This is a genomic window from Actinoplanes sp. NPDC049599 (assembly GCF_044465625.1).
GTDB lineage: Bacteria > Actinomycetota > Actinomycetes > Mycobacteriales > Micromonosporaceae > Actinoplanes.
On the sequence record NZ_JBITLX010000007.1, the window covers coordinates 222,645 to 279,299 of the forward strand.

Below are 56,655 nucleotides of genomic sequence, written 5' to 3' on the forward strand. Positions count from 1 at the left end.
CCGCCGAACGGCCGCTACTGCATTTCGCCCGTGCGGTGTTCCTGCGGCACGGCTGGACCACGCAGGAGGTCTGGTGGCCGCAACGTCCTCCGCAGCGCGCCGGCCAGGATCTGCCCGTCTGGTTCGGTCGGCAACGCTCCTTCGTGCACGCGCACCTGAGCCGGATCCTCAGCACCGAAGCGGCGCCGAAGATCGCCCTGGTGGGTAAGTCGATGGGCGCGTTCGCCGCCGCGCTGGCCGCCGACCGGGGCCTGCCCGGCATCTGGTTGACCCCGGTGTTGCGCGATTCCGACGTGCCGGGCGACCTGCGGCGCAGCACGGCGCCGTTCCTGCTCGTGGGCGGCTCCGCCGACCCGTCCTGGGACGCCGGCCTGGCCCGCGGGCTGGGCCGGCCGTTCTTCGAGGCCGAGAACGCCGATCACGGCATGGAGACCGACGCCGATCCGGTGAACTCGGCGGACATTCTCCGGCGAGCGACGAGCGCCATGGACACCTTCGTGGCGCGGCTGTGAAGCCACCGCGGTGTCTGGTCCGGATCGGAGCCACGCGGTGACGGTCGCCGCCCGGTCCGCGAAGTCGGCACGTTCAGCGGCGCGTTCCCCTCGGCACGACCGGGTCCTCCGAGCGACCCGCGCGGCGATGACGGCTCCCACGATCGGGGCGATCAGGTAGACCCCCGGCAGGTGGGGTTCTCCCGCGAGCAGGGCCGGGCCCAGCTGCCGCGCCGGGTTGGCCGGCAACCGCCGAAGGACGCTCTGAGCGCGTCGTTCTGCCGGCGGGCTCAATCGCCACCATCGGGAGGTCACCGCCGATCGGCAGGTGTCAAATTCCGGCGACCTGCCTGGTGACCTGGTAGTGAATCATTGTTGGTGCAAGGCTCGGACAACAACGCCGGGGGCCGGCCCCGTCGCTGATCTTCGCGGGGGCGAGATGTCATGGGTGTGCTGCGCAGTCTGATACCGCCACGGCTGGCGGATGACCTACCGCCCAAGCTGAACGAGATCGAGCGTCTGGCTCTGCAGTGGTTCGAGAACTATCTCCTGATCAACAGGTTCTGTTTCGACGCTCAGGGAAACGTCATCGCCGACCCCAGGGAGCCGCGTGGTCCGCTGATCGGCAGCCCCGCGCGGACGCCCGAAGAGGCCGCGCAGGACATGCAGCAGCAGTGGCGGATCTTCCGCGACGACCTGACGATGCTGCGCCAGAAGTTCGAGGCTTTCTACGGACTCGACCCGCTGGACTTCACCATCCTCGTCGGCAAGCTGGGCGGCACCGACTCCAGGGTGGCGCCGGACGGCGGCGCGCCGACCAGCGTGCACGACCGCATCGGCTACGCCTACGACGAATGGATCATGCCGGTCGACGGCCTGATCGGCGAGAAGCAGTGGACCGGGGAGGCCGCGGTGCCCTTCCAGGAGCGGTTTCTCAAGCCCTCACACGTGGCGTCGCAGCAGCAACAGGCGTACGCGCAGGTCCTGGCCGTGATCGCGCAGACCTACCACGAAGCCGTCACCACGGCCCACCGCTACCTGCTGACCACGGCCGACACCTGCATCGCCCGGCTCAACGGTGAATCCGGCGCCCCGGGTCAGGCCGCCGATGTGGAGGCGCTCTCCTGGGTGTCGATGATCAGCGGCGCACTGTCGCTGTTCCCGCCGCTGTCCGCCATCGCCGGCACGATCTCTTTCACCACCAGCGTCGCCGGCTATGCGCGCGGCAAGCAGGACGAGCCGCCCGCCGAGGCGCCGATCGAGGGCACGGCCGGCCCGCAAGTGATCCAGGGCGCGCACCAGGTTCTGGTGTCGATCGAGACGGGACTGTCCGATCTGGACGCGGAGCTCGCCAAGTCGCTGAGCCAGGATCTGGACAGCACAACCGGGTTCGCGAGCCCGCACCTGCGGCTCGAACGTCCCCTCCTCGCGGACGGTCCGCAAACGATGGGAACGTTGACGATCGACAACAACACGCCGATGAACACCAACGTCGTCGTGTCCGTCGTGGACCTCTACAGAGCGGGTCACGTCAACCTGCCCGGCGCCGCCGGCCAGTACGCCGCCGCCGTCGACAAGCTGGCCACCTGCCTGGCGCCCGGCGCGTCGAGCACCTATTTTCCCCGGTCGGTGCCCAGGTTCGACACGGCGCGCGACCTCCTGCACGGCATCCTGCAGGGCACCGCCGACTCGCTGGCCGCCTGCGGTGACGCCCTGGTCGCGTGCGCCAAGGACTACCGTCTCACCGACGACGAGCGGGCTGCGTTCCTGCAGCGCATCGGCAGCCTCCTGCAGCCGGCCGCCGACCCGGACCCCACACCCCGCCGGGGCCCGATCTGATGGAGCCGCAACGCGTTTTCGCTGCGGCCGCCTGGGCAACCGGCCGGGACCTGGGCGACGACCAGGACGGCTGACAGACCGAGATAGCCACGCTGCCGGATGGCTGCCGGCGCTCGGTTCGATGGCCGAGGCTGGAGATGCGGGACCCCCGCACGCAGGTAGGTGCGTGCGGGAACGGGAGGCTTGAACCACCGCCGGCTCCCTGGTGGTGTGGACCCGAAATCCCGGCGCCGGGCGGCGACCGTGCCGTCCGGGCCCACCACGAACGTCTCGAAGTTCCACTGGATGTCCGGGCCGTCGCCGACCAGCTCGCGGTCTGCGATCACGCCGCCCGCAACGGCTGGGCCTGTGTCAGCCGCGGTCGCGTTCCGCGAGCAGGACGGCTGCTTCCGACTGCTCAACCTGGCGGACGGTCGGCGACTCCGGACTGCGCCGGACCCCGGCCTTCCCGGCTCATCCGCCAGCTGGGAGGCGGCTGGCCTACGACACCCGGACCGGCCGACAGCCGGCCCGACGCGGTGGCTGGCTGATCGGCATCGGGGACGGATGGGATAGTGCAGCCCTGCACTATCCCGTCCGACTATCCGGAATCCTCGATGAGTTCAGCAGTACCGGTACACGAATGATGCCTTGTCGTTCGCCGCGTCCCCGACATAGGAGATTGCCCCGGGGTTGTAGTTGGTGAAGAGCCAGAAGTGAGAGATGTCGTGGTAGCTGATCGGGGTGGTGGTGCTGTTGTCGACCGAGGACACGCGGTTGTTCCAGCCGAAGTCTCCGAGATACTGCTCGTAACAGCTCGAGAGCCTGCCTCGCGGGTAGCCGAAATTGATGTTCTCGTAGAAGCAGAACCAACTTCTCGGACAGTCGGGGGCGGCGAACGCGCGCGCTCCGGGCAGGGCGTAGGTCACCACGAACTTGCCGTTGTCGTACGAGACCTCGTTGCGGCTCGTCTGCCTGCCCCCGGGGGCGATCTTCAGCTGGAGGGCGATCTGCTGCTTCAACTCTGCGTCCGAGCGGGCTTGCCGGTGCAGCAGGGGCGATGCCGCCGCCGATGATGCGGACCGGTCGGAAGGGACTGCGGCCGACGCCGGCGCCGAGGCGATGGCCGATGCGACAATGAGCGCCGCCCCCGTGGCCGTGACGATTCGCATGAGTCGTCCGAGGCGCATCTGTGTACTTCCTTCCTCGCGCTTTGCATTGATGGACTGCGTTGACCGTAGGGGCCCGTGGCGATCGGCACCGAGAGCCAATTCGGGGGCGGCTTGACCGGTCCACTTAGGATCTTGCGGCATGGAGGTCGCCATTCGGCTGGATCGGAGCGCGGGTCTGCACGGGCAGATCTACCGGCAGCTTCGCGACGCCGTCCTGGGCGGGCGGCTGCGTCCGGGCGAGGTCCTGCCGTCCAGCCGCGAACTGGCCGGACAGCTGCGGGTGTCCCGCAACACGGTGACGGCCGCCTATGAGCGGCTGATCGCCGAGGGCTACCTGACGGGGCAGGCGGGGGCCGGGACCTTCGTCAACGCCCGGCCCGAGGCGGAACCGGCCGTGCCGCAGCCATCGCACGGTGTTCTGACGCCCCGCGCGATGTGGGAGCCGATGCCGGTGCCGCCCGACTACGGCAACGCTCCCGAGTTCGACTTCCGGATCGGTGCGCCGGACGCGCGGCTGTTCCCGTACGCGACCTGGCGCAGGCTCCTGGCGGACCAGTTCCGATTGTCGGCCGTGGGCACCGGCATGCCCGCCGAGCCGGCCGGCCACCTCGGACTCCGTGCCGCCATCGCCCGTCATCTCCGCACGGCCCGGACCATCGAGACCCAGCCGCGGGACGTGCTGGTGACCTCCGGCGTGCAGCAGGCACTCGACCTGATCGGGCGGGTGCTGCTCGAGCCGGGTGCCGTCGTGGCGATCGAGGAGCCCGGCTATGTGCCGCCGAAGCTCGTGTGGGAGGCCCAGGGCGTACGGGTGATCGGCGTCCCGGTCGACGAGCAGGGCCTGATCGTCGAGGCGCTACCACCGGACGCGCGGATGGTCTACGTGACGCCTTCCCATCAGTACCCGACCGGCGTGGCCCTGTCGCTGCGGCGTCGCGCCGAGCTGCTCGCCTGGGCGCAGAGGCACGACGCGGCGATCGTCGAGGACGACTACGACAGCGAGTTCCGCTACACCGAACAGCAGCTGGAACCGTTGCACAGTCTCGATCGCAGCGGCCGCGTCCTGTACGTCGGTTCGTTCTCGAAGGTTCTGCTTCCCACCCTGCGGCTGGGCTTCCTGATCCATCCGCCTTCGCTTCGCCACGCCCTGCATGCGGCCAAGTTCGTCACCGACTGGCACACCAGCCTGCCCATCCAGGCAGCCATGGCCGATTTCGTGGAGCAAGGCCTGTTCGGGCGACACCTGAGGCGGGTCCGCCGGGTGTACCACCGGCGCCACGAACGCATCGCGGCCGCGCTCGCCGGCCCGCTGTCGAAGCATCTCGCGGCCGTGCCCTCCGCGGCGGGCCTGCATATGAGCGCGACGCTGCGCGGAACGGCCGCGGCAGACGCGCTCGACCGGGCCCAGGCGAGCGGCATCGGTGTAGCAGCCTATCCCGAGATCGCCACCGCGGCGCCCGATTCGCCGGGCCTCGTCTTCGGGTACGGCATGATCGACGTGGGCCGCATCGACGAAGGGCTGGCCCGGCTCCACCGGTGCCTGGACGCCGACTGACACGACCACAGGGCATCGTGGGATGAACGTACCTGGACGACAATCGATGGATTCAGCGTCCGGGGGAGCATCCCCCGGCTGACCACGTGCGGGTCTCGCTGGCGTGATCAGGTGTGGACCGCCGGATCGTTGTGGCCCTTGATACCTAGGGCTACTATGCCTCGTACTTCTAGGTATGAAGGGGGCGCTCGTGCGGGTGACCAAAGATCTGGTGGCCGCTTCGGCGACACCGATCGTGCTCGGCATCCTCGCCGAGGGCGAGAGTTACGGGTACGCCATCCTGCGCCGGATCAGTGACCTGTCCGGCGGCGAACTGGATTGGACCGAGGGCCTCCTCTATCCCCTGCTGCACCGGCTGGAGCGTCTCGGTCACGTCGAGGCGAGCTGGCAGGTGGTCCCCGGGGAGCGCCGGCGCAAGTACTACCGCATCACCCGGCAGGGCCTGGCCGAACTGGCCGAACAGCAACGTCAGTGGCGGACGGTCGTCGAGGCGCTCCAGCAGGTCTGGCCGCGCATCGCCGACATCCGGCCGCTGTTCACCCCTCTGGAGGGCAACGCGTGACGGTCACCGACGGCAAGGACGAGCTGGAGGCCCAGTTCGCGGTGTGGCGGGAGTACGTGCGCCGCCGCCCCGAGCTGGCCGAGTCGGACGCCGACGAGCTGGAGGACCACCTCCGGGACTCGGTCGACGGGCTGGTCTCGAACGGGCTGGCCGCCGACGAGGCGTTCCTCATCGCGGTCAAGCGGATGGGCGGCCTGGACGACCTGTCCCGCGAGTTCGCCCGCGAGCATTCCGAGCGGCTGTGGAAGCAGCTGATGTTCACCGGCGACGCCGGCGACCCGGTGCGCAGGAGCCGATCCCGGCGCGACGTGCTCGCCATGCTGGTGTGCGCGTTCGGGGCCGCCGTCTCGATCAAGATTCCGGAGCTGTTCGGACGCACCTTCGATGACGGTGGCCTGTTCTACAGCATCAACCTGGCCCTGTTCGCGCTGCCGTGGCTGGCGGGGTTCCTGCTGTGGCGGCGGCGGCCCGGCGCCGGTGTGTGGGGTGCGCTGGCAACGCTGTTCGTGCTCGGCGCCGTAGTGGCCAACGCCTACCCGATCGACGAGGACTCCCAGTCGGCCGGCCTGATGGCCACGCACCTGCCGGTCGCCCTGTGGCTGGTGGTCGGGCTGGCCTACGTCTCCGACGATCTGCGCTCGGCCCGGCGGCGGATGGACTTCATCCGCTTCACCGGCGAGTGGTTCGTCTACCTGGTGCTCATGGGCCTCGGCGGCGGGGTCCTCATTGCTTTCCTGTACGGCATCTTCAACGCGATCGACGTCGAGCCGGACACCGTCATCGGGAACTGGGTGGTCCCCTGCGGCTTCGTGGCCGCGACCGTCGTCGCCGGCTGGCTGGTCGAAGCCAAACAGGGCGTCATCGAGAACATCGCCCCGGTGCTCACCAGGATCTTCACCCCGCTGTTCACCGTGGCGCTGCTGGCCTTCCTGATCACCATCGGCTGGAACGGCCGCGGAATCGACATCGACCGCGAAACGCTGGTGCTGTTCGACCTGCTGCTGGCAGTGGTCCTCGGCCTGCTCCTCTACTCCCTGTCGGCCCGTGACCCGCAGGCACCTCGAGGCCCGTTCGACGTACTGCAACTGGCCCTGGTGGTGAGCGCACTGGTGATCGACGCCCTGGTCCTCTACACCATGGCCGGCCGCATCGCCGAATACGGCACCACCCCCAACAACGTGGCCGCCCTGGGCGAGAACATCGTCCTGCTGGCCAACCTGGCCTGGTCGGCCTGGCTTCTGCTGCACTTCGTCCGCCGCCGCGGCACCTTCGCGGCCATCGAACGCTGGCAGACCGGCTACCTACCGGTCTACGCACTCTGGTTCTGGACCGTGGTCCTGCTCCTGCCCCCACTGTTCAGCTTCCGCTGACCTCAACGACGCAATCGCCCCCGCCGCACCGGCGGGGGCAGCCACCCCCTGCCTCGCCGAGCACGGGGATCCCGAGCTGATCGAAGGGAATGGTTCACCACGCCTTCCACTGCGGGTCTCGCTGAGCAGGAAACGGACAGCGGTCTTCCTTGACGTTCGGGCCCCGCACGGAGATGCGCGGGACCTGGTGGACCACGCCGCCGGTGCCTGTCACCGCCGAGGCGTCGTCTCGGCGAACCCCGATCTGGTGACCCTCCTCCGTAGCCCGGGCCGCCCACGCCGCGACGACCGCACCCACGATCGGGGCGATCAAGTACACCGCCAGCAGACGGTGTTCTCCCGCGAGCAGGGCCGGCCCCAGCTGCCGCGCCGGGTTGGCCGAGCCGCCGGTGACCGTGCCCAGGATCGCGCCCTGAACCCCGAACAAACCTCCCATGATCCAGGGAAGCCAGGGGCCCGTGACCCGGCACATGACCACCACGATGATCGCGAGCACGACGGCTTCCACAACAGCGACGGCCGAGCCGGACCGCCCGGCGGCGGGCTGCACCACGGCGCCGGAAGCCGCGGCACCCCAAGCAGCCTGGTTCAGCGCCGCAGCCACAACTGACCCGGCGGACTGAGCGGCGAGATACGGCAACACCCGCCGCGCCGGCGTACGCCCGGCAACAAACGAAGCCAGCGTGATCGCCGGGTTCATGTGGGCACCGCTGAACCGCCCCGGCCGCGACACGATGAACCCGACGATGACCAGACCAACGGCCATCGACACGACCGCCACCCGCAGACGTGTCTCGGCAACCCCCGCTCCAACGGCGGCCGTACTGATGCCCCACCGCACCAGCCCGAAAACGCTGACCATGAACGCCGTCGTCAACCAGAACTCCACCGCGGCGGCGACGAGATCCTGACGCTCGGGCCGCAGGACCGACGCCCGCCGCCGAAGCCCACCAGGCCCCCCAGCCCCCCGTCGTGCCGCGACCATGTCCACTGCTGCCGCGCGGGGAACCGTGCCCGCGCGGCCGGTTAGTAACGCCATGATCCCAGCCTCGCCCCCGACCCCCACCAAGATCAGAGGCATTGGACCCCTCCCAAGACCCCAAGGTCCACGGCACGCACGTCGCCACCCAACAAAGGGGACTCGACATCATCAACGCCCCCGAACTCCCAGGCCTCCGCTTCCCAGCCCCAACGGCCCCCCGGCCACCAGGCAACCCGCAAAGCCCTCCTCACCGCCCTGACCGAGCAATCGCCCAGGCACTACCGCAACCGGCGCGGTCTATTCGCTTGCCCCACCGCCCAGGCCGGCCTGCCCGACGAAATCCCCTACAGGAGCCACAAGCGCGGCAGCCAGACCCCAAACCGCAAGGGGACCGCCCAGGCCAACCTGCAACCAGCAGCGAGCAACCAAAAACCTGCCGGGCCGGGAAACCGTGCAAGGCGGGGGCCGGGGGGGGGGCCCCCCCCCCCCAGCAAAAACCCCCCCCCCCCCCCCCGGGGGCCCCCCCCCCCCCCCCCCGCCGTCCACCGCAACCACTGTCACAACCATTAAGTTGATCTTTGAAAGTTCTTGCCACCCCACCACCTGCAAGAACCGACCCTCACCTGCCACTTCGCCCCAACAAGCCCGCCACCAAGGACGAAATCCTGCAAGAGAAACAGGACGGAAGCCAACAAACAACCCACCGGGATAGAGGCTCATCACTTTACCCCTCGGAAACACCCTGATAACTTCCCGGCACTTACGCAAGAAGTTTCAAGCGGTCGCCGTCCCCCGGAGGTTCCCCATGCGTACCCGTCAGGTCGTCGCCGCCGCGACGACCGCTGTCCTCGCCACCGCCCTCCTGGCGGTAGGCGTCCTCCGCACCGCCGAGACCGCCGAGGCCTCCCCCGCCTCCCCCGGCGCCAAGGACGTGATCGTCCACCTCTTCGAATGGTCCTGGCCCTCGGTAGCCAGCGAGTGCACCACCACCCTCGGCCCCAAGGGCTTCGGCGGTGTGCAGGTCTCCCCGCCCCAGGAGCACGTCGTCCTGCCGGGCAGCGGCTACCCCTGGTGGCAGGACTACCAGCCGGTCAGCTACAAGCTCGCCACCCGGCGCGGCGACCGGGCCGCCTTCGCGAGCATGGTGCAGACCTGCCACGCCGCCGGCGTGAAGATCTACGTCGACGCCGTCGTGAACCACATGGCCGGCGGCGCGTCCAGCGGCACCGGCAGCGGCGGTTCCACCTACAGCCACTACGCCTACCCGGCCGTGCCGTACGGCAACGACGACTTCCACCACTGCGGGCGTAACGGCAACGACGACATCGCCAACTACGGCGACCGCTGGGAGGTGCAGAACTGCGAGCTGGTCGACCTGTCCGACCTCAAGACCGAGTCCTCGTACGTGCGCGGCAAGCTGACCGCCTACCTCAGCGACCTGGTCTCGCTCGGCGTCGACGGGTTCCGGGTGGACGCGGCCAAGCACATGCCGGCCGGCGACATGGCGGCGTTCCTGGAGCCGGTCACCGGTGACCCGTACGTGTTCTCCGAGGTGATCGAGGGCGGTTCCGGCGAGCCCACGCCGGAGGAGTACACCGGCTTCGGCGACGTGACCGAGTTCCGCTACGGCGACGTGGTCGGCGGGGCGTTCCAGAGCGGCAGCCTGTCCAACCTCAACAACCTCGCGAGCTCCATGCGGCTCGGCTCCGGCGACGCGGTGGCCTTCGTGGACAACCACGACACCCAGCGCAACGGCCGGGCCAAGCTCACCTACAAGAACGGCTCCTCGTACGCGCTCGCCGAGGCGTTCATGATCGCCTGGCCGTACGGCGTCCCGCAGGTCATGTCGAGCTTCACCTTCAGCAACAACGACGCCGGCCCGCCCACCGCGAACAACGGCACCACCAACGCGGTGAGCTGTGGCAACGGCTGGGAGTGCGAGCACCGCTGGCGCACCACCGCCAACATGGTCGGGCTGCGCAACGCGGCGGCCGGCGCCGGGGTCACCAACTGGTGGAGCAACGGCTCGAACCAGATCGCGTTCGGCCGGGGCAGCACCGGGTACGCGGCGTTCAACCGGTCCGGCTCGGCGCTGACCCGCACCTTCCAGACCTCGCTGCCGGCCGGCACCTACTGCGACGTGATGGCCGGTGACTTCGCCAACGGCTCGTGCGGCGGGCCGTCGTACGCGGTCAACGGCAGCGGGCAGGTGACCGCGACCGTGGGCGCCAACGCCGCGCTCGCCCTGCACGTCAACGCCCGCACCACCGGCACGACCACCCCGACCACGCCGCCGACCGACAACCCGGCCGGCTGCACCACCGCGGCGACCACGTTCGCGGCGACCGTGAGCACCACCTGGGGCCAGAACGTCTTCGTCACCGGCAACACGGCGGCGCTGGGCAACTGGGACCCGGCGAACGCGGTGGCGCTGTCGTCGGCCACGTACCCGGTCTGGCGGGCGACGGTGAACCTGCCGGGCAACACCGCGGTGCAGTACAAGTACCTCAAGAAGGAGGGCTCGACCGTGGTCTGGGAGAGCGACCCGAACCGCACCCGCACCACCGCCTCGGCGTCGCCGTGCACGGCGACCTGGACCGACACCTGGCGGTGAGCAAGGCCCCGGCCGCCGCTGCCCGAGTCCGTGCGGGTGGCGGCGGCCGGTCCCGTTCCCGGTCAGGAGCGCAGCACCACGTTGACCGGGTCGGCCCCGGTCAGCAGCAGCGCGATCTGCCGCTGGACCAGCCGGGCGACCCGCGGCAGCATGGCGGTGGACATGCCGCCGGCGTGCGGGCTGATCAGCACGTTCGGCAGCCGGAACAGCTCGTGCCCGGCCGGCAGCGGCTCGGGGTCGGTCACGTCGAGCGCGAAGCGCAGCCGCCCGGAGCGGGCCTCGCGGAGCATCGCCGCGGTGTCGGCGACCCGTCCGCGCGCGACGTTGACGACGATCGCCCCGTCCGGCAGCGCGGCCAGGAAGTCCGCGCCGACCAGGTGCACGGTGTCCTCGGTGAGCGGCACACCGACGATCACCACCTCGCAGGCGGGCAGCAGCGTGGGCAGCTCGGCGATGCCGTGCACCCCCTCGCGCGCGGTCCGCGCCACCCGGACCACGTCGACCTCGAACGGCGCCAGCCGGGCCTCGACCGCCCGGCCCACCCCGCCCTGGCCGAGCACCATGACCCGGCGGTCCGCCAGGCTCGGGTACCAGGAGGGCGCGCGGGGTCCCGCCGCCCGGACGAAGTCGGGGATGCCGCGCTGGGCGGCCAGCAGCAGGGCGAGGGCGAGCTCGGCGGTGGACGTCTCGTGCACCCCGCGGGCGTTGGCGTAGACGTGCCCGGGCGGCAGTGCCTCGGCGACGCCGTCGTAGCCGAGATACTGCGCCTGGACCAGCCGGGTCCGCACGCCGGCCAGGTGGCGCAGGTGCTCGTTGCCCGGCCGGTACGGCACCACGACAAGATCCAGGTCGGCGCGCGGGGCCGGGCCGGCCATGTCCCAGCGCAGCAGCTCGACCCGGGGCGCGACGTCGCCCAGCGCCTCCGCGAGCCGCGCGTCGGGCACGCTCACCCGGAGTGTTGCCTCTGGCAGGGTCACCAGACGACGGTAAGCGATCGTGCGGTCAAACGGTGAGCACGACCTTCGCGCGGGCGTGCTCCCGTTCCACGTACCGGATGGCCTCGGCCGTCTCGCTCAGCGGATGCGTCCGGTCGATGACCGGGGTGAGGGTGCCGGCCTCGACCAGCTCCCCGAGCGTCACCAGGTTCGCCCGGCTCGGGGTCGCGGTGAGCGTGACCACGCGGTGGCGGACGAACCGGGCAAGCAGGCTCCCCCGCACCACCAGGCCGATCGGCCCGACCAGGCTGCCCCCTTCGGAGACGCCGCCGCCGGAGAGCACCAGCGTGCCGGTGGGGGTCAGGGCGCGGCGGAGGTCGGCCAGCGAGCGGTTGCCGACCAGGTCGAACACCACGTCGTAGCGCCGGCCGTCGCGGGTGAAGTCGTCGCGGGTGTAGTCGATGACGTGATCCGCGCCCAGCGACCGGACCAGCTCGGCGTTGCGGGTGCTGCACACGCCGGTCACCTCCGCGCCGAGGAACTTGCCGAGCTGGACCGCGAAGGTGCCCACCCCGCCGGAGGCCCCGTTGATCAGGACCCGCTGGCCGGGCCCCACCTGCGCCAGGTCCCGCAGGCCCATCAGCGCGGTGTTGCCCGCAAGCGGGAGCGCCGCCGCCTGCGCGAAGCTCAGCCCGGCCGGCTTGGCCGCGACCGCGTCCTGCGGGACGCAGACGTATTCGGCGAACGCCGACGGCCCCTCGCCGAACACCTGGTCACCCGGCCGGAAGCCGGTGACGTCCGCGCCGACCGCGGCCACCTCGCCGGCGAAGTCGGTGCCGCGGATCCGGATCCTCGGGCCGCGCAGCCCGAACGACAGGCGGGCCAGATAGGGGTCGCCGCGCATGGCGTGCCAGTCCCGCGCGTTGACCGCGGCGGCCCGCACCCGGACCAGCACCTCGTGGCCGGCCGGCACCGGCTTGTCGACCTCTTCGCAGCGCAGCACGTCGGGGGCACCGTACCGGTCGTGGACGATCGCCTTCATGGGGTCTCCTTCAGGTCACTACCGCCAGGTGTACGGTGTACACCGGATGCCGGGAACGGTAGGTGTACGCCGTACACCTGTCAAGGGTGATCGGAAGGGTGGCCGGGCATGGCCGAGCAGCTGGACACTCCCCGCAGAGCCCCGCTGAGCAGGGAGAAAGTGCTGCAGGCGGCCGTCGTGCTCGCCGACCGGGCCGGCCTCGAGGCGCTCAGCATGCGCAAACTCGCCCAGGACCTGGGCGTGGTGCCGATGGCGCTCTACAAGCACGTGGCGCACAAGGAGGAGCTGCTCGACGGCATGGTCGACGTTGTCGTCGGCGAGATCGACCCGCCGGCCGGCGGCACCGACTGGCAGAGCGCGGTGCGGCAGCGGATCCTCTCGGCGCGCCGGGCGCTGCTGCGGCACCCGTGGGCGGCGCAGGTGATCGAGTCGCGGGCCGCGCCGACCCCGGCCGTGCTGGCGTACCTGGACTCGACGATCGGCATGTTCCGCCGGGGCGGCTTCTCGATCGACCTCACCCACCACGTCATGCACGCCATGGGCAGCCGGATCCTGGGCTTCAGCCAGGAGCTGTTCGCCGACCCGCCGCCCACCGACCCGGCCGTCCAGGCGGCCATGGCCCGCGAGCTGGCGGGCCGGTTCCCGTACGTGGCCGAGCTGGCCGTGGCGGCCGCGCACGTCGAGGACTCGGTGGTCGGCTCGGGCTGCGACGACCAGTTCGAGTTCGAGTTCGCGCTGGACCTGCTGCTGGACGGCATCGCGGCACTGCACCGCCAGGGGTGGAGCTCCACCCCCGGCGGCTGAGCGCGGGCGTCAGCCCTTCAGGGCGGCCGAGACCACGCCGCGGGCCTCCTCCTGGATCCGGGCCAGGTGCTCCGGGCCCTTGAACGACTCCGCGTAGATCTTGTAGACGTCCTCGGTGCCGGACGGGCGGGCCGCGAACCAGCCCGACTCCGTGGTCACCTTCAGGCCGCCGATCGGCGCGTTGTTGCCCGGCGCCGAGGTGAGCACCGCGGTGATCGGCTCGCCGTCCAGCTCCTTCGCGGTCACCTGCGACGGCGACAGCTTCGCCAGGATCGCCTTCTCCTCGCGGGTCGCCGGGGCGTCGATCCGGGCGTACGCCGGGTCGCCGAAGCGGGCGGTCAGGTCGCCGTAGTGCTCGCTCGGCGTGCGGCCGGTCGCCGCCAGGATCTCCGAGGCCAGCAGGTCCAGCAGGATGCCGTCCTTGTCGGTGGTCCACGGGCTGCCGTCCAGGCGCAGGAACGACGCGCCCGCGCTCTCCTCGCCGCCGAAGCCGACCGAGCCGTCCAGCAGGCCCGGCACGAACCATTTGAAGCCGACCGGCACCTCGTCGAGCTTGCGGCCCAGGTCCGCGGCCACCCGGTCGATCATCGAGGACGAGACCAGGGTCTTGCCGATCGCCGCCGCGGCCGGCCAGCCGGTGCGGGCCTTGAACAGGTAGGCGATCGCCACCGCCAGGTAGTGGTTCGGGTTCATCAGCCCGCCGTCGGGGGTGACGATGCCGTGCCGGTCCGCGTCCGCGTCGTTGCCCGTGGCCAGCTGGAACCGGTCCTTACTGGCGATCAGCGAGGCCATCGCGTACGGCGACGAGCAGTCCATCCGGATCTTGCCGTCCCAGTCCAGCGTCATGAAGCCGAAGGTCGGGTCGACGTCGGGGTTGACCACGGTCAGGTCGAGGCCGTAGCGGGAGCCGATCTCGCCCCAGTAGCCGACGCTGGCGCCGCCGAGCGGGTCCGCGCCGATCCGGATGCCGGCCCCGCGGATCGCCTCCATGTTGATGACCGAGCCCAGGTCGTCCACGTACGTCGCCAGGTAGTCGTAGCCCGAGACCAGCTCCGAGGCCGTGGCCCGCGACGCCGGGATCCGGCGTACCTCCTTGAGGCCGGCCGCGATGAGCGCGTTCGCCCGGTCCTGGATCCACTTGGTGGCGTCGGTGTCGGCGGGGCCGCCGTGCGGCGGGTTGTACTTGAAGCCGCCGTCGTCCGGCGGGTTGTGCGACGGGGTGACCACCACGCCGTCGGCCAGGCCGGAGGTGCGGCCCTTGTTGTAGGTCAGGATCGCGTGCGACAGCGCCGGGGTCGGCGTGTAGCCGTCGCGGCTGTCGATCAGCACCCGGACGTCGTTGGCGGCGAACACCTCCAGCGCGGAGATCATCGCCGGCTCGCTCAGCGCGTGCGTGTCGCGGCCCAGGTAGAGCGGTCCGTCGGTGCCCTGGTCCCGGCGGTACTCGACGATGGCCTGGCTGGTGGCCAGGATGTGGCCCTCGTTGAACGCGGTCCGCAGGCTGGAGCCGCGGTGCCCGGAGGTGCCGAAGGCGACCCGCTGGTCGGCGACCTCGGGGTCCGGGTGGCCGGTGTAGTAGCTGAGGACCACCCGGGGAACGTCGATCTTGTCGCGGGAATCGGCGGGCGTGCCGGCGCGGGGATGCACGGACATCGGGGAGCCTCCTAAAGGGCGTGGACCTGCCCGGGATCGTATCGTCGGCTGGTACCCGGCACAGCAGATCGGTAAGCGGCCGGGCACGGATTGAACCTTTCGCCGCGGTGATCCGAACTACCTACCGTGACAAGGGCAGCAGCGGCTGGGGGGCCGCGGATCGGGCGCGCGCTCATCGTGGTGATGATCGTCTGGGGCACGGTGCTGCTCCCGGGCCGGCCGGCGGCCGCGCACGCGGCGCTGGTGACGGCCACGCCCGAGCCGGGCAGCGTGGTGGCGAGCGCCCCCGGCGAGATCACCGTCACCTTCAGCGAGGGCATCCGCCCGGTCGCGGACCGCACCCAGGTGCTGGCGCCGGACGGCAAGCGGATCACCGGCGCGGTCACCGCCGCCGGGGCGACGCTGCGGATCCAGGTGCGGCGCGCAGACCAGCCGCTGGGCACGTACCTGGTCAGCTACCGGATCATCTCCGGCGACAGCCACCCGGTCGGCGGCGCGATGACCTTCTCGGTCGGCGCGCCCTCGGCGCGGCCGCCGGAGCGTGAACCCGGCAGCGTGCACCCGTCGGTCGCAGCGGCGGTCCCCGCGGTCAAATTCCTCGGGTACGCCGGCCTGACCCTGATCCTCGGTCCGGCGCTGCTGCTCGCCCTGCTGTGGCCCCGCCGGTTGTCCCGGCGCGGGCCGACCCTGCTGGTCCGGGCCGGGCTGATCGGCACCGCCGCGGCGACGCTGGGCGCGCTCTGGACCCAGGCGCCGAACAGCAGCGGCGCGCCGCTCTGGGACGTCTCGGTCACCGAGCTCGCCGACGTGCTGGCCAGCCCGTTCGGGCTCGTGCTGCTCGCCCGGCTGGCCGTGCTCGGCGCGGCCGCCGCGCTGCTGCCCGCGGTGCTGCGTCGCCGTGGCGGCGGCGGCCGGTGGCGCGGGGGCGCGCTGGCGGCCCTGGCGGTCGCGGGGCTGATCACCTGGCCGCTGACCGGGCACGCCGCGGAGGCGCCGCTGGCCGCCGCGATCGTGGCCGCGGACGTGGTTCACCTGGCGGCGATGGCCGTCTGGCTCGGCGGGCTCGTCACGCTGGCGGCGTTCCTGCTGCGCGGCGCCCACCCCCGGGCGCTCGGGGTGATCCTGCCGGCCTGGTCCCGCTGGGCGATGCTGGCCGTGGTGTGGCTGGTCGGCGCGGGCACCGCGCAGGCGGTGGTCCAGGTCGGCTCGGTCGGCGCGCTGTGGGACACCGGGTACGGCCGGCTGGTGCTGGCCAAGGTCACGATCGTGGCCGGGGTGCTCGGCGCCGCCGCCTTCGCCCGCAAGCTGGTGCACCGCTCCCCGGTCACCGCCGGCGGGATCGGACGGCTGCGGCGCACGGTCGGGGTCGAGCTCGCCGCGACCGTGCTGGTGCTGGGGCTCAGCGCGGTGCTCGTGCAGGTCACCCCCGGCCGCAGCGTCACCGGCGAGCGGGCCGCGAGCACCGAGAGGGGCGTCTCGCAGACGCTGACCTCGGAGCTGTTCACGCTGCAGTACTCCGTCTATCCGGTCGAGCTGGGCGAGAACAACACCGTGCACGGCTTCACCTACACGCCGCAGGGCAAGCCGCTGCCGGCCGCGGAGTGGACCGTCACCACCCGGTTGCAGGGTCAGGACCTCGAGCCGGTGACCGCGCCGATGCTGCCGCTGCACCCGCGCAACGACGCGCTGGGCGCGCTGACGTTCCCGCTGCCCGGCACGTACGAGGTCAGCTTCACCGTCCGGGTCAGCGACATCGACCAGGCCACGGTCCGGACCACGATCACCGTGCCGCAGGTTCCGCCGGCCTCCTGACGGGGCAAGCCGTGGGCTCCGCCCATGTCATCAGGAGGCCCCTCCGTGCAAGTGACCGTGATCGGGAACCCCGATGACACCGTTGTCGTGACCGTGCGCGGTGACCTGGACGACGGCTCCGACACCGTGCTGGGCACCACGCTCGACCAGGTGCTGGACCGGCCGGTGCCGCGGGTCGTGGTGGACGTCTCCGGCATCGACTTCTGCGACTCCGTCGGGCTGCGCTCGTTCCTGACCGGGCACGAGCGGGCCCGGGCCGCCGGCGGCTGGCTGCGGCTGGCCGCACCCGGCGGGCCGCTGCGGGACCTGCTCGCCGTGGCCGGGCTGTCCGCGCGGCTGGAGGTGTTCCCCAGCGTGGCCGACGCGCTGACCACCGGCCCGGACTTGTAATCTCGCGGCGTGCTGATCCTGCTGCCGCCGTCCGAGGGCAAGACCGCGCCGGCCGCCGGCGCACCCGCCGACCCGGCCGGCCTCTGGCTCCCCCGGCTCGCCCCGGCCCGGCGCCGGGTGCTGTCCCGGCTCGTCGCGCTGAGCAAGCGGACCAGCGCCCGCGGGGTCGCGGACTCGCTGGCGGTGCTCGGGCTCAGCCCCGCCCAGCACGCCGAGGTGGCCCGGAACGCCGGGCTGCCCACGGCGCCGACCGCACCGGCCGCGCACGTCTACACCGGGGTGCTCTACGAGGCGCTCGACGTGGCCGGGCTGGCCCCGGAGGCGCGGGCCTGGGTGGACGAGCGGGCCGCGGTGTTCTCGGGGCTGTGGGGGGTGCTGCGGTTGACCGACCTCATCCCGGCGTACCGGTGCTCGGTCGGGGTGTCGCTGCCGGTGCTGGGTGGGCTCACCGCGTACTGGAAGAGGCAGCTCAGCCCCGCGCTGGACCGGGCGGCCGGCGACGGCCCGGTGCTGGACCTGCGGTCCGGCGCGTATGCGGCGATGTGGGCGCCGGCCGGCGCGCTCGCCGGGCGCACCGCCGCGCTGCGCGTGCTGCACGAGCGGCTGGTCGGCGGCGAGGCGCGCCGGTCGGTGGTGAGCCACTTCAACAAGGCCACCAAGGGGCGGCTGGTGCGGTCGCTGGCCGAGGCGGGCGCGCGGCCGGGCTCGGTGGATGAGCTGCTGACCGCGCTGCGCGACCTGAAGTTCACCGTCGAGGAGCGGCCCGTCGCGGCGGGCCGTCCTCGTCAGGTGGACGTTGTCGTGCGCGAGCTCTGAGCTACTGGGCGGCCAGCACGTCGACGACGAAGCGCAGATCGCCGCTCGGGCGGCCCTCCGGCGCGGGGTCGCCGTAGGCCATCTTGGCCGGGATGTCGAGCTGCACCCGGCTGCCCACGGCCACGCCGACCAGGCCCTTGTCCCAGCCCTCGATGAGCTGGCCGGCGCCGACCGGGAACTGGGCCGGCTGGCCGCTCTTCCAGGACGAGTCGAACTCCTTGCCGTCCTTGTACGTCACGCCCACGTAGTTGGCCTGGATGGTCTGCCCGGCCTGCAGCTTCGGGCCCTTGCCGGCGATGATCTCGGTGACCTTGAGCTCGGTGACCTTGCCCTTGCCGGCCTTGACCGTCGGCGGCTGCTGCAGCGCCGGGTCCAGCGGGGTCTGCGCGGCCGGCGGCTGCGCCGGGTCGCTGGGCGCGGGGGCGGGCTCGGTGGGCGCCGCGGCGGCCGGGTCGGCGGGGGCCGAGGCCGCGGCGGGCGCCGCCGGCGTGTCGTCGCCGTCGGAAACCTGGATGCCGATATAGACGGCGACCAGTACGGCGAGCACGGCCACACCCGCGAACGCGCCGGTCAGGGCCTGACCCCGGCTGCTGGTCCCGGTCTTGTCCTGGACGCTCATCTGATTCGGACTCTCCTGTCAAAGGGACACGCATGAAGACTCCGGACACCGTACTCGCCGTCGTGCGGTGCGCCGGGGCGAACCTCCGCCGAACCGCCGACGCCGGTGATCATCCGGACGGCCCCGTTACTCATTTCGCTCTTCTCCGTCACTCACGCAAGGTGAGACGGTGTACCTCCCCACAGCACCACGGCAGCCGCCCATCGCCGGCACCGACTCACCGCACCACTGCTACTCGGGACAACCCGCCCGGCCGCCACCGGCGGTCGGCGCGCGCCCCGCGAACGACCGGGGAGGGTCGGTTGCCGGACGACGACCGTACGACTGGTCGCCAGCCTGAGTCCGGGGGACGCCCGGCCGACGGTGGGCGTCGCAGGCCCTACCCGGCCGCGCCGAACCCGCGCTCGAGCTATGGCTACCGCACCGCCGGCCGCCGGGGCGCGGTCGTGCCGCCGCACCTGCTGGAGGACCGGCAGCGCCGGTTCACTGAGTTCCTCATGCCTGCCGCGGTGATCCTCGCCGGGGTGCTCATCGTGGTGGCCTTCGGCTTCATCGTCAGCCGCGCGGTCCGCGACGACGACCCGCGGGCCATCCCCCCGGTGCAGCCGCCGGCCCTCGGCGACGTGCCGCTCAACCCCGCCGAGCAGTTCCCGATCCCGCTGCCCAGCGCCTCCGACGAGCCGTCACCGTCCCCGACGGTCACCCGGACCACGCAGCCCACGCCCTCACGCTCCCGGACCCGGCCGGCGCCGGACAACGGCTCGGTGAAGGTGGCCCGCAACGACGTGCCGTCCCGGGTCGACCTGTCCGGCGAGGGCAGCCGCGACTGGGTGCACTGGGGCGAGCAGAGCACCTTCTCGCTGGAACGCCGCGCGGACGGCGACTTCCAGATCCTCGAGGGCGCGCCGACCGCGCCGCGGTTCCGGCACGGCTTCAGCCGGGAACGGTTCAGCTGGACCGGCGGCTCGCCGGTGGGCTCCAGCGACGGCACCCCGACCGGCATCCGCACCTGCGGCAAGGGCAACGGCTTCACCATCTCGGCGCCGGCCGGCACCACGACGCGCACGCTGCGGCTCTACGTCGGTGCGCTCGCCGGCCGCGGCAAGCTGACCGCGAAGCTCTCCGCGGGCTCGGCGGCGGCGAGCGCGACGTTCGAGGAACGCGGCAACAACCTGGACACGGCTGTCTTCGTCATCACGTACCGGGCGCCGAAGAACGGCAAGATCAACCTGAGCTGGGTCACCGAGGAGGCGTTCAGCCAGGATTGCGGCGGCGTCGCCCTCGAAGCGGCGACACTGCGTTGAGGTAAGCCGGTCCTCCTGGGGTGGGGGGAGCGGGCGTTCCGTGGGGTGCGGAACGCGGTGGGGAAGGGATCGTGGTGTTCGCCGCCTGGGGATCATGGGTGGCCCGGTTCCGCCGGCCGGTGCTGGTGTGCACCGTCGTCGCGGTCGCCGCGGCCGGGATCTGGGGACTGGGCGTCTTCGGCCAGCTGACCGAGGGCGGCTACAACGACCCCGGCAGCGAGTCGACCCGGGCCGCCGAGCTCGTCCGCGACGAGCTGGGCGGGCAGGGCGGCGACGTCGTCGTCATCTACACGCCGGCCCGGGGCGGCGTCGACGACGCGGCGCTGGGCCGGCGGGTGCAGGACAGGCTCGCCGCGCTGCCGCCGTCCGCGGTCACGGCTGTCGTGTCGTACTGGCCGGACAAGCTGCCGCAGTACGTGTCCGCCGACGGCAAGCGGGCCGTGGCGGTGCTGTCGCTGGCCGGCGCCGACGACGGCGAGAAGCTGGAGGCGTACCGGGAGATCAGCGACAAGCTGTCGGTCGAGGGGGCGAGCCTCCAGCTGGCCGGCGGCGCTCCGCTCAGCGACGCCTCGTCCACGCTGTCGACCCAGGACCTGGCGTTCGCCGAGGCGGTGTCGCTGCCGATCGTGCTGATCCTGCTGCTGCTCATCTTCGGCTCGCTGGTCGCCGCGGCGCTGCCGGTGCTGGTCGGCGGGTGCGCGGTGCTGGGCTCGCTGGGCGTGCTGCACGCGATCGCGTACGGCGCCGACGTCAACTCGTTCGCGGTCAACGTGGCCAGCCTGCTCGGGCTCGGCATGGCGATCGACTACGGGCTGTTCATGGTCGGGCGGTTCCGGGAGGAGCAGGGGTTCGGGCGCACGCCGGCTGAGGCGGTGGCCCGTACCGTGGCGACCGCCGGCCGTACGGTGGTCTTCTCCGCCACCCTGCTGATGATCGCGCTGGCCGGGCTGCTGCTGTTCCCGCAGGGATTCCTCAAGTCGCTGGCCTACGGTGGCCTCGCCGCCGTCGCGCTGGCCGCGCTGCTGTCGCTGACGCTGCTGCCCGCACTGCTCGCGGTGCTCGGCCCGCGCGTGGACAAGCTGCCGGTGCGGCTGCCCGGCCGCCGCTCCACCCGCCCGGCCGGCACCGGCTGGGCCCGGCTGGCCGGCGCGGTGCTGCGCCACCCGGTGCTGATCGCGCTGCCGATCCTGGCCGGGCTGCTGCTGCTGGCCGCGCCGATCACCGGGGTGCGTTTCGGCGAGAACGACGAGCGGATCCTGCCGGCCGGCAACCCGGAACGCCAGGCGATCGAGACCCTCAAGGCCGACTTCCCGGCGCTGAGCAGCGCGGGCGTCCAGGTGGTGCTGCGCGGCACCGGCGGTGCCGCGCCGGCCGCCCAGGCCGGTACGGCGTTCGCGGACGAGATCACCAGGATCCCGGGCATCGCCGCGGTCACCCCCGGCGGCAGCGGCGGCGCCGTCCTGCTCTACACGGCGACCCTGTCCGGCACCGACCCGTTCAGCGACGCGGCCCGCGAGGCGGTCGCCGACATCCGCGGCCTGGCCGCCCCGGCGGGCACGCAGGTGCTGGTCGGCGGCACCACCGCGCGCAACGTCGACAGTCTGAGCGCGACCGCGGCGCAGTTGCCGCTGATGGTGGGCCTGCTGGTCGGGGCGACGCTGGTGCTGATGTTCCTGGCCTTCGGCTCGCTGCTGCTGCCGGTCAAGGCGGTGCTGCTGAGCGCGCTGAGCCTGAGCGCGACGTTCGGCATCCTGGTCTGGATCTTCCAGGACGGCCACGGCGCGGGCCTGCTGCAGGTGACCCCGGCGCCGCCCGAGGTCGGCATCGTGGTGCTGATGGCGGCGGTGGTCTTCGGCCTGTCCACCGACTACGAGGTCTTCCTGCTGTCCCGGATGGTCGAGGCCCGCACCCGCGGCGCGTCGACGGCGGAGGCGGTGACCACCGGCCTGGCCCGCACCGGCCGGGTGATCAGCGCGGCGGCGATCCTGCTGATCGTGGTGACCGGCGCGTTCGCGCTGTCCTCGGTGACCACGATGCGCTTCATCGGCGTCGGCATGATCGTGGCGCTGTTCCTGGACGCGACGGTGGTCCGGATGCTGCTGGTCCCGGCGGTGCTCAAGCTGATGGGGGACGCGGCCTGGTGGGCGCCGGGCCCGCTGCGCCGGCTGCAGGAACGGGCCGGGCTGGCGGAGTACGAGGACGAGGAACTGTTCCCGACGGTGTCGGTGGGCCGGCACGCGGCACCGGACCCGGCCGTCGGCCGACCGGCCGTGGCGTCCGCTGCGGCTGCGGCTGCGGCTGCGGCTGCGGCCGTGCCCCGGCATGCGTCCTGGTTCGAACCGCCGGCCGCGTGGCCGCCGCAGCCGGAGAGCCGGTCGGATTCACCGGCCGTGCCGGTGTCGCCGGCGGCCTCCGGGTCACCGGTCGCCTCGGTGTCACCGGCGGCCTCCAGCTCACCGGTCGCGTCGGTGTCACCGGCGGCGGGCGGATACGCCGCTTCGGTGTCGCCGGCGGGTCCCGGTCAGTTCTCCACCGGCGCGCCCGTCCCCGGCGGGGTGTCGTCCGGGTATCCGGTGGCCGGGTCGGCGCCGCTGCCCGCGCCGTCCCGGATCACCCTCGACGAGCCGGGCACCACAACCGTCCCGGTCTCACCGCCCTCACCGGTCTCACCGGCCTCGGGCGGACCGACCAGCGGCGGCTCCGCGACGGCGGACTTCGAGGCGGACGGCCAGCCCGTCACGGTCGATCTCGCCAGCCGTGTCGCCGCGGCCTCCTCCCCCGCCACCCCGCCGGCCGACGGCCGCGCGGACACCGGGGCCGAGGACCAGGAGCGCGCGACGGAGCCCGACGAGCCCGGCACCGACACCACTGCCATCCTCGAACTGCCGTCCGACCACCAGGAGCCGCCCTCCTGACCCGCCGATTCGCCGTTTTGGCGGTGATGCGGCTATTTTGGCCCGCCGGGTCACACGGATCAGCCGTGCACCCGGCGTAGTCAGTACCATGCCCCGGGAGAGTTGGGGTTCTACCGGGACGGGAAACGAGCATGACCGCGACCATGGACGAGTCCACCGCGCCGGGCGGCCACGCCGACACCGGATACGCCGGCGCCGACGGCGCCCGGATCGATCCCGCCCGCCTCGCCCTGTGCCTGGAGATCATCGCGGAGGCCGAGCGGCTCGACCCGGAACACCCCGACGCGGTGGCCGTCCGGCGGGCCACGGCCGGGCTGTTCAAGACCGTGAAGCTGCGCCGCCGCAAGGACCGCCGTGACGCCGTCCTCGCCAACGACCGGGCGGTGACCGCCGCGACCGCGACCGGCGCGCCGACCCGGATCGACGACGAGACCGCCGGCATCCCGCTGGCCACCGGCACCGCCACGAGCACCGCGGGCATCCTGCGCCAGCCGCGCGGCTGCTACATCTGCAAGCAGCGCTACGTCCAGGTCGACGCGTTCTACCACCAGCTCTGCCCGTCCTGCGCGGCGAAGAACCACGGTCACCGCGACGCCCGCACCGACCTGACCGGGCGCCGGGCGCTGCTCACCGGGGGCCGCGCCAAGATCGGCATGTACATCGCGCTGCGGCTGCTGCGCGACGGCGCGCACACCACCATCACCACGCGCTTCCCGAACGACGCCGTGCGCCGCTTCGCCGCGATGCCGGACAGCGCGGACTGGCTGCACCGGCTGCGGGTGGTCGGCATCGACCTGCGCGACCCCGGCCAGGTGGTCGCGCTGGCCGATTCGGTCGCGGCCCACGGCCCGCTGGACATTCTGATCAACAACGCGGCCCAGACGGTACGGCGCTCCCCCGGCTCCTACGCGGCCCTGGTGGCGGCGGAGTCGGCGCCGCTGCCCGACGGTCCCCTGCCGGAGCTGGAATACCTGGGCGGGCACGCGATGGCCGCGCACCCGGCCTCGCTGACCGACGGCTCCTCGTTCAGCCCGCACGCGCTGACGGCGCTGGCCCTGACCGGCGGGTCGGCCACCCCGGACCGGATCGCCGCGCTGACCGCGATCGACGCGGGCGGCCTGGTGCCCGACCTGGCGCCGACCAACAGCTGGAGCGACAAGGTCCACGAGGTCGACGCGCTGGAACTGCTCGAGGTCCAGCTGTGCAACGTGACCGCCCCGTTCGTGCTGGTCAGCCGGCTGCGCGCGGCGATGACCCAGTCGCCGTTCCCGCGCCGCTACGTGGTCAACGTGTCCGCGATGGAGGGTGTGTTCGCCCGCGGCTACAAGGGCGCCGGGCACCCGCACACCAACATGGCCAAGGCCGCGCTGAACATGCTGACCCGCACCAGCGCCGAGGACATGTTCACCGACGGCATCCTGATGACCAGCGTGGACACCGGCTGGATCACCGACGAACGGCCGCACCCGACCAAGATGCGGCTGGCCGACGAGGGCTTCCACGCCCCGCTGGACCTGGTCGACGGCGCGGCCCGGGTGTACGACCCGATCGTCCGCGGCGAGCAGGGCGAGGACCTGTACGGCGTCTTCCTGAAGGACTACGCCCCGATCGCCTGGTGACGGTCGTCGTGAGCACCTTCGGCGTGACGGTGCCGATCCGGCGCCGCAGCTCGACGAACCGCCGGCTGGGGCGCAACTGGCCGCTGCGGGCGTACGGTGACGGCAGTGTCCCGGCGCGCGGCGCCGCTGCCGCCCGGGGTACGCGCGTGCCGGCGGGCCTGACCGGCGCCGGCTCCCTGCGACCGGCGCTCAGGCCCTGTTCGTGCTGGTCGCGGGCGGCGGGGCGGCCGGTCAGGGTGGGGGTGGCTGCTTTTCCGGGATGAACGTGAAGATGCGGTCGGGGCCCGGGAGTGGTTTCGGCGGGTGGCGCAGGCGGTGTGCGCCCACGCCGAAGCCGGCCGCCGGGTCACTGAGGTGGGTCTGCTCGAAGCCGCGGGCCGAGAACCAGTCCGCGATCACCGGCACCAGGTCCGGCGGGCGCCGGTGGCGGGTCCACACCACCGTGCCGCCCTCGCGGCACAGCTGTGCGCATGCCTCGACGGTCCGCAGCACGTCCGTGTCCGTCAGGTTGCCGAAGACCCCGCACGCCAGCACCAGGTCCGCCGGCGCCACGTCGCGGTAGTGCCGCATCAGGCCGGCGTCGCCGCGTACCACTTCGATGCCCGGCAGGCCCGCCTGCCGGGCGTGTTCCTCGGCCACCGCGGCGTTGCGCGGGTCCAGCTCGACCAGCCGCGCGCGGACATCGCCGCGCCGCGGGTGGGTCGCCAGCGCTCCCAGCAGGTCATGGCCCTGGCCGGCGCACATGCTGACCGCGCGGACCGGGCCGGCCGGCAGGTCGTCGAGGACCTCCCGGATGATCCGCCGCACGACCGCCAGCCGCCCGGAGAGCACGGATCCCGGGTTGGCGTAGTCGTCGTGCCAGGCCACCCAGTCCATGCCGGACACCCTATCGGCGCGGCGCCGGTCGGTAGGCTCCCGGCCGTGGCCCACTCCCACCACCTGACGTTCGACGGTCCGTGGGTGACCAAGCGGTACACCTCGTGGCGGCGCGGGGAGCATCGGCGGGAGTGGGCCGTGCTGCGGCACGTCCACCGGCATGCCCCGGACCTGGCACCCCGTCCGGTCACGGCGCGGCTCGACGACCGTCCTCCGGCGGTCACCATGGCGCGGGTGCCCGGCGAGCCGCTCGCCGGTCCGCTGTCCGAGCCGCAGCTGGCGGCGGTGGTGGACGCGGTCACCCGGTTGTGGAAGGTCCCGCACCACGACGTGGCCGGGCTGGGGTCGTGGTCCGACGACCTGCGCGTCGCCCGCCGGCTCACCGCCGCGCCGCGACCCGCCGCCGGCATCCTCGCCACGGCGTCCGACGCGGCGGCGCGATGGTGGACCGGCCCCGATCCGGCACTGCTGGCCCGCCGGCCGGCGGTCACGGTGCTCGGGCACCGGGACCCGAACCTGGCCAACTACCGGTGGGACGGCCGGCGGGTGCGCGTGGTGGACTTCGAGGACGCCGCCGTCTCCGATCCGGCGACCGAGCTGGCGCTCATGGCGGAGCATCTGTCCTGGCGGGGCGCGGGCGTCGACCCGCTCGGCCGCTTCGACGTCGACCCGGGGCGGCTGCTCGCGGCGCGGCGGTTGTGGGCGATGTTCTGGTTGGGGCTGCTGCTGCCCGGCGGTCCCGCCGCGGCCCGCAACCCGCCGGGCACGGCCGAGGCCCAGGCGCGGCGCGTCCTGGACCTGCTCGGCGGGTGACCGCTCAGCGGGTGACCCCTCGGCGGGTGACCGCGGGGCCCGGGCGCCATCGTCGCGTCCGGGCCCGACCGCCGCGGCCCGACCGCCGCGGCCCGACCGCCGCGGCCCGACCGTCACGGCTCGCTCAGCGGCCCGCGCCGGCCCCGGACGCCACCAGGGCCGGCACGTTCGCCGCGGCGTCCAGCGTGTACGCGTAATAGCCGCGCGGCTCGGCCACCGTGCCTCCGGCCTCGCACGTGCCGGAGCCCACGAACACGTTGTTGCGCTGGACCAGCCGGCCCGGCCCGCTGTCGGCGTACCCGCCGGTCGAGTGGCACGGGTGCGCCACGCCGCTGAAGTAGTTGCCCTCCACCAGCACGCCGCCGTTCATGGTCGAGGCGACCCCGTACAGCTCGTTGCCGAGGAAGTAGTTGTTGTAGACGTGCACCGGCTCGCCGAAGCGGACCCGCGGGTGCCGCTGGCGGGAGTTGTCGAAGAAGTTGTGGTGGATGCTCACCCGCAGGTGGCCGACGTCGGTGGACGCGGCGCCGTCGGAGTGGCCGATCAGCATGCTCTTGTCGGTGCCGGCGAAGTGGTTCCAGGACACGGTCACGTAGTCGGCGCCGCGGACGATGTCGATCGAGCCGTCCACCGGGCGGACGAACGTGTTGTGGTCGATCCAGATGTGGTGCGACTGCTGGCCCACGTTGACCGCGTCGTCCTCGGCGTCGACGAACGTCAGGTTCCGGACGATCACGTTGGACGAGCGGTAGAAGTCGAAGCCGCCGCCGGTGATGGTCGCGGTGCTGCCCAGGCCCACGATGGTCTTGTTCGGCCGGACCCCTTGCTTGCTGGTGATGGCGATGGTGCCGGACACCTGGATGGTCAGCGCGCCGACCGTGTCGATCGCCTCCAGCAGCTCGTCGGTGGTGTCCACGGTGACCGTGGGCCCGCCGACGCCGCCCGTGGTGCCGGACAGGCCGAGCGCCGCGACCGCGGCGAAGCCGTCCGGCGACCCGGCCGGGGCCGCGTGGGCCGGGGCAGCGACGGTCAGGCCGGCCGCCACCAGCACAGCGCACAAACCGAGCTTCATCAGATTCTCCCGACGCCCGCGCCGGCGCTGACCGTGGACGGCACGGTCGCGGCGGCGTCGAGCTGGTAGGCGTAGTAGGCCGAGGGTTCCGCGACGGCGCCGCCCGCCTCGCAGGCACCGGAGTTGACGAACACGTTGGACCGCTGCACCAGCCGGCCCGGGCCGCTGTCGGCGTAGCCGCTCACCGAGTAGCACGGGTGCGGCACGTTCTCGAAGTAGTTGCCCTCGGCCAGCACGCCGGCGTTCTCGGTGGACGCGATGCCGTAGAGCCCGATGTCGCGGTAGTAGTTGTTGTAGACGTGCACCGGGTCGCCGAAACGGGCCCGGGGATGCCGTTGATTCGCGCCGTCGAAATAGTTGTGGTGATAGGTCACCTTGAGATATCCGACGTCCGCGGAATAGCTGTCGGAATGGCCCAGCAGCATCGTCTTGTCGGTGCCCCGGAAACGGTTCCAGGAGACCGTGACGTAGGTGGACTTCCGCTTGATGTCCAGCGATCCGTCGTAGCCCGGCAGGAACTCGTTGTGGTCGATCCAGACGTGGTGCGCGGCGTTGGTGACGCTGATCGAGTCGTCCGAGGCGGCGCTGACGGTGAGGTTCCGGATGATCACGTTGGTGCCGGGCCGGGTGGTGGAGCCCAGCTGCAGCCCGCCGCCGGTGATCCCGGCGGTGGCGCCGACACCGATGATGCTCTTGTTCGCCACCACGGTGATCATGTCGTCGACGGCGATCCGGCCGCTGACCAGGATCGTGTACGGCGTGTTCGCCCCGGCATACTGCGCCAGCGCGGCGCCGGTGGTGACCGTGACGGTCGGCCCGGCGGCCCCGCCGGTGGTGCCACCGCCGACGCTTGCGAAGCCGTCGGCCTGCGCCGCCGCCGCGTGGCTCGGGCCGGGCGCGACCAGCGCCGCCGCGGCGACGACAGCGAGGACCAGCAGTCGTCTCATAGTCGGTTCACACCTTCCCGGTGCCGGCCCCGGCCGGCACGATCGTGGATACGGCCGCCGCCGCGACCGGCTGCGCGGGCACCTGCAGGGCGGCCGCCGCGGCCGGCGCCGCCGCCGGCACCGGGGTCCTCATCGGACACCGGCCCCGGCGGTCACCACGGCCTTGACCTGACCGCACGGCAGCAACGTGTACGGGTACGGCACCGCGCTCACGCTCCCACCGGCCTGCGGGGTGCCCGAGTTCACGAAGCAGTTGTCCCGCGCCACGATCCGGCCCGGCCCCGACGACGCCTCGCCGAGGTGGTAGGGGTCGTCCACGTTCTCGAACGAGTTGCCCTCGACGAGGACCCCGGCATCCTCGGTGGACGCGACACCGTAGTTGCCGGTGTCGTTGTAGAAGTTGTTGTAGACGTGCACCTGGTCGCCGAAGCGCACCCGCGGGTTGCGCTGGTTCGTCGCGTCGAACCAGTTGTGGTGGTAGCTGACCTTCAGCCGCCCGACGTCCTGCGCGGCGTTGCCGTCGTCGTGGCCGAGCAGCATGTTCTTGTCCGTACCGTCGGCGTGGTTGTACGACACCGTCACGTATGACGAGCCGCGCTTGATGTCGACGCCGCCGTCCGCGCCGGTGGTCCAGGTGTTGTGGTCGATCCACACGTGATGGCTGAACATCTGCACGTTGACGGCGTCGTCGGCCCAGTTCCGGAAGGACAGGTTCCGGACGATGACGTTGCGCACCGCGTCGGCCGGCGGGCTGGTGATGTCGTCGTCGATCGGCAGCCCGATGTTCAGCCCGCCGCCGGTGAGCGCGGCCGACGAGCCGAGCCCGACGATGGTCTTGTCCGACGTGACGTCGTGCATCGGGCCGGGCAGGGCGAGGGTGCCCTGCACCTGGATGACGAGCGGGCCGGCCTGGGCGATCGCGGCCAGGAACGCCGAGGCGGTGGAGACGGTGACGGTCGGCCCGGCGGCACCGCCGCTGGTGCCGTTCTGGCCCCAGGCGTTGACCGAGGCCCAACCGTCGGCGGCGTTCGGCGCGGGTGGCGGCTGGGACGGCGGGACCGACGGCGTGCCGCTGGGTTCCCCGCCACCGCCGGTGCTCACCTGCACGTCGTCGAAGGTCGCCGCCGTGGAGAACGTGGCCACGCCGATCCGGCCGGCTGACCAGCGGCTGTCGACGGCCTCGGTGAGCAGTTGGCCGTTGACCGAGCCGCGCAGGGTGGTCCCGACGACCTCCAGCCGCAGGGTGTACCAGGTGCCGACGGTGACCGTCAGCGACGCGGTGTCCAGCGTGGTCGACGAGCCGCCCTCGAGGCGCTTGAGCTCGACGGTGTTGTTCGACCGCAGCGCCAGGTAGTAGTAGCTGGTGCTGCTCTGCACCCGGGCCAGCACCGCGGCGAAGCGGTTGCTGCCGCTGAAGGCGGTCGGCTTGACCCGGGCCTGCACGGCGTAGTCGGTCCAGCCCGCCGAGCCGGTCAGCGCCCGGGCGTCGGCCCCGGTGCCGGACTGACGGTAGGCCGGGGTGCCGTCGGTGGTCACCGACCAGCTGCCGCCGTTGGTGGACCACCCGGTGGCGTTGCCGTCGGCGAAGTCGTCGGTGAACAGGGTCGCGGCCTGGGCGCTGCCGGTCAGGCCCAGCACCAGCGTGAGGGCGGTCAGCGCGGCGCCGAGCACGGCGAGCAGGCCGTGCCGGGCCCTCGTGGATGGCATGTGCACTCCTCCTGACATCAGACGCGTCCCACTCCGGCGCCGGCGGTGACGATCGCCTTGACGGCGTTCGGGTCGTCCAGGGTGTACGCGTAGTAGGCGCTCGCTTCCTGCACCGGGCCCGAGCAGTCGGGCGCCCCGGACTCGCCGACGAACACGTTGGTGCGGGCCACGCAGCGACCCGCCGGACCGGCGTACGTGTTGGTCACCGGCTCCTCGACGTCCTCGAAGTAGTTGCCCTCGACCAGGCAGCCGGCGGTGTTCTGGCAGGCCACGCCCGTGTCGGTGTTGGAGAAGTAGTAGTTGTTGTAGACGTGCACCGGCTCGCCGAACCGGACCCGCGGATTGCGTTGCGGCGTCGCGTCGAACCAGTTGTGGTGGTAGCTGACCTTCAGCCGCCCGGTGTCCTGGGCGCCGTTGTTGTCGTCGTGACCCAGCAGCATGTTCTTGGTGTGGTGGTGGGTGTGGTTCCACGACACCGTCACGTACGACGAGCCCCGCTTGATGTCGATCAGGCCGTCGTAGCCCTGGGCCAGGTCGTTGTGGTCGATCCACACGTGGTGGCTGAACATCTGCACGTTGATCGAGTCGTCACTGGCGTTGCGGAACGACAGGTTCTGGATGATCACGTTGTGCACGGCGTCGGCCGGCGGCGTCGTGACCGTGGAGACCGGCAGGCCGATGTTCAGGCCGCCCCCGGTGATGCCCGCGGTGGCGCCCACCCCGACGATCGACTTGTCCGAGGTGACGTCGTACATGCCGGCGGGCAGGGTGATCGTCCCGCTGACGCAGATCGTCAGGGGCTCCGGGCGGGCGATGGCGGCGAGCAGCTCGGCGGCCGTGTCGACCGCGACGGTGGCTCCGCCCGTACCCCCGGTGGTGCCGCGCTGTCCCTCGGCGTCGACCGACGCGAAGCCGGCCGGCGAGCCGGCGACCCGGCAGCTGCCGGGGTCCGGCGGCGGGGTCGGCGGCGTGCTGGCGGTCGGGTCGGGCCCCGGCGCGGGGGTCTCGACGACCACGTCGTCGAACGAGGCGGACGCGTACGAGGTGACCAGCCCGATCCGGCCCGCGCCGAACGCGGTGTCGGCCGCCTGCACGACCTGCGTGCCGTTGACCGAGCCGGCGAGGGCGGAGCCCGTGACGCGCAGGGCGAGCGTGTACCAGGTGCCGGGCGTCACGCCGACCGCTGCGGTGCCCAGCGTCGTGACCGTGCCGTTCGCCACGCGCTGCAGCTGGGCCGCGCCGCCGCCGGTCAGCACCAGGGCGTAGTAGCTGCTCATCGACGTGCTGCGGGCGGTGATGCCGACCGAGCGGGCGGGGGTCGCGAAGGTGATCGGCCTGACCCGGGCCCGCACGGTGTAGTCGGTCCAGGCCGGGTCGCCGGCCTGGGTCTTGGCGTTCGCCCCGGTGCTGGCCTGCCGGTACGCCGGTGAGCCGTCGGCGACCACCGACCAGCTGCCGCCTGTCTTCGCCCAGCCGCTCGCGTCGCCGTCGTCGAAGGTGTCGGAGAAGAACGTGTCCGCGAAGGCGGCCCGCGGGCCGGCGATCCCGAGCAGAACGGTCAGCGCGGCGGCGCCGAGGGCGGCGAGCATCGCTTTTTTGCGCATGGCGGATCCTCCGTTTCCGGGCGGTGCGGGAAATGGCGGGAGCGGCTGGATATCGCACGCGCACCGCGCGCCGTAACATCACCGAAACGCTTGCGGAAAACATAAGGAAATTCATCGTCGGGAGTCAATGCCGCCGATATGCAGGTCTGTTGCATTCAATGAGCGCGGCAGGCATTGCCCCGACGGCCGTGCCGTCGAGAAGGAGGCTTTCGGTCCGGTTTGCCCGGGACCCCTTCTTCCGTTGTTTGCACCCGGTTTTCCGTCACCGGGCGCGAGCCGGCTGCGCGGCTGCACACCGAGCTAATCCCGCCGGGCGGCCGGCCGTCAACCGGATGACGTCGTCCCGCCTTTGTAGAGTGCGGGGATGATCATGCTGGCGCTGCCGTTCCGGAGCACCTGGCTGGCCCGCAACAGCCCCGCCCGCAAGGTGCCGAGCCACGGCACCCATCTGTTCGCCACGACGTACGCCATGGACTTCATCGCGGTGCGCGGGCGGCGCACGGCCACCGTCCGGGACTGGCGGACGCTGCTGGCCACCGAGCCGGTGGAGCGGTTCCACGCGTTCGGCGAGCCGATCCTGGCGCCCGCGGCCGGCCGGGTGGTGTCGGTGCTCGACGGCGTGCCGGACCTGGTGGCGCGGCGGTCGCAGGTCTCCCGGGTGCCGTACGCCCTGACCCAGGGCAGCCGGGCCCGCCGGGGCGCGGGCGGCCTGGCCGGCAACCACGTGATCCTCGAGCTGGCGGACGGTGCCGGCTTCGTGGTGCTGGCCCACCTGCGGTCCGGCTCGGTCCGGGTACGCCCCGACGAGCCGATCGCGGCCGGCCAACTCGTCGGCGACTGCGGCAACTCGGGGAACTCGATGCAGCCGCACGTGCACATCCAGGTGATGGACGGCGCGGACCCGTACACCGCACGCGGGCTGCCGATGTCCTTCCGGGACTATCAGGTGCGGCCGCGCCGCGGCGGCCCGCCGGTCCGGGTGCGCGAGGGCGTCCCCGGCGAATCCGAGGTGGTGGAGCCGCTATGAGCGCCCACCGGCCACCGGGCCGGCTGACGGCGGCGGTTCCTCGGTCGGGAACTGGATCAGGCTGAGCAGCCGCGGCCGGCGCTCCGGCGTGGCCGGGTTGCCGGCCCGCGCGGCGAGCACGGCCTGCACCTGGCCGGCCGCCTCGGCCAGCTCCTCGTCGCTGAGCCACAGGATGCCCTGGCGGTAGCCGACCAGGTCGGCGTACGGCTCGGCGCCGGGCCGGTCGAGGTAGGCGCCGAACTCCGCGAGCAGGGCGGCCATGGCCGCGGCGAAGCCCTGCCGGTGGTCCTCCAGCGACATCGCGGCGCCGGCCTCAGGGTCGATCGCCGCCCGGTCGCGGCGCAGCCGGTAGTGCCGCTCGACCGCGCCGCGGACCCGCCGCTCGGCGGCGATCTCCAGCACTCCCCCGGCGGCCAGCAGCCCGACGTGCCGGTACACGGTCGTCTTCGGTACGTCGGTGAGGCGCTCGCACAACTCAGCCGTGGTCCGGACCCGCCCGCCGGACAGGGCGTACACGATGCGCAGCCGGACGGGGTGCAGCAACAGGTCCACGGTCTCCACCCCACAACGATCCCACATCTGGTACCGTTCCCGAAACTGGGAATGGAGCGATATGGCGGAGAACAAGCTCGGCGACGGGGCGGTGCACCCGCTGCGCACGCTGGATCCGGACGGCGCGCCGGACGACCTGGGCTGGCTCGACGAGGCCGTCGGCGCCGCGCGTGTCGTGGCCGTCGGCGAGAGCGCGCACTACCACGGCGAGTCCTACCGGCTGCGCCACCGGCTGCTGCGGCACCTGGTCGACCGGCACGGCTTCCGGGCGTACGCGATGGAGTCGGGTTTTGTCGAGGGCGCGCGTGCCGACGAGTGGGTCCGCGGCGGCGACGGCGAGCTCGGCGCGGTGCTGGCCGGCGGGCTGACCTCGCTGATGGGCCTCTGGCAGCCGATGCGCGACCAGCTGGAATGGCTGCGGCGGCACCCGGAGCCGATCGCCTTCGCGGGCATCGACCTGCCGGGCTCGAACGCGTCGCTGCTGCCGGGCCTGGACGCGGTGCGGGACTATCTCGACCGGGCCGACCCCGGCTCCCCGGTGGACCCGGCGCTGCGGGAGACCGCCGCGACCTTCGCGGCCGCGTCGGCGTTCTCCGCGCCGGCGACCATCGCGGCGTACCTGGGGCTGCCGGCGGAGCGCCGCGACGCGCTGACCGCCGGGCTGGCCGACCTCGCCGCCCGGCTGGCGGCGGGCCGTCTGTCCTACGCGCGCCGCACCGGAGCCGAGGCGTACGACCGCGCGCTGCGGTCGATGCGGCTCACGGTCACCCTGGACGCGGTGGCCCGCGCGCTGGCCCGCGGCGACCAGCCCGCGATGATGACCCTGCGGGACGCCGCGATGGCGGACACGGTGGAGTGGCTCCTCGCCCGGCATGAGCGGGTCATCCTCGCCGCGCACAACGGCCACATCCAGCGCGTGCCGGGCACGATGCCCGGCCTGCCGCCGTTCCCGACGATGGGCACGCACCTGGCCGACCGGCTCGGGGACGGCTACCTGGCGATCGGCATGACGACGGGGACCGGCCAGACCCTCAACACGGGTCCGGACTTCTACACCGGCACACTGTTCACCGAGCTGGGGGCGCCGGAGGCCGGCAGTCTCGACGCGCTCATGGAGGCGAGCTGCGACCAGCCGTTCGCGACGGATCTGCGGCGGCTGTCCGAGACGGACGCGGAGGCGGTCCGCGGCGCGGGCCGGCAGCGGTTCGGCAGCTACTACAGCGACCTGGACCCGGCGGAGGCCTACGACCTGATCGTGCACCTGCCCCACGTCACGGCCGCCGAGCCCGACCTGGACGCGATCGCGGCCGCACCCGCCGAGGTGCAGGCGGCCTTCCGCAGCCGCCCGAGCTGACCGGCCGCCCCGAGCTGACCGGCTCGGGCGCTCAGGGGATGCGCTGTGCCGGGTCGGGCGGCGCGAAGTAGTCCCGGAGCTGGGCGATCAGCCCGTCGCGGAGCCGGTAGATCTGCACCAGCGACATCGTCACCGGCGGCCCGCCCGCTCCGGCCAGGACTGTGTCGATCTCGACCACGAAGACATCCGGGTCCGCGGTGTCGTGCCGGACGTACGCGGACCGCGCCGCGTCCACAGTGACCTGGAAGGCCGGGTGCCGGTGGTAAGCGCCGATGCCGGCGCGGATCGCCTCGCGGCCCTCGAGGCGGCGCGGCAGCGGGTGACCGGGCGGGACCAGTGGCGCCTCGAAGACCCCGTCCTCGGTGAACAGGGCGGCGACCCCGTCCGCGTCCCGCATGATCGCGCCGGCGTACAGGTAGCGTTCGAAGGTTTTCTGGTGTGTCGTGTCCACTCTCCAGCCTATCCCGCGGCCGGGTCCGGGGGCAGCGCGCGATACGCCGGACGCAGGATCTCGATGAGCGGCACGCCGCCCGGCCGCAGCGGCGGCGGGTCGAGCTGGTCCAGCAGCAGGTCCGGCCGGCCCGCGTCCGCGACCGGGAGCGAAACCGCCGCCGCGCCGCCGCCCCAGAAGTCCGCGAGCTCGCCCAGCCCGGCCTCCCGGGCCGCGGGTTCCGCCGGCGCCGGGGGCGTCGTCGTGCCGCGCAGCTGGCTCAGCCGGGTCAGCAACTCGTCGCGGCCGCGGCCTCGCCAGGTGAACACGCCGAACGGGTCCATGTCGAACGACTCGGCCAGCGCGTAGAAGGTCGCCGCCAGGTGCACGCACGGCAACGGCCAGCGTTCGCACGAGCAGTCCATCGCCACCTCGTCCAGCGACAGCGGCAGCGGGGTCAGGCCGGCCCGGGCGAACACCTCGTTGATGTCCGGCGGCATCCGGCCGGCCAGCAGGTCGGCCACGTACCGGGCCTGGGCCGCCAGGTCGTCCTCGATCCGGGACCATTCCGCGGCGCCGAACGCCCGGACCGCGATCCGGCAGCGGTGCACCGCCGGGTCGTCCGGGCCGCGCACCTGGGCCATCACCAGGCTGCCGGAGATCGCCAGGTGCCGGACGTGCCCGGCGCGGGCGTCCCGGCGGCCGCGGGCGAACGTCGGCGCCATCCGCAGCGACTCGATCATCGCCAGGAACGGGGCCGAGAAGCGGTCACTCACCGACGGCCTCCGGGGACAGCTCCAGCAGCGACCGCAGGTCGTCGGTGCTCAGGCCGGTGAGCCAGCCCTCGCCGTTGCCGACCACCCGCGCGGCCAGCACGCCCTTGTCGGTGATCAGCCGGTCGATGCGTTCCTCCAGGGTGCCCAGGCAGACCAGGGTGTGCACCCGCACGTCGCGGCGCTGGCCGATCCGGAACGCCCGGTCGGTCGCCTGGGTCTCCGTCGCCGGGTTCCACCAGCGGTCGACGTGCACGACATGGTTGGCCGCGGTCAGGTTCAGCCCGGTGCCGCCGGCCTTGAGCGACAGCACGAAGACGCCCGGCCGCTGGTCGGCCTGGAAGGCCGCGACCATCGCGTCCCGCTCCCGGCGGGCGGTCCCGCCGTGCAGATACCGCACCGGTACGCCGAACCGCGCGGCCAGGTGCGGCACCAGCATCGCGCCGAAGCGGGCGAACTGGGTGAAGCACAGCACGCTCTCGCCCTCGGCCAGCGCGGCGTCCAGGATCTCCTCGAGGCGTTCGAGCTTGCCGGAGCGCCCGGGCAGCGGCGAGCCGTCGCCGAGCAGCTGCGCCGGATGGTTGCAGACCTGCTTGAGCTTGGTCATCGCGGACAGCACGATGCCCTTGGTGCGGATCTCGGTCTCCTCCTTGAGCCGCTCGGTCATCTCGTTGAGCACGGCCTGGTAGAGGGTGGCCTGCTCGGCGGTCAGCCCGCACAGGTGCCGGGTGTGCCGCTTGTCGGGCAGGTCGGTGATGACCGAGGGGTCCGCCTTGACCCGGCGCAGCATGAACGGCCGGGTGGCGTGCCGCAGCCGGGCGGCGGCGTCCTCATCGGCGTACCGCTCGATCGGCACCGCATAGCGGGCGCGGAACCGGTGCGCGCTGCCCAGCAGGCCGGGGTTGAGGAAGTCCAGGATGGACCAGAGCTCGGCGAGCCGGTTCTCGACCGGGGTGCCGGTGAGCGCGACCCGGTGCCGTGCCGGGAAGCGACGCACGGCGCGGGCCACGCCGGCGGCGCTGTTCTTGATGTGCTGGGCCTCGTCGAGCACGACCCGGTCCCAGGCCACGGCGGCCAGGGCGTCGGCATCGCGGGTGGCGATCGCGTACGTGGTCAGCACCACGTCCGCGCCGTCGAGCAGCTCGGCCGGCTCGGGCCGGTCGGCGCCGTGCAGCACCCGGACCCGCAGGCCCGGCGCGAACCGGGCGGCCTCCCGCTGCCAGTTGCCCAGCACCGACAGCGGACAGATCAGCAGCGTCGGCCCGCTCCGGCGGTGCAGCAGCAGGGCGAGCAACTGCACGGTCTTGCCCAGGCCCATGTCGTCGGCCAGGCAGGCGCCGACCCCCAGGCCGTCGAGAAAGGCCAGCCAGGAGAAACCCCGCAGCTGGTACGGCCGGAGCTGCCCGGCCAGCCCCGCGGGCGGATCGAGCAGCTCCAGCCGCTCGCCGAGCCGGCCGGCCAGCAGGTCGGCGAGCCACCCGGTGCCACCGAAAGCGGTCACCGGCAGCGGCAACTCCTCGGGCGGCAGCAGCCGGACCAGCCGCAACGCGTCCCCGGCGCGCATCGTGCCCCCGCCGCGCCGCAGGAACTCCAGCCCGGCCCGCAGCCGTTCCGGGTCCAGATAGACCCAGCGCCCGCGCAGCTTGACCAGCGGCACCTTGACCCGGGCCAGGTCGGCGAGCTCGTCCTCGGTGAGCGTGCGCCCGCCCAGCGCCAGCCCCCAGTTGTAGCTGACCATGGTGGCCAGATCGGCGGCGTCGTCCCGCAGCACGGCGGCGATGCCCTCCCGCGGCCGCACGTCGAGCGCCAGCCCGAGACTCTGCGGCTCCCGCCACCAGGCGGGCAGCAGGACGCCGTAGCCGGCCTGCTCCAGCAGCGCGGCATGGCTCAGGAACCGGTGCGCGCCCTCGGTGTCGAGCACAAGCTCGGCCGGCCGCGCGACCCGTAACGCGGCATCAAGATCACTGAACAGCCGGGCGGCCCGACCGAGCCCGGCGAGCAGCCGCTCATGCGGATGGTGGGTCCAGCGGCGCAGCGGGGCGGTGCGGTCCCGCCACACGTCGGCGGCGGTGACCAGCAGGCTGGGCTCGTCGAGCGGCTGCAGCAGGAACTCGAGCAGCCAGGCATCCTCGGCCCCAGCCGAGCCGGCGACATCAGACCCAGCCGGGCCGGCGGCATCGGCCCCTGCCGAGCCGGCGGCATCAGACCCGGTGGGCTGCGTCGCGTCGGGCTCGTCGGGCCGCGTCGCGTCGGGCTCGTCGGGCCGCGTCGCGTCCGACCCGGTGGGCTGCGTCGCGTCCGACCCGGTGGGCTGCGTCGCGTCGGGCTCGTCGGGCTCGAGGTCGTCCAGGTGGGTGAGCCGGAAGCAGACCCGCACGGCGGCCCCGCCGGTGGCCTCGGCGTGCCAGGCGTCGAGGGCGTCGGCGAGCGGATCGAGCTCACCCGGCCCGGCGTCGAACTCCGGCGCGGCGGTGAGCGCGCTCAGCCAGGCAGCGCCGCCGAGCGACACACCGGCCTCGGCGAGCCGGGCCCGCACCAGCCCGTCGACCAGCCGATGCAGCGCGGCGTGCAGGGTGTCGGCCGCGGGCAGCCCGTCGACGTCACCGGGCCGGGCCCGTTCGGCCCGGCAGGCGGCCGGCATCCGCCGCACCAACTCGGCGTGCCGAACCGCATCAACACCGGTCAGCACCGGCCGCCACCCGGCCCGCGCCCGTGGCCCGCCGGTGGTCACGCCCGGCAGCACCCGCCCCCGCTCGACCAGCGAAGCGGCGAAGGCACAGACCTCGGCGAGATAGCTCAACGACGGCGCGGCGCGGCCACCGAACTCATCGGCAAGCTCCTCGGTCACGAACGGCACGGCGACGGCGGGCACGGACCAGGCCCGCAACCGCGGCTCCCCCCGCCGCGGCGGCAACCCGAGCAGCGGCGACGGCAGGGGGCCGGCGCTCGTGGAAGGCAGCACCACCGTCACGGCCCGGGCAGGCGATTGCGCCGGCGTCGCGGCCAAACCCGACCCGACAGCGCGCGGCAGCGCCGCGGCCCGGGCAGCCCCGACCGACGGTTGCGCCCGCGTCGCGGCCGGACCCGAACCGACAGGCAACGCCGCAGCCCGAGCCGAACCGACAGGCAACGCCGCCGGCCGAGCCGGCTCGTCCGGCGGCACCGCGAAGCTGTGCTCGGGGACGGACCCCCGAGGCCGGGAACGCCGAGGCACGGCGGGCGGGTCGGAGGCGCCGCCGGGAGAGGCCGCCGAGGGATCCCGGCCGGCCGCGCCGGCCGGCTCTCCGATGGCGAGATCGGTGGTGGGCGGGCAGGCGCGGTCGGTTTCGGCCCAGAGGTTGAGGGTGCCGTCGCGGGCGATCAGGCCGTGCAGCACCGTCACCGCGGCATCGGCTGCCGTCACGCGAGCTGCCAGGTGATGTCCGGTGGACGGACCCGGGCGCAGCGCGGGCCGCCGTCGGCGTCGGTGAGGCCGAGGCGGGCGACCAGCACGCCGCCGGTGTCGTGCGCCGCGCGCAGCAGGTCGGTGGGGATGTCGCCGAACAGCAGCTTGGCGCGCCGGAACATCGCGAACGCGTCGCCGTCGAGCGCGCCCCAGCTCAGGTAGAGGAAGCGCGCGCCGGGCCGGCCGTGCACGTAGGGCCCGCCGACGTCGAGCAGCCCGTCGACCTCCCTGCTGGTGACCTCGAACTGCCAGACCGCGGCGGGCGCGGCGGCGCTGACCCGGTCGACGACCTCGCTCTTGCGCTGCACGCCGACGTGCACGTGGCCCAGCCGCAGCGCGTCGGCCTGCGCGCGGCCTGGCTGCCCGGGCAGCTCGCTGCCCTCGATCCGGATGTGCACGCCCTGAACTCTAGGCCGACCCCCCGACAACTTCCGGCGCGCCCGCCGGGGCGACCTCCGCCGCCCGGCCGATCCCGGCCCGCTCCCCGTGCCACGATGGCCCCGTGAATCCGCCGCCGCCCGACGCCGCCGCCCCACCCCCGCCACCCCGGGACGCGCCCCCGGCCACCAAGCCGGCCGCGGTGCCCGTGGTGGGGGCCGCGGTGCTGCTGCTGGCGTATCTCGCGTTCATCAGCCTCGGCCTGCCCGACGGCCTGCTCGGTGTCGGCTGGCCGTCGATCGCCGGTGAGTTCCGGGTCGGCACGGACGCCGTCGGGCTTCTGCTGTTCGCCGGTACGGCCGGCTACCTGGTCTCCAGTGTCGCCGCCGGGTTCAGCATCGCCCGGCTCGGGGTGGGCCGGCTGCTCGCCGGCAGCACCGCGCTGGCCGGTCTCGCGCTGGCCGGTTACGCGATCTCGCCCGGCTTCGCGTTCCTGGTGCCCTGCGCCCTGATCGCCGGCTTCGGCGGTGGCGCGATCGACGCCGGCCTGAACGCCTACGCGGCCGGTGCGTTCGGGCCGAAGCACATGAACTGGATGCACGCCTTCTTCGGTCTCGGCGTCGCCATCGGACCGTTGATCATGACGGCGGTGCTCAGCGGCGGGCTGTCCTGGCACTGGGGGTACGGCATCGTCGCCTCCGGGCAGGCGCTGCTGGCCTTGGCGTTCATCGTCACGGCTCGTTCCTGGGCCCGGCACGGCGCCCGGCAGCCGGCGACCGGCCCGGGCGAGCCGGCACCCGCGGCGACCCGGATCGCGGCGACTCTGGTGATCCCGGCGGTGTGGCTCAGCGCCGCCGCCTTCGCCGTCTACGTGGCGCTGGAGATCACCGCCGGGCTGTGGGCGTTCCTCTATCTGACCAACGGGCGCGGGGTGAGCGCGGCGGTCGCCGGGGTGTGCGTGTCGGCGTACTGGGCGAGCCTGTTCGCCGGGCGGGTGGTGCAGGGCTTTGTCGTCGAGCGGGTCGGCACCACCCGGATCCTGGTCGGCAGCCTGCTCGGACTCGTGACCGGCTCGGTCCTGGTGGCGGTGCCGGGACCGGGCTGGCCGGCGGTGGCCGGCCTGATGGTCATCGGCTTCGCGGCGGCGCCGGTGTTCCCGCTGCTCACCCTGACGACCAAGGACCGGGTCGGCGCGGCACACGCCGACCGGACGATCGGTGTCCAGATCGGCGCGTCCGGGCTCGGCGGGGCGCTGATTCCGGCCGGCGTCGGCGTGCTCATCGACCGCCTGGGCGAACAGGTGCTCGGCCCGTGCCTGATCGTGCTGTCGCTCGTGCTCCTGGGCCTGTACGCGGCGACCCGCCGCCGCCCGCCCGCGCCGGCTCAGTCCCCGCCGTCGGCGGCGCCGGAATCGGCGTAGTCACCGACCCCGTCGGCCGACGGTCCGGAACCCCGGGACCAGCCGTGCGCCGGTCTCCTGTGCGGGTGGCGCAGACGCCGTTCACCCAGCCGGTCGTGCAGGTGGACGCGGTACAGCACGACGCCGCCGAAGCCGGCCAGGCAGACGGCGAGCAGTGCCGCGAACAACACCGGCAGCGGCAGGGCTTTCACCCGGTCCGGCCAGGCGTTGACCGCCACCACGACCATGATGTGGGCGACCAGGATGCCGCCGGCGTAGCCGAAGAAGCCGAGTTCCGCGGCGGCTTGCCGGTAGCCGACCCGGTGTCGCGGGCGGCGGGGCTCGGGATGCGGCGCCCGGGACCGCTTGCGCTGTCGTCCGTCCGGGCCGCGACGCGCCAGGAAGATCTTCCGCACTGCGTACCCGGAGAGGAGCAGCAGCCCGACGGTGATCGGGATGCCCGGCGCCACGCCGAGCAGCGCGGACGGCAGCACCAGGACCACCGCCAGCAGGTCGCCGGCCAGCACGCACCCGACGACCAGCGGCAGGCCGCGGAGCAGACCCCGCAGCGCCCCGGTCAGCACCGCCGCTCCCGCGCCGGCCCGCAGGCTCACCATATCGACCAGCATAGGCGGGCCGGCCGGTCTCAGCGCTGCGCGGACAGCGCCCGGGCGCCCGAGCGCACCGGCAGGCGGATCGGCCCGCGCACGATGCTGGAGCTGCGCCGGCGCAACGGACCGGCTCGGCGCAGGTGCGGCATCCGCTCGGCCAGCCGCCGCAGCGCCACCTCCGCCTCCAGCCGGGCCAGCGGCTGCCCCACGCAGTAGTGGATGCCGCTGGAGAACGCCAGGTGGTCCGCCGTCTGCACCCGGGAGATGTCGAACGTGTCCGGGTCGGTGAACACCGCCGGGTCACGGTTTGCCGCGCCGATCAGCGTCACCACGAACTGGCCGCGGCGCACCAGGTGGCCGTCGAGCGCCACGTCCTCCAGCGCGCAGCGGGCCGTCCGCTGCACCGGCGGGTCGTACCGCAGCGTCTCCTCGACCGCCGCGGCGGCCAGGCCGGCCGGGTCCGCGCAGAGCGCCGCCCACTGCTCCGGGTGGTCGAGCAGTGCGTTGACCGCGTTGCCCACCAGGTTGACCGTGGTCTCGAAGCCCGCGACCAGCAGCAGGTTGCACATCGGGACCATCTCGCGGGACTGGATCCGGTCGCCCTCGGCCGCCACGATCCGGCTCACCAGGTCGTCCGCCGGCTCGCGGCGGCGCAGCTCGAACAGGCGCTGAAAGAGCGCGCGCAGGTCCCGGTCGGCGGCCTGCAGGCGGGCCGCGTGGGACAGCGAGTGGATGCCGTCCAGCGCGCTGCCGATGACGGTGCCGTACCGGGCGAAGCGGTCCGCGTCGGCGTCCGGGACGCCCAGCAGATCGGTGATCACCGTGATCGGCAGCGGCGCCGCGTACGCGGAGACCAGGTCGAACTCCCCCGCCGCCGCGGCCCGGTCGAGCAGCTGGTCGACCGTGCGCTCGATCCGGGGCCGGTAGCCGGTCATCTGCTTCGGGCTGAACGCGGGCTGGGCCAGCCGCCGCAGCCGGGTGTGGTCCGGCGGGTCCATGTCCAGGAAGGACATGTCGAACTCGTCGGCGGTGTTCGGCGCGGCCGTCAGCTCGGCGGCGCGCACGCCGAAGCGCCGGTCCCGCAGCACGGTGTTGCAGAGCTGGTGGCTGGTGGTCACCCAGTTGCCGATCCGGGTCGGCCCGAAGCGGGGCATGCCGCGGTAGATCGCGTACGGGTCGTCGCGGCCCGGCCGCAGGTGCAGCAGCGACATCGGGTCGCGCCGCAGGTAACCGTGGTACGCGTAACCGAGCCGGCTGCTGTACAGCGACGTGGCGAACGAGACGGCGCGCCCGAGATCAGCCATGGTCGCGCAGCCAGGCGTCGATGAGCCCGGTGAAGTGGCCCAGGAACCGTTCGTGCTCGTGCGGCGGGTACATCGAGCGGACCGTCTCGCGCAGCAGCGAGCGGAACTCCTCCGAGCCCACCCAGTCGGCGACCATCTTGTCGACGTGGCTGAGGTGCTGGGCGCAGAACTCCTCGTACCGGTCGATCTCGAAGTAGTCGTCGGCGAGCCGGCGGTAGCGGGCGAGCTTCTGCTCGTAGCCCAGGCCGGGGTCGTCGGCGATGACGAAGTACTCGGCGGTGTCGGTGTCCAGCCGGGGCTTGCGGCCGGTCACGACGCAGTAGACGGTCCAGCGCAGCAGCGCCGACATCGCCCACGGGAAGTAGTAGTGCAGCGAGGTCACCGCGACGTCCGGGCAGGCGTTCGCGTAGTCGATCGGGTGCACCTCGGTGCCCTTGATCAGCGACTCGCAGCTGTTGAACTCCCACCGGAAGAACGCGTTGACCAGCCGGGAGATCGTCACCACCTCGTCGCCGACCGCGGCGCTGAGGAAGCTGTGGTCGACCGCGTACCGCTCGTGCATTCCCAGCTCGGGGCGGAACTTCATCACCATGGTCTCGGGGCCGATGGTCAGCGAGCGGGCGAAGACGTCGTAGTCCTCGACGGCCGCCTGCAGGTGCATGAGCCGCTCCCCCGAGGCGTCGTACGCCGCGTGCAGCTCGGCCACGTTACGGATCTTGGAGACGCCGACCCAGGCGCCGCCGTCGTACGGCTTCATGTACATCGGATAGCCCACGGACTCGGCCAGCGCCTCCAGGTCGAACGGCTGGTTGTACCGCGCCGAGGTGTACGCCCACCGGGAGTTGTCCAGCGGGTTCTTGAACGGCACCAGCACGGTCTCCGGCACCTTGAGCCCGAGCCGCAGCATCGCGCAGTAGGCCGCGTGCTTCTCCATCGACTGGAAGGTGAACGGGCTGTTCAGCAGGTACACGTCGTCCATCAGCGCGATCTTCTTGAGCCACTCGCGGGGGTGGTAGTACCAGTAGGCCAGCCGGTCGATGACCAGGTCGTGCTGCGGCGAGTCACGCAGGTTGAACGGCTCGATGGTGACCCGCACGCTGCGGGTGCGGTGGGTGCGGCCCTGCGCGTCGGTGACCACGCCGACGCGGCGCAGCAACGCCTCGTACGCCCGCGGCCAGTCGTCCTCGGTGCCCAGCAGCAGTCCGATGGTGTGCTCGACGTCGGCCATTGGCGCCTCCCGTTAAAGGAACACTGTCCGCAGCAGCGTGGTCAGGTGCGGGTCGAGGGCGTCGCGCCAGCCGGTCCAGTTGTGCGCGTCGGGGACCTCGGTGAAGCTGACGGGGTAGCCGTGCCGGCCCAGGGCCTCCGCCATGTCCCGATTGTTCGCCAGGTTCTCCTCCACCGCACCACAGGTGATCACGGTGGGCACCGGCCCGGGCAGGGCGGGCGCGCGCAGCACCCGGCCGGTGAACCGGACGATCCGCAGGTACCGCCGGAAGCCGGACTCCTGCCGGTCGTGGCGCGGCTGGAAGAAGCTGCCGGACAGCAGGAACAGGCCGGCGAACTGCTCCGGGTGGCGGCGCTGGGCGTGCAGCATGGCCAGCGCGCCGAGGCTGGCGCCGGCGCCGAGCACCGGGCGGTCGGTGCCCAGCTCGGCGGCGAGTTTGGGCAGCACGTCGCGCGACAGCGCCCGGGCGTACGCGGGACTGGCCGAATACCACTCGAAGCGCTCGCCGGGCGGCAGCAGCACCAGGTGGTACGGCGGCACCCGGCCCGCACCGATCATCGCCGCGGTGTACCGGCCCAGTTCGCCGTACCGGTGGAAGTCGGGCCCGTCGTGGGCGACCAGCACCCGGTCGGTGGCGGTGTCCGGTGACCAGACCCGGGCCACCATCTCGCCGCGCACGCTGGGCAGCGGCAGGTAGACGTCGCGCCATCCGCCCGCGGCCACCGGCAGGTGCAGCCAGTCGGGCTCGCGGTAGTCGGGGCACCACAGCACCGAGACGTCGCCGCTGCGGCGCGGGTTGTCCGGGTCGGCGACGGTCTCGGTGCTGCCGTCGCGGTGGCCGAGCTCCAGCTGGTACTCGATGCGGTGCACGGGTGGCCGGGGCAGCCGCAGCTGCCAGGTGCGGGTCTCGTCGTCGTAGCCGAAGTCGCCGCGCGCGACGCCGCTGCGCAGCCGGACCGAGACCAGCCGACGTTCATGATCTTGGAGGCGGAAGCAGATCTCGGCGGTGCCGCACCACGCCCCGACCGCCGGTTCCATGACGGCACCATAACCGGCGGACGGCCCGCCCGGCAGGACTCTCAGGGGGTGTATGTCTGCGGGCCCGGCGTCGCCGACGGCAGCCCGAACATCTCCGCCAGGCCGGTGATCCGCAGCTGGCGGTGCACGAACTCGCTGGGGTTGCGCAACATGAAGCGGGTGCCCGTCTCGCGGGCCGCGTTGTGCCCGGAGACCAGCGCGCCGACGCCCATCGAGTCCATGAACGTCACGAAGGTCAGATCGACGATCATCGTCAGCGGACGCTCGGCGTGCAGCGTGCTCACCAGCGCATGGCGCAGGGCGTCGACGGTGGCCGCGTCCAGCGACCCGCGCACGTCGACCACGATCGCGCCGTCCGCCTGACGCCGTGTGGTCATCACGGCCTCGCCCATGCTTGCGACCTCCGCACCCGGTTGCCCGTGGGCCCACGCTACAACGCCCGCGGTTCACCCCGCAGGCTGCCGGACGTTTCCGTGACCTGGGCGGACACCGAGTGCGCCCGGCAGGTCACCCACCGCGAGCCGCTTTCAGCAAGTGCAGCGGGCAAACTCGTCACATCATGCAGATCATCTTGCGGTTTCCGCAGGTGAACGGCCACGGTGACAGCGGTGGCCGGCGCTGCTGGCGGGCGTCGCGGCCACGGCAGGGGCGCGGCCGGGCGGGGTCCACGCAGGCGGAACTCCCCGCGGCCGCCGAGGCATGTGGAGGGTGGGCCCAGCATGGTCACAGGCGCGAACCGAAGGCCGGGAATCTTCGCGATCCGCGACGTCCGATCGCTCGTCTCCGAGACCGCCGAGGAAGGCCACGGGCTCAAGAAGGCCGTCGGCGCCACCCAGCTGACCGCCATGGGCGTCGGCGCCATCATCGGCACCGGCATCTTCGTGGTGATCGGCGAGGGCGCCGGGGTGGCCGGCCCGGCGGTCATCCTGTCCTTCGTGCTCGCCGCGGTGGCCTGCGCGTTCTCCGCGCTGTCCTACGCCGAGCTGGCCTCGTCCATCCCGGTCTCCGGCAGCGCCTACACCTACACCTACGCCACGCTGGGCGAGATCGTCGCGTGGATCATCGGCTGGGACCTGATCCTGGAGTACGGGGTGTCGGTCGCCGCGATCGCGGTCGGCTGGGGCGGCAACCTCAACGCGTTCCTGGACTCGGCGTTCGGGGTGGCCCTGCCGGACGCGATCTCGAAGTCACCGGAGGACGGCGGCGTCTTCAACCTGCCGGCCGTGTTCATCGTGCTGGCGATCACCGCGCTGCTGGTGCGCGGGGTGACCGAGAGCGCCCGGGTCAACCTGGTGATGGTCGGCGTCAAGCTCACCGTGCTGCTGTTCTTCATCGTGGTGGCGCTGGTCAACTTCGGCACCGGCAACTTCCAGCCGTTCGCCCCGGACGGCGTCGACGGGGTGACCGCGGCCGCGGCGATCATCTTCTTCGCGTACATCGGCTTCGACGCGGTCTCCACCGGCAGCGAGGAGGCCCGCAACCCGGCCAAGGACCTGCCCCTGGCGATCATCGGGTCGTTGATCATCTGCACGATCTTCTACGTGCTGACCGCGGTCGGCGCGATCGGCATCGCCAGCCCGGCACAGCTCGAGGCCAGCGACGCCCCGCTGGCGGCGGCCCTGGACGAGGGCGCCGGGATCAGCTGGGCGGCGTCCATCCTGGCGCTGGGCGCGGTCGTGGCGATCACCAGCGTGGTGCTGGTCATCCTGTACGGCCAGACCCGGATCTTCTTCGCCATGTGCCGCGACGGCCTGCTGCCGCAGCGCTTCGCGAGGGTCAACGAGCGGTACGGCACCCCGGCCCGGCTCACCGTCGGCCTCGGCGTGCTGATCTCGATCCTGGCCGCGCTGGTGCCGCTCTCCGAGATCGTCAAGCTGGTCAACATCGGCACGCTGTTCGCGTTCGTGCTGGTCAACATCGGTGTGATCATCCTGCGCCGGACCCGGCCGGAGATGCCCCGGCCGTACCGGGTGCCGTGGTCGCCGGTGCTGCCGATCCTCGGTGTGCTCTTCGCCGTCTACCTGATGTCGGACCTGCCGCTGAGCACCTGGATCCGGTTCGTGGTCTGGCTGGCGCTCGGCCTGGCCATCTATTTCCTGTACGGCTACCGCCATTCCCGGCTGCGCGCCCCGGACACCGGCGGCACGGGCACCCCGAGCTGGGCCCGGGACAGCACGCCGGAGACCCCGCCCGAGGAGCAGCGGTGACCGCCCCGGCGAACCCCCCGGTGATCATCGGGGTGGACGGCGGGCCCTCCGCCGCGGACGCGCTGGCGCTCGGCCGGTGGGCGGCCCGGACGCTGGGCACCCCGCTGGTGGTGGCCGTGGTGCACCCGGCGCCCTCCGCGATCGGCTCCGGCCGGGTGGACGCCGAGTGGGTGGCCGACCGGCACCGGGCCGCCGAGGCGGTGCTGGACCAGGCCCGCGCCGCGCTCGCCGGCGACCCCGCGGAGGTCACCTACCGGGTGGTCGCCTCGTCCTCGGCGGCGCACGGGCTGCACGACCTCGCCGAGGAGCTGGCGGCGGAGGCGATCGTGGTCGGCTCCGGCTGGGCCGGACCGCAGCGCCGGCTCTTCGCCGGCAGCACCGCGGAACGGTTGCTGGCCGGCAGCGTGTGCCCGGTCGCGGTGGCCCCGGCCGGGATGGAGACCCCGCCGGGCACGGTGGGCCGGATCGGCGTCGCGTACGTGGACACCCCGGACGGCCGCGCCGCGCTCACGATGGCGGCCCGGATGGCCGAACGCACCGGCGGCCCGTTGCGGCTCTACACGGTCGTCTCGGAGGCCGACGCCCCGCTGCCGTTCCTGGTCGGCCGGGACGCCGAGCACGCGTTCCTGGAGACCGCCAGGGAGACCTACGAGCTGTCGCTGCGGCGGGCGGCGGAATCCGTCGGCGCCTGCGACGCGGACTGGGTGATCCTCACCGGCGACGTGGTCGAGGCACTGGCCGAGGTGACCGAGGTCGACCTGCTGTTCTGCGGCTCGCGCGGCTACGGGCCGGCCCGGCGGGTGCTGCTCGGCGGGGTCTCGTCGCGGCTGGTGCGGCGGGCCCGCCGGCCGGTCGTGGTGGTCCCGCGCAGCGGCTGACCGGGCTCCGGGGCCGACCGCGACCGGGTTCCGCTGGGCGGCGCGGCCCCGCACCTGGCATGCTGCGGCGGTGCGCGCCCTTCCGGACGACCAGCCCTGGGTCTTCGACCTGGTCTCGCCCGTCGCTGCCCGGCGCGCGGCGGCCCTGGCCCGGCACACCGCGCTGCTGGCCGAGGCGACGGTGTCGCGCGAGCGCGCCAACGACATCTGGGCCCGCGAGGGCTGGAGCCGGGCCGCCGAGAACACCGTCCAGCGCCGGCTGGACCGGACCCTGCGCGGCCTGGTGAGTGCCTTCGTCCAGGCCGAGGACCCGGCGGTACGGGCGCACTACGCCCCGTACGCGGTGCTGTTCCTGCGCTGGGAGGACCGGTACCTGCCGGAGCTAAGGGCGTCCTGGACCCACTCGCCGTGGACCACCAAGGAGCTCGTGCTGCGCGACCTGACCCGGGGCGGGGTGCCCGAGGAGCAGGAGGCCGCGCTCGCCGAGTTGATCGTGGGGGCGCTGGAACGGCCGTACCGGTGCAAGGACTGGGCGTACGCCGGGCTGCTGCGGCACGTCGGTCACGTACCGGCGATCGAGCGGATCGCGGAGCTGGACGACGACCGGGCCCGCTTCGCCCGGCACGTGCTGGCGCACCCCGGGCTCACCATCACCCGGTTCAGCTATCAGCGCTGGCTGGCGGCTCAGCCGGCGCGGTGACGCCCGGGCCGCTCGGCCAGGTAGCTGGTGTCGGCCTCGTCGGCCGGCAGGGCCATGCTCGTCGGCGCCTCGGCCGCGCGCTCGTCCCAGGCCGAGACCGGCGACTGCCGCGGCATGACCGCGCCGACGTCCATCAGCGGCACGTACACCCGGGCGTCCACGGCCTCGGCCAGCAGCAGCGCCGCGACCAGCGCGGTGGGCCGTTCCGCCGGGTCCCGGTGCAGGCAGCGCGAGCAGAGGTCGAGCACCTCCGGCGCCATCCCCTCGATCGGCGGCAGCGGGTCCGGGTCGCGCCGGCGCTGGGCCTGGACCAGCTCGGTGTGACTGCTCGCCTGCCAGGGCAGCCGGCCGGAGAGGCAGTGGTAGAGCAGCACGCCCAGGGAGTACATGTCGGACGCCGGGGTGGCCGGCAGGCCCTCGAAGCGTTCCGGGGCCACGTACGCCGGGGTGCCCATGACCGGGCCGTCGGGGTCGGGGTCGTGGCTGCCCACGGCGGCCGCGATGCCGAAGTCGAGGACCTTGGCGCCGGCCGGGGTGAGCATGATGTTCGCCGGCTTGATGTCGCGGTGCACGACCTGCTCGGCGTGCGCGGCGGCCAGCGCGGCGGCCACCTCGGCGCAGATCCGGACGGCGATGCGCCAGTCGAACAGCCCGGCGCCCAGATGCTCGCTGAGCGTCTGCCCGTCGACGAGCTCCATGACGATGTACGGCACCTCGCGCCCCGGCGAGGAGGACGTGCCGAAGTCGTGCACGCCGGCGACGTTCGGGTGGGCGAGCCGGGCGGCCGAGCGGGCCTCGGTGCGGACCAGGTCGACGCCGTTGCTCCCGCCCAGCGTGCCCTCGACCGCGGGGGCCATGATCTTCACCGCGACCGGCCGATCCAGCACCTGGTCGTGCCCACGCCATACTTCGGACATTCCGCCAATACCGATCCGCTGCTGGAGCTGATACCGCCCGCCCAGCGTCCGCATTGCCGCCCCCTGTTCCGTCACCGCGAGATCAATGCTCTCGTGGCTGCAGGCCAGGTACCCGAGCCCGCACCGGGGCAAACGCGCCGCACCGGCGTCAGCCGATCGGGTCGAGCCGGAACACGCCCTGCTCACCGGGCACCACGACGATGTGGTCGTCGACGTCGGCGCCCGTACCGATGCGGTGCGACACCCCGGCCGCGACCCGGCGGGTCAGCAGCTTGCGCAGCCCGCCGCGGCGCAGGGTGGCCAGGCCGGGCCGCGCCGCCCGGCGCATCCGCGCGGCCTGCTCGCGCACGGCCTGCTCGATCGCCGGGAAGTCCATGTGGACGGCGCGGTTCTCCGCCGAACCCAGGTATTCGAACGGCCCGGAGCCGGCCAGCGTGCGCATCGGCACCCCGATCAGCCCGAGGTTGCGGTAGGCGCCCCGGTCGAGCATCGACACCGCGTGCCGGACGCCGTGCCGCCGGCCCAGGACCAGGAAGGTGCGGTAGATCATCGTGCTGACCAGCAGCGCGGATCGGCCGCCGCGGTACTCCGGCAGCACCGCGAGGGTGGCGCAGTCCCAGACCTTGCCGCCGGTCATGCCGTGCGCGGCCAGGATGGTGGCGACGTCGGCGCCGATGTGCTGCGGGGCGTCGTCGACGGTCTTGGTGCCGGGGCCGCGGCTCTCGATCATCCGGGCCACGCCGGCCGGCATCCCGCGCCGGCGGTCGATCACCACGAAGAACAGGCTGGTCGCCTCGTACGGGCCGTACTCGGCGGCCATCACCGTGGCGTCGTTGCCGAACGACTCGGTGAAGACCTGCTTCTCCAGGGCCCGGCCCACCGCGGCCAGCTCGCTGTCCGGCCCGACGACCGCCGTCACGAACCGGCCGTCCGTGGGGTGCGCGGCCAGGAACTCCGCGGTGATCCGCCGGACCTCGGCGGGGGCGAGGTCGTAGCGTGCGGTCGCCGGCGACGTCATGCTCAGAACTCCTTCGCGACGATCTCGGTGGTCCGGAAGTACTCCTCGGTGAACGCGAGGACGGTCTTCGGGTCGAACGCCTTGCAGGTGTAGATGTCGACGCTGAAGAACGAGATCGGCCGCTCCCACGAGTAGAAGTGCGCGCCGGAGGTCTCCCAGTGGATCCAGCCGGCCCAGCCGTACAGGTCGCTGACGTGGGTGACCGGGTCGATGATCGTGATCATGTCGGTCACGTCCGAGAGCTTCTTCAGATAGTCCTTGATGTGCTCATCGGTGATCACGAACGTCGGGTACCCCTCGACGACCATGCGCTGGCGGGTGATGGTCGGGGCGAGGTCCTTGAAGTCCAGCATGTCGGCGGTGCCTTCCGGGTGCGGGGAAACGGGAGCGGGCGGGGTGCTCACCACGAGGGCGCGGTGCACGGCCGGAGCCGTACGGGCTGCTGCGGTTCGCGGCCCTTCACTGAGGGTGACCGCGAATCATCACGCTTCGTGGTGACCGGGGGCGCGGTGAGCGGCATGTCGGATCCTTCGTCGTGGTAGATGCGGAGCGTATGCGGCTTTTGGGGGAGAAGCCTGACTCGCTCGCTTCTGTCACTAAATCTAGCTCAACGCTACGCAGGGTCAACTGACCGCGGAGCCAGCGTGCCGTTGACCGATCAGCCACCCCGACCCGGCCGGACGGGCGAGGGCGTGCCACACCCACCACTACAGGCATATCCCGTCGCATCAATATCGCCCAGCGAGGCAGATCACGGCGCGATCGGGAAGAAGGGGCCGAGGAGTACCCCGGACGGCCCTGGCCAGCGGTGACCAGCACGGAGCTCCGATGTCCGACTAGTCGCAGTGGTACGGATCACCCGCAATGCGGCTACGCTGCGTAATCCCCAGGGTGCAGGACGGTTATATCGCCGGCGTTCGGCGGGCGTCAGCACTCACCGTAGTCAGAAATGCACAGATGATGACGCAGCGAAGGGGCGTCCGGAAACAGAAACGGCGGAGCCCGTCCTCGTGGGACGGGCTCCGCCATGAACGGTCTCCCGGTCGTGATCCGCCGGTGATGGTGGCAGGCCCCGGAGACCGGGCGTTATGAAGATCGACGCTAGGGCAGGTCGATCACGATAGGTGAGCCGGGCCCGGCGTTGGTGACCCGGCTCTCACGCCGTCAGGAGGCGAGCTCGGTGCGCAGGTCGTGGGCCCCGTCGGCGCGGGTGGCCTCGTAGTAGATGCGCTGCCGGCCGTCCGGCATGGTCACCAGGCTCAGGTAGCGCAACCCGTTCGGGGCGTGCGGGCTGCCGACGGGCTCACCGTCCTCTGCGGTCAGTTCACCGAAGCTGCCGTCGGGTAGGCGGACGCCCCGGGCCGTGCCGGTGCGCTCCTCCCAGTTCTCCGCCGCGGTCGCCCGGCCGTCGTACGCCACGACGATGGTGTCACCGTCGACGGCCACCGAAGAGACCCGCACGCCGCGCGCGTCCCACCGGCCCGGGCGGCCGGTCAGCGCCGTGCCACGCCAGGTCCAGTGCACGCCGTCGGGGCTGGTCGCGTACTCGGTGGTCATCCGGTCGGCGTCGGCCCAGGACTCCAGCGGGTGCACCGAGGCCCAGAGGTGCCAGCCGTGCTCGTCGTGGTGCAGCACCGGATCCTTGACCCCGACGGTCTCGTCGCCGGCGAGCACCGTGCGGGGCATGGCGGTGGCCAGGCCCTCCGGCGACTCGGCGCCGAGGCCCTCCTTGCCGATCTCGGCCACCACGGTGAAGTGCAGACCGTCGGCCGAGCGCGCGACGACATTGGCGATCCCGCGCCCGGCACCGAGCGGCAGGCGCAACCGGTACGCGAGATAGACCTCACCGTCCGCAACGATCGAGGACGGCGCGCCCGCCCATGCCCCCGGCTCGGCACCGGGCGGCTCGACCACCACCGTGGCGTCTTCCCAGCGAGGCAGGGGGAGAGATCCTGCAGCAGCGCGATGTCGTCGACGAACAACGGCAGCAGCGCGGCACGCTCCTCCGGTGTGGTCACCGGCCGGGCGCCCCGCTTGCGGTGCAGCAAGGTCAGGATCGGGCCGCGAGCGGCCAACCGCAGCGGTACGGGGAACCGGTGCCCGACCTGCCCGCCGGCCCGGAGCAGCCCGCGCAGCACCCGGTTGACGCCGTTGTCCTCGACGACGTGCCGGTTCACGTTCTCCTTGGGGATCTGCCGCAGCACGCCGGTCGGCACGCCGAGGAAGTCACAGACCCGGTCCAGGGTGGCGGCGGGCGCGTCCTTGAGCTCGCGGTAGCGCAGCAGCAGCACCTGCTCACGGGGGAAGACCTTGTAGAGGTGCTGCACCTGGCGGCCGTACAGGCCGAGGCCGACGTAGTGCCAGAAGCCGGCCCAGCCGTCCGCCCGCCGCTGCTCCTCGGCGCGGCAGGCGGTGCGAAAGTCGGCCTCCGGCTCCAGGCCCGCGTTCCACAGGTGTGTCCAGTTGGAATGGGCCCGGTCCACCGGGTCACGGAGCAGAAGAATGAGCTTGGCGTCCGGCACCAGCGCCTGGATGCGGTCGTGCGCGTCGAGGTCGTACAGGTAAAAAGGGGTGGCCTCGCCCCGCAGGGTGCCGGGCGACGCGGGGGCGAAGAGCGCCTCGTAGTCGGCGCGGCGCCAGACGTGCTCCTGGTAGGTCTGCACGTCGCCGGGGCCGCCGGTCGCGGGTGGCGGGCCGTCGGAGAGGAAGAACTTCGGCTCCTTCACCCGGGAGAGGTAGAGCTGCGGATGCCGGACCAGGGCGGCGTGCAGGGCGGTGGTACCGCTGCCGCCGAGCGGGCCGGCGTCCGGTCGCCCCGATGGTCAGGTGTGCGACGAGTCGGTGAACAGGTTGAGCAGATCGCCGATGCTGTGGTCGGCCTCGGCCGGGTGCCGGAACCGGCCGGCCGGGTTGACCGTGTACTGGTTGCGGCGCCCGACGCGTTCGCGCTGCAGGTAGCCGGCCGCTTCGAGGTCGGCGACGATGGCCTGGGCGGCGCGCTCGGTGATGCCCACGGCCTCGGCGACGTCCCGCAGCCGGACGGTCGGCTCCCGGGCGATGGCCAGCAGCACGTGGGCATGGTTGGTCAGGAACGTCCATTCCTTGGCCCCGTGAGCCGATCTGGCCTGAGCTGCCTGAGACACGTGATCACCATCTCCGCGGACGACCGGGCGTATACCGCCCCACAATCTACGCACACCAAGACACGAAAACAGCATCGTCTTTTCGCGCCGGACCCTCTTGACATACGAAGCGCACTTCGTGAATCATTGTACGTAGTTCGAGGGGGAGTACCCGACGCACCACGCGCCGCCGTCAGTACGGACCCGGCAGATCCGGGTCTCGGCGGCGCAGCCACCTTCGCCGGTGGCCCGGGGAGACCTTCGTCCAGCAGCGCCGGCCCGCCGCCACGGGCTCGGCTGGGCGAAAGGTCTCCCCGTTGTCTGTTTCCTGGTGGGTCTGGGCCGTGCTGATGCTGGCCATCGCGGCGATGCTCGCGGTCGACCTGTTCCTGCACCGTGACAACCACGTCATCGGCTTCCGCGAAGCCGCGCTCTGGTCCGGGATCTGGATCGCCGCCGGTCTGCTGTTCGGCGTGATCCTGTGGGCGCGGCAGGGCGGCGACATCGCCGGCACCTACTACGCCGGCTACCTCATCGAGAAGGCCCTGTCGATCGACAACGTCTTCGTGTTCGCGCTGATCTTCACCTACTTCGCCGTGCCGGCGTCCGTGCAGCACAAGGTTCTGTTCTGGGGCGTCATCGGCGCGTTGCTGTTCCGGCTGGTGTTCATCTTCGTCGGCGCGGAACTGCTGGAGACGTTCTTCTGGACCGCGTACCTGTTCGGCGCGTTCCTGATCTACACCGGCTACAAGATGGCGTTCCGCCACGACGAGCAGACCCCACCGGACCGCAACCCGGTCGTCCGCCTGGTCCGCAAGATCATCCCCACCGACGCCGGCTACCACGGTGACAGGTTCTTCACCCGCATCGACGGCAAACGCGTCGCGACCCTGCTGTTCGTGGTCCTGATCGCGGTGGAGGCCACCGATCTGATCTTCGCCATCGACAGTGTCGCGGCGATCCTGGCCATCACCACCAGCACCTTCATCGTCTGGACCGCCAACGCGTTCGCCATCCTCGGCCTGCGCAGCCTGTACTTCTGCCTGGCCGGGCTGCTGCGCCGCTTTGTGCACCTGCACTACGGCCTCGCCGTGCTGCTGGCCTTCGCCGGCGTCAAGCTCATCCTCTCCGAAACCCCGGTCGGCAAACTCCCGATCCCGGTCACCCTCGGGGTGATCGTGGTGACGATCGCGGTGTCGATCGTGTGGAGCCTGCGCAGCACCCGCGGCACCACCCCCGACGACGCCGGACCTGCGGCCCTGTCCGACACCACGGCATCCCGGAGCTGAGCGTCACCTCACCGTCACCAACCGGCCGCTCCCCCGATGCCGTACCGGAAGGAAGCGATCAGCTCATGACCAGCATTGTGGTTCGCCCGCACACCTATGACGTCGTCGGCCGCACCCGCGGATCCGGACCCGTGCTCGCCGTGCTCACCGACGCCCCTACCGACCTGATCGTGGCCGCGCACGCCGCTGACCTCGCTGCCCGCACCGGCACCCTGCTGATCGCCGCCGCGACCGTCCACACCACCGGGTGCAGCGTCAACGCGCTGCTGCACCACGCCCGCGACCGTCGCATCCGGACCAGAGGCATCGCCATCGTCGCCCGCGTCACGCCGATCCTGCACGCGGCCGCGGTCGCCTACTTCCGCTCCACCCTGCTCGTCCCGACCGGCACCGACACCGGGCGGCCCCTGCCGACCACCGCCGTCCACCGGCTCGTCGACAGATTCGGCGCCGTCACTGTCATCACCGCCCTGCCCCTGCACGACCCCACCGGCATCCTCAGGGCCGGCCCGCACCACGACTGAGTCCCAGCCACCGCCGAGCCGACAACGTGGAGGAACCCGCGATGCCCACCGCCACCGCATCAACTCCAGCCGCCGGGCAGATCACCGCCCTGCAACAGGTCCGCGAGTATCCGGCGATCAGCATCCTGCTGGCCACCACCCCCGCAGCGCAGCTCAGCCGCGCCGACGCGCTGCGCCTGGACGCGCTCAGCGCCCAGGCCGTCGACCGGGTTCGCGCCGAGCTGCAACCCGCCGCCGCGGCACCGGCCGTACGCCGGCTGCACGCACTCGTCGAGCAGGCCCGGCACGGGCCCGCCAGCCAATCGCTCGCCCTCTACGCATCCGCCGGCACCGACGCCCTCATCCGGCTGCCCATCGTGGTCCGCGACCGCGCCGTCGTGGACCCCACCTTCGCCACCCGCGACCTCGTACGATCCCTGCACCGCACCCCCCGGCACCTGGTCCTGGCCATCAACTCCGGCCACGCCCGGCTGTTCGACGCCGCCGGCGACACCTTGCTGCCCACCCCGTCCACGGCGTTTCCCCTGACTGCCGCACGACCGGACACCCGCAGCCGGGGACGCGCCGACCGGCCCACCCGCCCTGCCGGCGACGACATCGACTTCTACCGCCGTGTCGATGCCGCTCTCGGCACCTACCTCCGGCTGCACCCGGCTCCCCTGGTCCTGGTCGGCAGCGAACGCGTCACCGCTGCGTTCCGCCGCATCTCCACCAACTGCACCCGCCTCGCCGGCACCGTGCCCGGCAACCTCACCCATGCCGACCTCAGCCAGCTGACCACCCGCATCCGCACGGTCCTCGACGCCTACCTGCACCGCCGCCAGCAAGAAGCCCTCGCCCTCATCGACCAGCGCGCCATCGCCGGTCGCGTCGCCTCGGGCATGCCCGCCGCGTGGCTCGCCGCCCGCACCGGCCGCCCGGAGGTGCTCGCCGTCGACGAATCGCTGTTCTTCCCGGCCCGGCTGTCCG

51 protein-coding genes (2 of these 51 running past the window's edge) are annotated in these 56,655 nt (G+C 72.7%); 23 read left to right on the top strand and 28 right to left on the bottom strand.

Annotated elements, in window-relative coordinates:
• Window positions 1–512, top strand: the 3' portion of a protein-coding gene (locus tag ACIBQZ_RS15935; protein WP_396089351.1) for an alpha/beta hydrolase. It extends 94 nt beyond the left edge of the window; only the last 512 of its 606 coding nucleotides appear in the window; the start codon falls outside the window, past its left edge; the stop codon is at window positions 510–512.
• A gap of 423 nt (window positions 513–935) precedes the next feature.
• Complete coding sequence (locus ACIBQZ_RS15940) at window positions 936–2,330, top strand: hypothetical protein (protein WP_396089352.1); 1,395 nt, start codon at window positions 936–938, stop codon at window positions 2,328–2,330.
• 602 nt (window positions 2,331–2,932) lie between these two features.
• Here the strand turns inward: ACIBQZ_RS15940 and ACIBQZ_RS15945 are convergent.
• Window positions 2,933–3,481: a peptidase inhibitor family I36 protein gene (locus tag ACIBQZ_RS15945; RefSeq protein WP_396089353.1), complete on the bottom strand. Its 549-nt coding sequence runs from the start codon at window positions 3,479–3,481 to the stop codon at window positions 2,933–2,935.
• Between the two features lie 139 nt (window positions 3,482–3,620).
• Between ACIBQZ_RS15945 and ACIBQZ_RS15950 the strand changes: the two genes are divergently transcribed.
• The 3 genes from ACIBQZ_RS15950 to ACIBQZ_RS15960 all read left to right on the top strand — a co-directional run bounded on the left by ACIBQZ_RS15950 (window position 3,621) and on the right by ACIBQZ_RS15960 (window position 6,968).
• Entirely contained in the window at window positions 3,621–5,036 is a 1,416-nt protein-coding gene (locus ACIBQZ_RS15950) for a PLP-dependent aminotransferase family protein (protein ID WP_396089354.1), read from the top strand.
• Between the two features lie 190 nt (window positions 5,037–5,226).
• Window positions 5,227–5,598, top strand: coding sequence for a PadR family transcriptional regulator (locus ACIBQZ_RS15955; RefSeq protein WP_396089355.1), 372 nt, complete (start codon window positions 5,227–5,229; stop codon window positions 5,596–5,598).
• A complete protein-coding gene (locus ACIBQZ_RS15960; RefSeq protein WP_396089356.1) occupies window positions 5,595–6,968 on the top strand; it encodes a permease prefix domain 1-containing protein in 1,374 nt (457 codons plus the stop codon). The genes ACIBQZ_RS15955 and ACIBQZ_RS15960 overlap by 4 nt, the downstream gene beginning before the upstream one ends.
• Before the next feature lie 94 nt (window positions 6,969–7,062).
• On the opposite strand, the gene ACIBQZ_RS15965 is transcribed toward ACIBQZ_RS15960, so the two are convergent.
• Window positions 7,063–8,007, bottom strand: coding sequence for an aquaporin (locus tag ACIBQZ_RS15965; RefSeq protein WP_396089357.1), 945 nt, complete (start codon window positions 8,005–8,007; stop codon window positions 7,063–7,065).
• A gap of 748 nt (window positions 8,008–8,755) precedes the next feature.
• Between ACIBQZ_RS15965 and ACIBQZ_RS15970 the strand changes: the two genes are divergently transcribed.
• Window positions 8,756–10,564, top strand: coding sequence for a carbohydrate-binding module family 20 domain-containing protein (locus ACIBQZ_RS15970; protein WP_396089358.1), 1,809 nt, complete (start codon window positions 8,756–8,758; stop codon window positions 10,562–10,564).
• A 62-nt stretch (window positions 10,565–10,626) separates the two neighbouring features.
• On the opposite strand, the gene ACIBQZ_RS15975 is transcribed toward ACIBQZ_RS15970, so the two are convergent.
• Both ACIBQZ_RS15975 and ACIBQZ_RS15980 read right to left on the bottom strand, forming a co-directional pair.
• On the bottom strand, window positions 10,627–11,541 hold the full coding sequence (locus ACIBQZ_RS15975) for a 2-hydroxyacid dehydrogenase (protein WP_396089359.1): 915 nt from the start codon (window positions 11,539–11,541) through the stop codon (window positions 10,627–10,629).
• 25 nt (window positions 11,542–11,566) lie between these two features.
• Window positions 11,567–12,541, bottom strand: a complete 975-nt coding sequence (locus ACIBQZ_RS15980) for an NAD(P)-dependent alcohol dehydrogenase (RefSeq protein WP_396089360.1) — start codon at window positions 12,539–12,541, stop codon at window positions 11,567–11,569.
• 108 nt (window positions 12,542–12,649) lie between these two features.
• Here ACIBQZ_RS15980 and ACIBQZ_RS15985 point away from each other — a divergent pair, with 108 nt between their 5' ends.
• Window positions 12,650–13,345, top strand: a complete 696-nt coding sequence (locus ACIBQZ_RS15985; RefSeq protein ID WP_396089362.1) for a TetR/AcrR family transcriptional regulator C-terminal domain-containing protein — start codon at window positions 12,650–12,652, stop codon at window positions 13,343–13,345.
• A 9-nt stretch (window positions 13,346–13,354) separates the two neighbouring features.
• Here the strand turns inward: ACIBQZ_RS15985 and pgm are convergent, their stop codons facing one another.
• Window positions 13,355–14,998: a phosphoglucomutase (alpha-D-glucose-1,6-bisphosphate-dependent) gene (gene pgm, locus ACIBQZ_RS15990; RefSeq protein ID WP_396089363.1), complete on the bottom strand. Its 1,644-nt coding sequence runs from the start codon at window positions 14,996–14,998 to the stop codon at window positions 13,355–13,357.
• Window positions 14,999–15,124: 126 nt separating this feature from the next.
• Between pgm and ACIBQZ_RS15995 the strand changes: the two genes are divergently transcribed.
• The 3 genes from ACIBQZ_RS15995 to yaaA are packed head-to-tail and all read left to right on the top strand — an operon-like array spanning window position 15,125 to window position 18,016.
• Complete coding sequence (locus ACIBQZ_RS15995) at window positions 15,125–16,810, top strand: copper resistance CopC/CopD family protein (protein ID WP_396089365.1); 1,686 nt, start codon at window positions 15,125–15,127, stop codon at window positions 16,808–16,810.
• A gap of 45 nt (window positions 16,811–16,855) precedes the next feature.
• Window positions 16,856–17,200: an STAS domain-containing protein gene (locus ACIBQZ_RS16000; protein WP_396089366.1), complete on the top strand. Its 345-nt coding sequence runs from the start codon at window positions 16,856–16,858 to the stop codon at window positions 17,198–17,200.
• 9 nt (window positions 17,201–17,209) lie between these two features.
• Complete coding sequence (gene yaaA, locus ACIBQZ_RS16005) at window positions 17,210–18,016, top strand: peroxide stress protein YaaA (RefSeq protein WP_396089367.1); 807 nt, start codon at window positions 17,210–17,212, stop codon at window positions 18,014–18,016.
• A gap of 1 nt (window position 18,017) precedes the next feature.
• On the opposite strand, the gene ACIBQZ_RS16010 is transcribed toward yaaA, so the two are convergent.
• Window positions 18,018–18,635, bottom strand: coding sequence for an FKBP-type peptidyl-prolyl cis-trans isomerase (locus ACIBQZ_RS16010; RefSeq protein ID WP_396089368.1), 618 nt, complete (start codon window positions 18,633–18,635; stop codon window positions 18,018–18,020).
• Between the two features lie 302 nt (window positions 18,636–18,937).
• On the opposite strand from ACIBQZ_RS16010, the gene ACIBQZ_RS16015 reads away from it, so the two are divergent.
• The 3 genes from ACIBQZ_RS16015 (at window position 18,938) to ACIBQZ_RS16025 (ending at window position 24,473) form a co-directional block, all read left to right on the top strand.
• A complete protein-coding gene (locus tag ACIBQZ_RS16015; RefSeq protein ID WP_396089369.1) occupies window positions 18,938–19,939 on the top strand; it encodes a hypothetical protein in 1,002 nt (333 codons plus the stop codon).
• 71 nt (window positions 19,940–20,010) lie between these two features.
• Window positions 20,011–22,854, top strand: a complete 2,844-nt coding sequence (locus ACIBQZ_RS16020) for an MMPL family transporter (protein ID WP_396089370.1) — start codon at window positions 20,011–20,013, stop codon at window positions 22,852–22,854.
• Window positions 22,855–22,985: 131 nt separating this feature from the next.
• Entirely contained in the window at window positions 22,986–24,473 is a 1,488-nt protein-coding gene (locus tag ACIBQZ_RS16025; RefSeq protein ID WP_396089371.1) for an SDR family NAD(P)-dependent oxidoreductase, read from the top strand.
• Window positions 24,474–24,704: 231 nt separating this feature from the next.
• On the opposite strand, the gene ACIBQZ_RS16030 is transcribed toward ACIBQZ_RS16025, so the two are convergent.
• Window positions 24,705–25,349: a class I SAM-dependent methyltransferase gene (locus tag ACIBQZ_RS16030; protein ID WP_396089372.1), complete on the bottom strand. Its 645-nt coding sequence runs from the start codon at window positions 25,347–25,349 to the stop codon at window positions 24,705–24,707.
• 45 nt (window positions 25,350–25,394) lie between these two features.
• Between ACIBQZ_RS16030 and ACIBQZ_RS16035 the strand changes: the two genes are divergently transcribed.
• Window positions 25,395–26,162 carry a phosphotransferase family protein gene (locus tag ACIBQZ_RS16035; protein ID WP_396089373.1) on the top strand — a complete coding sequence of 256 codons (768 nt, stop codon included), beginning with the start codon at window positions 25,395–25,397 and terminating at the stop codon, window positions 26,160–26,162.
• Window positions 26,163–26,286: 124 nt separating this feature from the next.
• Here the strand turns inward: ACIBQZ_RS16035 and ACIBQZ_RS16040 are convergent, their stop codons facing one another.
• Genes ACIBQZ_RS16040 through ACIBQZ_RS16060 form a run of 5 tightly spaced genes read right to left on the bottom strand, consistent with a single transcriptional unit; the run spans window position 26,287 to window position 31,492 of the window.
• Complete coding sequence (locus ACIBQZ_RS16040) at window positions 26,287–27,234, bottom strand: polysaccharide lyase family 1 protein (protein WP_396089374.1); 948 nt, start codon at window positions 27,232–27,234, stop codon at window positions 26,287–26,289.
• Window positions 27,234–28,181 carry a polysaccharide lyase family 1 protein gene (locus tag ACIBQZ_RS16045; protein ID WP_396089375.1) on the bottom strand — a complete coding sequence of 316 codons (948 nt, stop codon included), beginning with the start codon at window positions 28,179–28,181 and terminating at the stop codon, window positions 27,234–27,236. Before ACIBQZ_RS16045 ends, ACIBQZ_RS16040 begins: the two co-directional genes overlap by 1 nt.
• A 7-nt stretch (window positions 28,182–28,188) precedes the next feature.
• Window positions 28,189–28,314 carry a hypothetical protein gene (locus ACIBQZ_RS16050; protein WP_396089376.1) on the bottom strand — a complete coding sequence of 42 codons (126 nt, stop codon included), beginning with the start codon at window positions 28,312–28,314 and terminating at the stop codon, window positions 28,189–28,191.
• Window positions 28,311–29,888, bottom strand: coding sequence for a family 16 glycoside hydrolase (locus tag ACIBQZ_RS16055; RefSeq protein ID WP_396089377.1), 1,578 nt, complete (start codon window positions 29,886–29,888; stop codon window positions 28,311–28,313). Before ACIBQZ_RS16055 ends, ACIBQZ_RS16050 begins: the two co-directional genes overlap by 4 nt.
• A 17-nt stretch (window positions 29,889–29,905) precedes the next feature.
• A complete protein-coding gene (locus ACIBQZ_RS16060; protein WP_396089378.1) occupies window positions 29,906–31,492 on the bottom strand; it encodes a family 16 glycoside hydrolase in 1,587 nt (528 codons plus the stop codon).
• A gap of 364 nt (window positions 31,493–31,856) precedes the next feature.
• Between ACIBQZ_RS16060 and ACIBQZ_RS16065 the strand changes: the two genes are divergently transcribed.
• On the top strand, window positions 31,857–32,519 hold the full coding sequence (locus tag ACIBQZ_RS16065) for a M23 family metallopeptidase (RefSeq protein ID WP_396089379.1): 663 nt from the start codon (window positions 31,857–31,859) through the stop codon (window positions 32,517–32,519).
• On the opposite strand, the gene ACIBQZ_RS16070 is transcribed toward ACIBQZ_RS16065, so the two are convergent.
• Window positions 32,514–33,080 carry a helix-turn-helix domain-containing protein gene (locus ACIBQZ_RS16070; protein WP_396089380.1) on the bottom strand — a complete coding sequence of 189 codons (567 nt, stop codon included), beginning with the start codon at window positions 33,078–33,080 and terminating at the stop codon, window positions 32,514–32,516. The genes ACIBQZ_RS16065 and ACIBQZ_RS16070 overlap by 6 nt on opposite strands.
• 52 nt (window positions 33,081–33,132) lie before the next feature.
• On the opposite strand from ACIBQZ_RS16070, the gene ACIBQZ_RS16075 reads away from it, so the two are divergent.
• On the top strand, window positions 33,133–34,425 hold the full coding sequence (locus ACIBQZ_RS16075; protein ID WP_396089381.1) for an erythromycin esterase family protein: 1,293 nt from the start codon (window positions 33,133–33,135) through the stop codon (window positions 34,423–34,425).
• Window positions 34,426–34,456: 31 nt separating this feature from the next.
• On the opposite strand, the gene ACIBQZ_RS16080 is transcribed toward ACIBQZ_RS16075, so the two are convergent.
• From ACIBQZ_RS16080 to ACIBQZ_RS16095, 4 genes are read right to left on the bottom strand one after another with little or no spacing between them, the layout of a single operon-like run.
• A complete protein-coding gene (locus ACIBQZ_RS16080) occupies window positions 34,457–34,876 on the bottom strand; it encodes a nuclear transport factor 2 family protein (protein WP_396089383.1) in 420 nt (139 codons plus the stop codon).
• 8 nt (window positions 34,877–34,884) lie between these two features.
• Window positions 34,885–35,631: a hypothetical protein gene (locus tag ACIBQZ_RS16085; protein ID WP_396089384.1), complete on the bottom strand. Its 747-nt coding sequence runs from the start codon at window positions 35,629–35,631 to the stop codon at window positions 34,885–34,887.
• Window positions 35,624–39,031 (bottom strand): SNF2-related protein, encoded by a 3,408-nt coding sequence (locus ACIBQZ_RS16090; protein WP_396089385.1) that lies wholly within the window; start codon window positions 39,029–39,031, stop codon window positions 35,624–35,626. The genes ACIBQZ_RS16085 and ACIBQZ_RS16090 overlap by 8 nt, the downstream gene beginning before the upstream one ends.
• The gene (locus tag ACIBQZ_RS16095; RefSeq protein WP_396089386.1) at window positions 39,028–39,471 is read right to left on the bottom strand and encodes a DUF5990 family protein; all 444 of its coding nucleotides are present in this window, start codon (window positions 39,469–39,471) and stop codon (window positions 39,028–39,030) included. The genes ACIBQZ_RS16090 and ACIBQZ_RS16095 overlap by 4 nt, the downstream gene beginning before the upstream one ends.
• Window positions 39,472–39,575: 104 nt before the next feature.
• Here ACIBQZ_RS16095 and ACIBQZ_RS16100 point away from each other — a divergent pair, with 104 nt between their 5' ends.
• Window positions 39,576–40,871, top strand: coding sequence for an MFS transporter (locus ACIBQZ_RS16100; RefSeq protein ID WP_396089387.1), 1,296 nt, complete (start codon window positions 39,576–39,578; stop codon window positions 40,869–40,871).
• On the opposite strand, the gene ACIBQZ_RS16105 is transcribed toward ACIBQZ_RS16100, so the two are convergent.
• The 5 genes from ACIBQZ_RS16105 to ACIBQZ_RS16125 are packed head-to-tail and all read right to left on the bottom strand — an operon-like array spanning window position 40,835 to window position 45,408.
• Complete coding sequence (locus tag ACIBQZ_RS16105; RefSeq protein ID WP_396089388.1) at window positions 40,835–41,467, bottom strand: hypothetical protein; 633 nt, start codon at window positions 41,465–41,467, stop codon at window positions 40,835–40,837. The genes ACIBQZ_RS16100 and ACIBQZ_RS16105 overlap by 37 nt on opposite strands.
• 29 nt (window positions 41,468–41,496) lie before the next feature.
• Window positions 41,497–42,765 (bottom strand): cytochrome P450, encoded by a 1,269-nt coding sequence (locus tag ACIBQZ_RS16110; RefSeq protein ID WP_396089389.1) that lies wholly within the window; start codon window positions 42,763–42,765, stop codon window positions 41,497–41,499.
• Complete coding sequence (locus ACIBQZ_RS16115) at window positions 42,758–43,993, bottom strand: RimK family alpha-L-glutamate ligase (RefSeq protein ID WP_396089390.1); 1,236 nt, start codon at window positions 43,991–43,993, stop codon at window positions 42,758–42,760. The genes ACIBQZ_RS16110 and ACIBQZ_RS16115 overlap by 8 nt, the downstream gene beginning before the upstream one ends.
• A 12-nt stretch (window positions 43,994–44,005) precedes the next feature.
• A complete protein-coding gene (locus tag ACIBQZ_RS16120; RefSeq protein ID WP_396089391.1) occupies window positions 44,006–45,031 on the bottom strand; it encodes an alpha/beta hydrolase in 1,026 nt (341 codons plus the stop codon).
• A gap of 41 nt (window positions 45,032–45,072) precedes the next feature.
• Window positions 45,073–45,408, bottom strand: a complete 336-nt coding sequence (locus ACIBQZ_RS16125; RefSeq protein ID WP_396089392.1) for an STAS domain-containing protein — start codon at window positions 45,406–45,408, stop codon at window positions 45,073–45,075.
• Window positions 45,409–45,750: 342 nt separating this feature from the next.
• On the opposite strand from ACIBQZ_RS16125, the gene ACIBQZ_RS16130 reads away from it, so the two are divergent.
• The 3 genes from ACIBQZ_RS16130 (at window position 45,751) to ACIBQZ_RS16140 (ending at window position 48,816) form a co-directional block, all read left to right on the top strand.
• Window positions 45,751–47,238, top strand: coding sequence for an amino acid permease (locus ACIBQZ_RS16130; RefSeq protein ID WP_396089393.1), 1,488 nt, complete (start codon window positions 45,751–45,753; stop codon window positions 47,236–47,238).
• Entirely contained in the window at window positions 47,235–48,116 is an 882-nt protein-coding gene (locus ACIBQZ_RS16135) for a universal stress protein (RefSeq protein ID WP_396089394.1), read from the top strand. Before ACIBQZ_RS16130 ends, ACIBQZ_RS16135 begins: the two co-directional genes overlap by 4 nt.
• A gap of 70 nt (window positions 48,117–48,186) precedes the next feature.
• Window positions 48,187–48,816: a hypothetical protein gene (locus ACIBQZ_RS16140; RefSeq protein ID WP_396089395.1), complete on the top strand. Its 630-nt coding sequence runs from the start codon at window positions 48,187–48,189 to the stop codon at window positions 48,814–48,816.
• On the opposite strand, the gene ACIBQZ_RS16145 is transcribed toward ACIBQZ_RS16140, so the two are convergent.
• The 6 genes from ACIBQZ_RS16145 to ACIBQZ_RS16170 all read right to left on the bottom strand — a co-directional run bounded on the left by ACIBQZ_RS16145 (window position 48,801) and on the right by ACIBQZ_RS16170 (window position 53,894).
• Entirely contained in the window at window positions 48,801–49,787 is a 987-nt protein-coding gene (locus ACIBQZ_RS16145) for a serine/threonine-protein kinase (protein ID WP_396089499.1), read from the bottom strand. The genes ACIBQZ_RS16140 and ACIBQZ_RS16145 overlap by 16 nt on opposite strands.
• Before the next feature lie 94 nt (window positions 49,788–49,881).
• Complete coding sequence (locus tag ACIBQZ_RS16150; protein ID WP_396089396.1) at window positions 49,882–50,751, bottom strand: hypothetical protein; 870 nt, start codon at window positions 50,749–50,751, stop codon at window positions 49,882–49,884.
• A 2-nt stretch (window positions 50,752–50,753) separates the two neighbouring features.
• Window positions 50,754–51,173 carry an S-adenosylmethionine decarboxylase gene (locus ACIBQZ_RS16155; RefSeq protein ID WP_396089397.1) on the bottom strand — a complete coding sequence of 140 codons (420 nt, stop codon included), beginning with the start codon at window positions 51,171–51,173 and terminating at the stop codon, window positions 50,754–50,756.
• Window positions 51,174–51,915: 742 nt separating this feature from the next.
• Window positions 51,916–52,386: a hypothetical protein gene (locus ACIBQZ_RS16160; RefSeq protein ID WP_396089398.1), complete on the bottom strand. Its 471-nt coding sequence runs from the start codon at window positions 52,384–52,386 to the stop codon at window positions 51,916–51,918.
• Window positions 52,305–53,477: a sulfotransferase domain-containing protein gene (locus ACIBQZ_RS16165; protein WP_396089399.1), complete on the bottom strand. Its 1,173-nt coding sequence runs from the start codon at window positions 53,475–53,477 to the stop codon at window positions 52,305–52,307. Before ACIBQZ_RS16165 ends, ACIBQZ_RS16160 begins: the two co-directional genes overlap by 82 nt.
• Before the next feature lie 96 nt (window positions 53,478–53,573).
• Window positions 53,574–53,894 carry a helix-turn-helix transcriptional regulator gene (locus ACIBQZ_RS16170; RefSeq protein ID WP_396089400.1) on the bottom strand — a complete coding sequence of 107 codons (321 nt, stop codon included), beginning with the start codon at window positions 53,892–53,894 and terminating at the stop codon, window positions 53,574–53,576.
• A 296-nt stretch (window positions 53,895–54,190) separates the two neighbouring features.
• Between ACIBQZ_RS16170 and ACIBQZ_RS16175 the strand changes: the two genes are divergently transcribed.
• The 3 genes from ACIBQZ_RS16175 to ACIBQZ_RS16185 all read left to right on the top strand — a co-directional run.
• Window positions 54,191–55,162 carry a TerC family protein gene (locus ACIBQZ_RS16175; protein WP_396089401.1) on the top strand — a complete coding sequence of 324 codons (972 nt, stop codon included), beginning with the start codon at window positions 54,191–54,193 and terminating at the stop codon, window positions 55,160–55,162.
• Window positions 55,163–55,227: 65 nt separating this feature from the next.
• Window positions 55,228–55,686, top strand: a complete 459-nt coding sequence (locus tag ACIBQZ_RS16180; protein ID WP_396089402.1) for a hypothetical protein — start codon at window positions 55,228–55,230, stop codon at window positions 55,684–55,686.
• Between the two features lie 41 nt (window positions 55,687–55,727).
• Window positions 55,728–56,655 carry the 5' portion of a hypothetical protein gene (locus tag ACIBQZ_RS16185; RefSeq protein WP_396089403.1) on the top strand. The gene runs 170 nt beyond the window's last position, so the window shows 928 of its 1,098 coding nt (coding positions 1–928); its start codon is at window positions 55,728–55,730; its stop codon lies beyond the right edge, outside the window.

Coding starts and splice junctions, on each gene's coding strand:
- ACIBQZ_RS15940 (WP_396089352.1), top strand. CDS start 936: ATGGGTGTGCTGCGCAGTCTGATACCGCCACGGCTGGCGGATGACCTA.
- ACIBQZ_RS15945 (WP_396089353.1), bottom strand. CDS start 3,481: ATGCGAATCGTCACGGCCACGGGGGCGGCGCTCATTGTCGCATCGGCC.
- ACIBQZ_RS15950 (WP_396089354.1), top strand. CDS start 3,621: ATGGAGGTCGCCATTCGGCTGGATCGGAGCGCGGGTCTGCACGGGCAG.
- ACIBQZ_RS15965 (WP_396089357.1), bottom strand. CDS start 8,007: ATGGCGTTACTAACCGGCCGCGCGGGCACGGTTCCCCGCGCGGCAGCA.
- ACIBQZ_RS15970 (WP_396089358.1), top strand. CDS start 8,756: ATGCGTACCCGTCAGGTCGTCGCCGCCGCGACGACCGCTGTCCTCGCC.
- ACIBQZ_RS15980 (WP_396089360.1), bottom strand. CDS start 12,541: ATGAAGGCGATCGTCCACGACCGGTACGGTGCCCCCGACGTGCTGCGC.
- ACIBQZ_RS15985 (WP_396089362.1), top strand. CDS start 12,650: ATGGCCGAGCAGCTGGACACTCCCCGCAGAGCCCCGCTGAGCAGGGAG.
- pgm (WP_396089363.1), bottom strand. CDS start 14,998: ATGTCCGTGCATCCCCGCGCCGGCACGCCCGCCGATTCCCGCGACAAG.
- ACIBQZ_RS16010 (WP_396089368.1), bottom strand. CDS start 18,635: ATGAGCGTCCAGGACAAGACCGGGACCAGCAGCCGGGGTCAGGCCCTG.
- ACIBQZ_RS16025 (WP_396089371.1), top strand. CDS start 22,986: ATGACCGCGACCATGGACGAGTCCACCGCGCCGGGCGGCCACGCCGAC.
- ACIBQZ_RS16030 (WP_396089372.1), bottom strand. CDS start 25,349: ATGGACTGGGTGGCCTGGCACGACGACTACGCCAACCCGGGATCCGTG.
- ACIBQZ_RS16040 (WP_396089374.1), bottom strand. CDS start 27,234: ATGAAGCTCGGTTTGTGCGCTGTGCTGGTGGCGGCCGGCCTGACCGTC.
- ACIBQZ_RS16045 (WP_396089375.1), bottom strand. CDS start 28,181: ATGAGACGACTGCTGGTCCTCGCTGTCGTCGCCGCGGCGGCGCTGGTC.
- ACIBQZ_RS16050 (WP_396089376.1), bottom strand. CDS start 28,314: ATGAGGACCCCGGTGCCGGCGGCGGCGCCGGCCGCGGCGGCCGCCCTG.
- ACIBQZ_RS16055 (WP_396089377.1), bottom strand. CDS start 29,888: ATGCCATCCACGAGGGCCCGGCACGGCCTGCTCGCCGTGCTCGGCGCC.
- ACIBQZ_RS16060 (WP_396089378.1), bottom strand. CDS start 31,492: ATGCGCAAAAAAGCGATGCTCGCCGCCCTCGGCGCCGCCGCGCTGACC.
- ACIBQZ_RS16065 (WP_396089379.1), top strand. CDS start 31,857: ATGATCATGCTGGCGCTGCCGTTCCGGAGCACCTGGCTGGCCCGCAAC.
- ACIBQZ_RS16075 (WP_396089381.1), top strand. CDS start 33,133: ATGGCGGAGAACAAGCTCGGCGACGGGGCGGTGCACCCGCTGCGCACG.
- ACIBQZ_RS16105 (WP_396089388.1), bottom strand. CDS start 41,467: ATGGTGAGCCTGCGGGCCGGCGCGGGAGCGGCGGTGCTGACCGGGGCG.
- ACIBQZ_RS16110 (WP_396089389.1), bottom strand. CDS start 42,765: ATGGCTGATCTCGGGCGCGCCGTCTCGTTCGCCACGTCGCTGTACAGC.
- ACIBQZ_RS16115 (WP_396089390.1), bottom strand. CDS start 43,993: ATGGCCGACGTCGAGCACACCATCGGACTGCTGCTGGGCACCGAGGAC.
- ACIBQZ_RS16120 (WP_396089391.1), bottom strand. CDS start 45,031: ATGGAACCGGCGGTCGGGGCGTGGTGCGGCACCGCCGAGATCTGCTTC.
- ACIBQZ_RS16125 (WP_396089392.1), bottom strand. CDS start 45,408: ATGACCACACGGCGTCAGGCGGACGGCGCGATCGTGGTCGACGTGCGC.
- ACIBQZ_RS16130 (WP_396089393.1), top strand. CDS start 45,751: ATGGTCACAGGCGCGAACCGAAGGCCGGGAATCTTCGCGATCCGCGAC.
- ACIBQZ_RS16145 (WP_396089499.1), bottom strand. CDS start 49,787: ATGCGGACGCTGGGCGGGCGGTATCAGCTCCAGCAGCGGATCGGTATT.
- ACIBQZ_RS16150 (WP_396089396.1), bottom strand. CDS start 50,751: ATGACGTCGCCGGCGACCGCACGCTACGACCTCGCCCCCGCCGAGGTC.
- ACIBQZ_RS16180 (WP_396089402.1), top strand. CDS start 55,228: ATGACCAGCATTGTGGTTCGCCCGCACACCTATGACGTCGTCGGCCGC.